Annotated in this window: 50 protein-coding genes (1 of these 50 only partly in view); 13 read left to right on the top strand and 37 right to left on the bottom strand. The window is 37.6% G+C overall.

Translation table 11 applies throughout. The features are described 5' to 3' along the window. Positions 1 to 538 precede the first annotated feature (538 nt). Complete coding sequence (locus FFJ24_RS25895) at positions 539 to 2,086, bottom strand: methylmalonyl-CoA mutase (RefSeq protein ID WP_138820083.1); 1,548 nt, start codon at positions 2,084 to 2,086, stop codon at positions 539 to 541. A 113-nt stretch (positions 2,087 to 2,199) separates the two neighbouring features. Beyond that, positions 2,200 to 2,730, bottom strand: coding sequence for a hypothetical protein (locus FFJ24_RS25890; protein ID WP_138820081.1), 531 nt, complete (start codon positions 2,728 to 2,730; stop codon positions 2,200 to 2,202). A gap of 92 nt (positions 2,731 to 2,822) precedes the next feature. Between FFJ24_RS25890 and FFJ24_RS25885 the strand changes: the two genes are divergently transcribed. Both FFJ24_RS25885 and FFJ24_RS25880 read left to right on the top strand, forming a co-directional pair. Then, positions 2,823 to 3,176, top strand: a complete 354-nt coding sequence (locus FFJ24_RS25885; protein WP_121287812.1) for an iron-sulfur cluster assembly accessory protein — start codon at positions 2,823 to 2,825, stop codon at positions 3,174 to 3,176. Between the two features lie 149 nt (positions 3,177 to 3,325). Then, positions 3,326 to 4,555 carry an ABC transporter permease gene (locus FFJ24_RS25880; RefSeq protein WP_138820079.1) on the top strand — a complete coding sequence of 410 codons (1,230 nt, stop codon included), beginning with the start codon at positions 3,326 to 3,328 and terminating at the stop codon, positions 4,553 to 4,555. Positions 4,556 to 4,780: 225 nt separating this feature from the next. Here FFJ24_RS25880 and FFJ24_RS25875 read toward each other — a convergent pair whose 3' ends face one another. From FFJ24_RS25875 to FFJ24_RS25865, 3 genes are read right to left on the bottom strand one after another with little or no spacing between them, the layout of a single operon-like run. Then, positions 4,781 to 5,338, bottom strand: a complete 558-nt coding sequence (locus tag FFJ24_RS25875) for a hypothetical protein (protein ID WP_138820077.1) — start codon at positions 5,336 to 5,338, stop codon at positions 4,781 to 4,783. Next, the gene (gene galE, locus FFJ24_RS25870) at positions 5,339 to 6,361 is read right to left on the bottom strand and encodes a UDP-glucose 4-epimerase GalE (RefSeq protein ID WP_138820076.1); all 1,023 of its coding nucleotides are present in this window, start codon (positions 6,359 to 6,361) and stop codon (positions 5,339 to 5,341) included. A 1-nt stretch (position 6,362) separates the two neighbouring features. Continuing rightward, entirely contained in the window at positions 6,363 to 7,391 is a 1,029-nt protein-coding gene (locus FFJ24_RS25865) for a UDP-glucuronic acid decarboxylase family protein (protein ID WP_138820074.1), read from the bottom strand. A 302-nt stretch (positions 7,392 to 7,693) separates the two neighbouring features. Between FFJ24_RS25865 and FFJ24_RS25860 the strand changes: the two genes are divergently transcribed. Then, entirely contained in the window at positions 7,694 to 8,926 is a 1,233-nt protein-coding gene (locus tag FFJ24_RS25860; protein WP_138820072.1) for a 3-deoxy-D-manno-octulosonic acid transferase, read from the top strand. Here FFJ24_RS25860 and FFJ24_RS25855 read toward each other — a convergent pair. The 8 genes from FFJ24_RS25855 to FFJ24_RS25820 form a co-directional block, all read right to left on the bottom strand. Continuing rightward, a complete protein-coding gene (locus FFJ24_RS25855) occupies positions 8,904 to 9,410 on the bottom strand; it encodes a gluconokinase (protein WP_138820070.1) in 507 nt (168 codons plus the stop codon). The two genes, FFJ24_RS25860 and FFJ24_RS25855, sit on opposite strands and share 23 nt — an antisense overlap. Positions 9,411 to 9,424: 14 nt before the next feature. Next, positions 9,425 to 10,435, bottom strand: a complete 1,011-nt coding sequence (gene hemH / locus FFJ24_RS25850; RefSeq protein WP_138820068.1) for a ferrochelatase — start codon at positions 10,433 to 10,435, stop codon at positions 9,425 to 9,427. Positions 10,436 to 10,857: 422 nt separating this feature from the next. Then, a complete protein-coding gene (locus tag FFJ24_RS25845; RefSeq protein WP_138820066.1) occupies positions 10,858 to 11,532 on the bottom strand; it encodes a fatty acid desaturase in 675 nt (224 codons plus the stop codon). A 154-nt stretch (positions 11,533 to 11,686) separates the two neighbouring features. After that, positions 11,687 to 12,535: a 4-hydroxy-3-methylbut-2-enyl diphosphate reductase gene (locus tag FFJ24_RS25840; protein ID WP_138820064.1), complete on the bottom strand. Its 849-nt coding sequence runs from the start codon at positions 12,533 to 12,535 to the stop codon at positions 11,687 to 11,689. 12 nt (positions 12,536 to 12,547) lie between these two features. After that, positions 12,548 to 13,222 carry a carotenoid biosynthesis protein gene (locus FFJ24_RS25835; RefSeq protein WP_138820063.1) on the bottom strand — a complete coding sequence of 225 codons (675 nt, stop codon included), beginning with the start codon at positions 13,220 to 13,222 and terminating at the stop codon, positions 12,548 to 12,550. Then, entirely contained in the window at positions 13,192 to 14,289 is a 1,098-nt protein-coding gene (locus FFJ24_RS25830) for a glycosyltransferase family 2 protein (protein ID WP_138820061.1), read from the bottom strand. Before FFJ24_RS25830 ends, FFJ24_RS25835 begins: the two co-directional genes overlap by 31 nt. After that, positions 14,286 to 14,885 carry a 1-acyl-sn-glycerol-3-phosphate acyltransferase gene (locus tag FFJ24_RS25825; protein WP_246862702.1) on the bottom strand — a complete coding sequence of 200 codons (600 nt, stop codon included), beginning with the start codon at positions 14,883 to 14,885 and terminating at the stop codon, positions 14,286 to 14,288. The genes FFJ24_RS25830 and FFJ24_RS25825 overlap by 4 nt, the downstream gene beginning before the upstream one ends. 246 nt (positions 14,886 to 15,131) lie before the next feature. Continuing rightward, positions 15,132 to 15,638: a phosphoribosyltransferase family protein gene (locus FFJ24_RS25820; protein ID WP_090502125.1), complete on the bottom strand. Its 507-nt coding sequence runs from the start codon at positions 15,636 to 15,638 to the stop codon at positions 15,132 to 15,134. A gap of 192 nt (positions 15,639 to 15,830) precedes the next feature. Here FFJ24_RS25820 and FFJ24_RS25815 point away from each other — a divergent pair, with 192 nt between their 5' ends. Next, positions 15,831 to 16,535 (top strand): head GIN domain-containing protein, encoded by a 705-nt coding sequence (locus FFJ24_RS25815; RefSeq protein ID WP_138820057.1) that lies wholly within the window; start codon positions 15,831 to 15,833, stop codon positions 16,533 to 16,535. A gap of 112 nt (positions 16,536 to 16,647) precedes the next feature. Next, complete coding sequence (locus tag FFJ24_RS25810) at positions 16,648 to 18,327, top strand: serine hydrolase (protein WP_138820055.1); 1,680 nt, start codon at positions 16,648 to 16,650, stop codon at positions 18,325 to 18,327. A gap of 14 nt (positions 18,328 to 18,341) precedes the next feature. On the opposite strand, the gene FFJ24_RS25805 is transcribed toward FFJ24_RS25810, so the two are convergent. From FFJ24_RS25805 to FFJ24_RS25795, 3 genes are all read right to left on the bottom strand, one after another. Then, complete coding sequence (locus FFJ24_RS25805; protein WP_121287793.1) at positions 18,342 to 18,755, bottom strand: hypothetical protein; 414 nt, start codon at positions 18,753 to 18,755, stop codon at positions 18,342 to 18,344. A gap of 92 nt (positions 18,756 to 18,847) precedes the next feature. Next, complete coding sequence (gene rlmD, locus FFJ24_RS25800; RefSeq protein WP_138820053.1) at positions 18,848 to 20,257, bottom strand: 23S rRNA (uracil(1939)-C(5))-methyltransferase RlmD; 1,410 nt, start codon at positions 20,255 to 20,257, stop codon at positions 18,848 to 18,850. A 206-nt stretch (positions 20,258 to 20,463) separates the two neighbouring features. Continuing rightward, a complete protein-coding gene (locus FFJ24_RS25795; RefSeq protein WP_025145553.1) occupies positions 20,464 to 20,574 on the bottom strand; it encodes a hypothetical protein in 111 nt (36 codons plus the stop codon). Between the two features lie 350 nt (positions 20,575 to 20,924). On the opposite strand from FFJ24_RS25795, the gene FFJ24_RS25790 reads away from it, so the two are divergent. The 3 genes from FFJ24_RS25790 (at position 20,925) to FFJ24_RS25780 (ending at position 24,642) form a co-directional block, all read left to right on the top strand. Continuing rightward, positions 20,925 to 22,319, top strand: a complete 1,395-nt coding sequence (locus tag FFJ24_RS25790) for a S41 family peptidase (protein ID WP_138820052.1) — start codon at positions 20,925 to 20,927, stop codon at positions 22,317 to 22,319. Positions 22,320 to 22,435: 116 nt separating this feature from the next. After that, a complete protein-coding gene (locus FFJ24_RS25785; protein WP_138820051.1) occupies positions 22,436 to 22,894 on the top strand; it encodes a DoxX family protein in 459 nt (152 codons plus the stop codon). Positions 22,895 to 22,938: 44 nt separating this feature from the next. After that, on the top strand, positions 22,939 to 24,642 hold the full coding sequence (locus tag FFJ24_RS25780; protein ID WP_138820049.1) for a M28 family peptidase: 1,704 nt from the start codon (positions 22,939 to 22,941) through the stop codon (positions 24,640 to 24,642). Position 24,643: 1 nt separating this feature from the next. Here FFJ24_RS25780 and rhuM read toward each other — a convergent pair whose 3' ends face one another. Beyond that, positions 24,644 to 25,636 (bottom strand): virulence protein RhuM/Fic/DOC family protein, encoded by a 993-nt coding sequence (gene rhuM / locus FFJ24_RS25775; RefSeq protein WP_138820048.1) that lies wholly within the window; start codon positions 25,634 to 25,636, stop codon positions 24,644 to 24,646. 39 nt (positions 25,637 to 25,675) lie between these two features. On the opposite strand from rhuM, the gene crtD reads away from it, so the two are divergent. Further along, positions 25,676 to 27,190 carry a 1-hydroxycarotenoid 3,4-desaturase CrtD gene (gene crtD, locus FFJ24_RS25770; protein ID WP_138820046.1) on the top strand — a complete coding sequence of 505 codons (1,515 nt, stop codon included), beginning with the start codon at positions 25,676 to 25,678 and terminating at the stop codon, positions 27,188 to 27,190. An 81-nt stretch (positions 27,191 to 27,271) separates the two neighbouring features. Here crtD and FFJ24_RS25765 read toward each other — a convergent pair whose 3' ends face one another. Genes FFJ24_RS25765 through FFJ24_RS25745 form a run of 5 tightly spaced genes read right to left on the bottom strand, consistent with a single transcriptional unit; the run spans position 27,272 to position 31,035 of the window. Continuing rightward, a complete protein-coding gene (locus FFJ24_RS25765) occupies positions 27,272 to 27,775 on the bottom strand; it encodes a shikimate kinase (RefSeq protein ID WP_138820044.1) in 504 nt (167 codons plus the stop codon). A gap of 20 nt (positions 27,776 to 27,795) precedes the next feature. Next, positions 27,796 to 28,242, bottom strand: coding sequence for a DinB family protein (locus FFJ24_RS25760; RefSeq protein WP_138820042.1), 447 nt, complete (start codon positions 28,240 to 28,242; stop codon positions 27,796 to 27,798). A 4-nt stretch (positions 28,243 to 28,246) separates the two neighbouring features. Next, on the bottom strand, positions 28,247 to 29,302 hold the full coding sequence (locus FFJ24_RS25755) for an ABC transporter permease (RefSeq protein ID WP_138820040.1): 1,056 nt from the start codon (positions 29,300 to 29,302) through the stop codon (positions 28,247 to 28,249). A gap of 2 nt (positions 29,303 to 29,304) precedes the next feature. Further along, positions 29,305 to 30,456 carry a BT_3928 family protein gene (locus FFJ24_RS25750; protein WP_138820039.1) on the bottom strand — a complete coding sequence of 384 codons (1,152 nt, stop codon included), beginning with the start codon at positions 30,454 to 30,456 and terminating at the stop codon, positions 29,305 to 29,307. Positions 30,457 to 30,489: 33 nt separating this feature from the next. Then, a complete protein-coding gene (locus FFJ24_RS25745; protein ID WP_138820037.1) occupies positions 30,490 to 31,035 on the bottom strand; it encodes a DUF1599 domain-containing protein in 546 nt (181 codons plus the stop codon). 100 nt (positions 31,036 to 31,135) lie between these two features. Between FFJ24_RS25745 and folP the strand changes: the two genes are divergently transcribed. Both folP and cdaA read left to right on the top strand, forming a co-directional pair. Beyond that, positions 31,136 to 31,987, top strand: coding sequence for a dihydropteroate synthase (folP, locus tag FFJ24_RS25740; RefSeq protein ID WP_138820035.1), 852 nt, complete (start codon positions 31,136 to 31,138; stop codon positions 31,985 to 31,987). Between the two features lie 130 nt (positions 31,988 to 32,117). Continuing rightward, complete coding sequence (gene cdaA, locus FFJ24_RS25735; protein ID WP_138820033.1) at positions 32,118 to 32,909, top strand: diadenylate cyclase CdaA; 792 nt, start codon at positions 32,118 to 32,120, stop codon at positions 32,907 to 32,909. A gap of 622 nt (positions 32,910 to 33,531) precedes the next feature. Here cdaA and FFJ24_RS25730 read toward each other — a convergent pair. From FFJ24_RS25730 to recJ, 12 genes are all read right to left on the bottom strand, one after another. Further along, positions 33,532 to 33,942: a BrxA/BrxB family bacilliredoxin gene (locus tag FFJ24_RS25730; RefSeq protein ID WP_025145566.1), complete on the bottom strand. Its 411-nt coding sequence runs from the start codon at positions 33,940 to 33,942 to the stop codon at positions 33,532 to 33,534. 96 nt (positions 33,943 to 34,038) lie between these two features. Then, positions 34,039 to 34,536, bottom strand: a complete 498-nt coding sequence (locus FFJ24_RS26400; protein WP_210419432.1) for a CCC motif membrane protein — start codon at positions 34,534 to 34,536, stop codon at positions 34,039 to 34,041. Positions 34,537 to 34,544: 8 nt separating this feature from the next. After that, positions 34,545 to 34,865, bottom strand: a complete 321-nt coding sequence (locus FFJ24_RS25720) for a DUF2752 domain-containing protein (protein ID WP_138820031.1) — start codon at positions 34,863 to 34,865, stop codon at positions 34,545 to 34,547. Then, positions 34,849 to 35,277, bottom strand: a complete 429-nt coding sequence (locus FFJ24_RS25715) for a YkvA family protein (protein WP_138820029.1) — start codon at positions 35,275 to 35,277, stop codon at positions 34,849 to 34,851. Before FFJ24_RS25715 ends, FFJ24_RS25720 begins: the two co-directional genes overlap by 17 nt. Positions 35,278 to 35,294: 17 nt before the next feature. Next, entirely contained in the window at positions 35,295 to 36,179 is an 885-nt protein-coding gene (locus tag FFJ24_RS25710) for a YARHG domain-containing protein (RefSeq protein WP_138820027.1), read from the bottom strand. Between the two features lie 22 nt (positions 36,180 to 36,201). Next, positions 36,202 to 36,828, bottom strand: coding sequence for a DUF2306 domain-containing protein (locus FFJ24_RS25705; RefSeq protein ID WP_246862701.1), 627 nt, complete (start codon positions 36,826 to 36,828; stop codon positions 36,202 to 36,204). Further along, the gene (locus FFJ24_RS25700; protein WP_138820026.1) at positions 36,825 to 37,235 is read right to left on the bottom strand and encodes a hypothetical protein; all 411 of its coding nucleotides are present in this window, start codon (positions 37,233 to 37,235) and stop codon (positions 36,825 to 36,827) included. The genes FFJ24_RS25705 and FFJ24_RS25700 overlap by 4 nt, the downstream gene beginning before the upstream one ends. A gap of 12 nt (positions 37,236 to 37,247) precedes the next feature. After that, positions 37,248 to 37,655, bottom strand: coding sequence for a putative toxin-antitoxin system toxin component, PIN family (locus FFJ24_RS25695; RefSeq protein WP_138820024.1), 408 nt, complete (start codon positions 37,653 to 37,655; stop codon positions 37,248 to 37,250). Positions 37,656 to 37,660: 5 nt separating this feature from the next. After that, the gene (locus FFJ24_RS25690; protein WP_138820022.1) at positions 37,661 to 37,876 is read right to left on the bottom strand and encodes a hypothetical protein; all 216 of its coding nucleotides are present in this window, start codon (positions 37,874 to 37,876) and stop codon (positions 37,661 to 37,663) included. Positions 37,877 to 37,916: 40 nt separating this feature from the next. Further along, positions 37,917 to 39,434, bottom strand: a complete 1,518-nt coding sequence (locus tag FFJ24_RS25685) for a GH3 auxin-responsive promoter family protein (protein WP_138820020.1) — start codon at positions 39,432 to 39,434, stop codon at positions 37,917 to 37,919. Between the two features lie 167 nt (positions 39,435 to 39,601). After that, positions 39,602 to 40,342 carry an LPS export ABC transporter ATP-binding protein gene (lptB, locus tag FFJ24_RS25680; protein ID WP_090502159.1) on the bottom strand — a complete coding sequence of 247 codons (741 nt, stop codon included), beginning with the start codon at positions 40,340 to 40,342 and terminating at the stop codon, positions 39,602 to 39,604. An 89-nt stretch (positions 40,343 to 40,431) separates the two neighbouring features. Beyond that, positions 40,432 to 42,132: a single-stranded-DNA-specific exonuclease RecJ gene (gene recJ, locus FFJ24_RS25675; protein WP_138820018.1), complete on the bottom strand. Its 1,701-nt coding sequence runs from the start codon at positions 42,130 to 42,132 to the stop codon at positions 40,432 to 40,434. 347 nt (positions 42,133 to 42,479) lie between these two features. On the opposite strand from recJ, the gene FFJ24_RS25670 reads away from it, so the two are divergent. Then, positions 42,480 to 43,247: an MBL fold metallo-hydrolase gene (locus FFJ24_RS25670; RefSeq protein WP_210419431.1), complete on the top strand. Its 768-nt coding sequence runs from the start codon at positions 42,480 to 42,482 to the stop codon at positions 43,245 to 43,247. 271 nt (positions 43,248 to 43,518) lie between these two features. Here the strand turns inward: FFJ24_RS25670 and FFJ24_RS25665 are convergent, their stop codons facing one another. Together FFJ24_RS25665 and FFJ24_RS25660 are read right to left on the bottom strand one after the other, a co-directional pair. Continuing rightward, positions 43,519 to 44,106: a YceI family protein gene (locus FFJ24_RS25665; RefSeq protein WP_138820014.1), complete on the bottom strand. Its 588-nt coding sequence runs from the start codon at positions 44,104 to 44,106 to the stop codon at positions 43,519 to 43,521. 248 nt (positions 44,107 to 44,354) lie between these two features. Beyond that, positions 44,355 to 44,567: a helix-turn-helix transcriptional regulator gene (locus tag FFJ24_RS25660; protein WP_121287773.1), complete on the bottom strand. Its 213-nt coding sequence runs from the start codon at positions 44,565 to 44,567 to the stop codon at positions 44,355 to 44,357. A 163-nt stretch (positions 44,568 to 44,730) separates the two neighbouring features. Here FFJ24_RS25660 and FFJ24_RS25655 point away from each other — a divergent pair, with 163 nt between their 5' ends. Next, complete coding sequence (locus tag FFJ24_RS25655) at positions 44,731 to 44,994, top strand: hypothetical protein (protein WP_138820012.1); 264 nt, start codon at positions 44,731 to 44,733, stop codon at positions 44,992 to 44,994. A 393-nt stretch (positions 44,995 to 45,387) separates the two neighbouring features. On the opposite strand, the gene gcvP is transcribed toward FFJ24_RS25655, so the two are convergent. Next, positions 45,388 to 48,154: the 3' portion of an aminomethyl-transferring glycine dehydrogenase gene (gene gcvP / locus FFJ24_RS25650; protein ID WP_138820010.1), read on the bottom strand. The gene runs 110 nt beyond the window's last position; only the last 2,767 of its 2,877 coding nucleotides appear in the window; the start codon falls outside the window, past its right edge; the stop codon is at positions 45,388 to 45,390.

Raw genomic sequence — 48,154 nt, 5'->3', positions numbered from 1 at the left:
TGCGATTTCTATAATTTATTGGTTTACAGTGCCTATTCGAATTAAAGGGATGGTCCGTTTAGGGACTACGAATATTGACATAATTATCAACATTTTAAACAAAAATTTTAAATAAATCGTAACGTACTGATAAGGAATATAGTAGCCCGCTTAACCTCAATTTTTTATGTTGATAACTATTTATTAACACTGGTTATCCACACAACCACTATTTATAATCAATACCTTCATTACTTCGAATTGCTGCTGAAAAAGCAAAATTTAAGCCATTTTAGATACTAGTTAAGCGTTTTAGCCCCTTTCAACATCAAACAAACTGAAAATCAAAGGCATAAGTTAAATAAATAAATTATTAATTCAGGCCAGTCGTTTATACTATTTCATTAGTTGTTATTATAGTATGAATTTTACGACAGTTTAGTTCATTATTCACATATTGTGAATAAAATGCTAATCATTTTATTGCCATTTATCAGAAGCAGGATATCTTCAATTTAAACTTAGAAATGAATCAAAAAATCAGGGTATTTAATTTTAACTAATAAACACCAAATGTATTCCTGAATACATCTGCAATTTCACCAAGAGTGGCATATTTTTCAACGGCATCGATAATCAAAGGCATTAGATTAGTTTCGCCTTTGGCAGCTTCGCTCAATTGCTGCAATGCTTTTTCTACCGCAGCTTGGTCGCGGTTTGATTTTAAGTGATCGAGCTTTTCAGATTGCAGCTTGCGGATCGAGTCATCTATATTGAAAACCTCGGTTAAAGCTTCCTCTTGTTGTGTAAATTTATTTACTCCAACAGAGATCCTTTCGCCGCTTTCAATCTCTTTTTGATATTGATAAGCTGCGCTGGCAATTTCATTCTGCATATAATCGCTTTCGATGGCGTTCACCGAACCACCCATAGCATCTATCCGATCGATATAAGCCCACGCAGCAGCTTCAACTTCATCGGTGAGGTTCTCTACAAAGAATGATCCCGCCAATGGATCTACTGTATCGGTAACACCACTCTCGAAAGCAATAATCTGCTGGGTACGTAAAGCAATTTTTGCTGCCGATTCTGTTGGAAGCGAAAGCGCTTCATCGTAGCCATTAGTATGTAAGGACTGTGTTCCACCTAAAACCGCAGCCATTGCCTGATTGCTTACCCTGATCACATTATTTAGGGGTTGTTGCGCGGTTAATGTTGAGCCTCCGGTCTGGGTATGAAACCTTAACATCTGGGCTTTCTCATCTGCAGCGCCCAAATCTTTGGTAATTTTCGCCCACATCCGCCTTGCAGCCCTAAACTTAGCAATTTCCTCAAAGAAATTATTGTGGCAATTGAAGAAGAACGACAAGCGTTTCGCAAAGATGTTAATATTTAAACCCTTATCTAAAGCGGCTTTTAGGTAAGTCTTGCCATTAGCTAATGTAAAAGCAAGCTCTTGTACAGCAGTAGAGCCAGCCTCACGAATATGGTAGCCAGATATGGAAATGGTATTCCATTTCGGCACTTCTTTGCTACAAAACTCAAAAATATCGGTAATTAAACGCATTGATTGCTTTGGCGGATAGATATAGGTTCCCCTTGCAGCATACTCTTTTAAGATATCATTCTGAATTGTGCCCGAAATCTGCTTTAAATCTGCACCTTGTTTTTTGGCGAGCGCTATATACATGGCCAGTAAAATCGAAGCCGTTGCATTAATCGTCATCGAAGTTGTAATGTCTTTCAGCTCAATGCCATCAAATAAAATCTCTATATCCTTCAACGAGTCGATAGCCACACCAACCTTACCTACCTCTCCATCAGCCATTTCATGATCGGAATCGTAACCAATTTGCGTTGGAAGATCAAACGCAACAGATAATCCTGTTGTACCCTGAGCCAATAAATAATGATAACGCTTGTTTGATTCTTCAGCAGTCGAAAAACCAGCATACTGCCGCATCGTCCACAAGCGACCGCGGTACATATCCTTCTGAATCCCCCTGGTAAAAGGAAATTCTCCGGGCAGTTCTTCCATTGGCTTCGCTTCGGTATAAAGCGCCTTTATTTCAATCCCCGAAGTAGTGGTATGCTTTTTCTCGCTCATTTGGTTAGTTCATTAGTTCAGTGGTCATTGGTTAACTGGCCCAGCCATGGTGTATATTTTGGTTAACTGTAATTGAAGTTTAATTGTTTAAACTGGTAACCAGTTAACTCCTCTTAAAACAACTTATGGATATCTTTTTTAATCAGTTCGATCGTTAAGTCGTATGGATTGTCATCTATACCAGCCATCTGCTGTAAAATTGCCTTACTCAATTCAATTCCATTTGCATCGGCTGGTAAACCTTGTACTGTATTATTCACCATAGCAATAGTATCGTCTTTTAATTTTTGTACTATACTCCAGGTTACACTATCTACATATAACTGTTGAGTGATGTTATGCTGGTACTCCGAGCGGATTTCATTTAAAATACCTGCTTGTAAAGTAGCAATGGCAATTCCTTGCTGATGCAGACGAACAAGCAAATTAGCCGGGTTAATACGATCGACGAATATAATTAAACGCTCGTGCGCCTGCAATCTTAAAGGTAAAATGTGCGCTCTGCTTTCTTTATTCAGTTCAATATTCCTGAGGTCGAAAAATCGCTGAATATCGCTCTTTAAAATATAATAAACGGCCATTAACGCAGCAAAAATGCCTGCAAATAAGATCACTATATCAATCAAAATCTGTTGGGTATTCATAAGTATTGTTTAATTACGGTAATATTAACAGACCGTTAAAAGCAAAAATGTGCATTATTATTTATATTTGTGACAGATAAAATTTAAATAACATGAGCACAACAGTTGATACAGCATTTGCACCGGTTACTTTTTCCGAAGGAGCAACTAAAGAGTTATATAAATTAAAAGATCAGCAGGAGATCGGTGAGGATTACGGATTACGTGTTGGCGTAGAGGGCGGTGGTTGCGCTGGGATGAACTACGTTTTGGGTTTTGATCAGAAAAAAGATGGCGATCAGGAATATTTTATTGAGGGCATTAAAGTTTTCATGAATAAAGCACACCAGATGTACTTAATGGGTATGATGATTGATTGGCAGGATGGATTAAATTCCCGTGGTTTTACCTTCGTTAACCCTAATGCAACGAGCACCTGCGGCTGTGGCACGAGTTTCTCGGCATAAATAAAATATTATTGTAACATATAGTGCAGTCCCCTTGTCTAAACATCGGGACTTTTTTTATTTTTACAAATAAGGTTTAAGGCAAAGGGTATAGGGCAAATCCCATCTTCATACTTGATACTCAATACTTGACTTGGTACTTACTATAAATGAATTACAGAGAAAACATCAGACTGGCATTAGAATCAATTAAAGCTAACCGCTTGCGTACCATGCTTACTGCTTTGATTATTGCTATTGGTTTAATGGCTTTGGTTGGGATTTTAACCACGCTGGATGCTGTAAAGAAAAGTATGACAGATGCTTTCAGTAGCATGGGGGCCAACTCATTTACCATAAGAAACCGTGGTACCGGAATCAGGATTGGAAATGGAAAAAGACCAAAACCTTTTAAAGCCATCCGCTACGAAGATGCTGTTAAATTTAAAGATAGCCTGAATACGCCAGCTACTGTTGCAGTAAGCGTTTTTGCCAGCAGCGGCTCTACCATAAAATATGGCAGTTTAAAAACTAATCCTAATATTAACGTTCAGGGGATTGATGAAAATGGTTTAGCCTCTCAGGGTTTAAATCTCTCACAGGGAAGAAATTTTAGCGTTTCTGAAATACAGTTGGGAAGTAATGTTTGTGTTGTTGGTGGCGAAGTAGTAGAAAAACTGTTCAAAGACTCAGACCCTTTAGATAAACTGATCAATGTAGGTAATAACCGTTTTAAAATTGTTGGCATATTAGAGAAAAAAGGATCGAGCATGGGCTTTAGTGGCGACAGGGCCGTTTATGTGCCCCTGCTAAAAGCGAAGCAGATTAATGCCAATGCCAACCCATCTTACACCATTACAGTAATGGTACCTAGTAATGAGATGCAGGAAAACATTATTGGCGAATCTACCGCACTATTCAGAAATATCCGCAAAGTAAAGGTAAACGAAACCAATAATTTCGAGATTACCAAGAGTGATGCCATTGCTCAAACATTATTCGAGAACCTGGCCTTTGTAGCTATTGGTGGTGTGGCCATTGGAATTATTACTTTAATTGGAGCCTCAATAGGCTTAATGAATATCATGCTGGTTTCAGTTACCGAACGTACACGCGAAATTGGTATCCGTAAAGCGATCGGCGCAAATCCAAAGGTTATTCGCCGCCAGTTTTTAATCGAGGCTGTAGTAATCTGTTTAATGGGTGGAGCCCTAGGTATTTTTCTCGGAATAGTTTTAGGAAACCTGATTTCCCTTGCTATGGGTGGAGCATTCCTGATCCCCTGGTTATTTATTATTGGTGGCTTTGTATTATGTGTATTTGTAGGAATCCTTTCCGGATACTATCCTGCCAAAAAAGCTTCAAAGCTAGACCCGGTAGAGGCGTTGAGGTACGAATAACCACAGCCCCTGAAGGGGATATTTATAAAATCAATAAGATTTTGAGGTGGATTGGTATAAGAAAATCGAACAAAAAGTAATTTTAGCTAAAGGCGAGTACCTCTTTCTGCATGATTTTTTTCTCTAAAGTTTCTTCGGGTAATATTCAACAGCAGCAACATCAACTGCTAAATCGATTGCTTTAATCCTGGAGATTTATCAATTAATATAAAGGGAATATAGTATTTAACTGATCTCTTTTGGCAAATTACTGGCTTCCGCTGCACCGACTAATTTAGAAGAATAGATTTTATCAAGCAAGTGATTCAGATTTTCACTTAAATCGAACTGCAGATCTTCGTGAAGTTTTTTGAATTTATTGATGGTTACCGCAACCGTTTTGATGTAATAGATACTAAAAAGCATCATAAAATCGCGGTAACCAAAAATTGATTTCTTATAATCAAAAGGGATGGCATTGAGGATATACAATTTAAGTTCTACTTCCCCAACGGGATCTTTGGTTACCTTATAAAAGTGGTTAACCGATGTGATCATTTTCCTTACTTTTACCAATGCCTCTTTGGCATTTAATTTTTTCAATTCAGGAATCTGTTCGTCAACATCGGCTTTAATCCTTTCTTTCCGGTCTTCCAGATCGGTTTCATCCTCTAATAATTTATAATGAAGGTGTTCGGTGAGCACTTTGTCTTTAGCCACCAAACGCAGCAACAGCTTGTCTTTTTCTTTAACAGGCAGTTCGGTAATGGCGGCTTTTAAATCTTTGTGCTCCGACAACTTCATTTAAAAAGGGTTGGCCTTAATGTATTTTTCCCACTCCCATGCCGAGCGCATCATTTCGTTAATATCCAGATTGGCTTTCCAACCCAGTTCATTATTCGATTTTTGTACATCGCCATAAATCTGAACAATATCCCCTGCCCTTCTCGGACCGATTTTATAATCCAGTTTTTCGCCATTTACTTTTTCGAAAGCAGCAATAATCTCTAAAACTGAAGATCCTTTGCCGGTACCGATATTGAAAACATCATAATTACCGTTCGGGTTTCCATCTTCTAATTTTTTAATAGCGGCAACATGCGCTTTTGCAAGATCAACCACATGGATATAATCGCGTATAGCAGAACCATCCGGTGTATCGTAATCATTTCCGTGAACGGTAATCGGACCACGTTTTCCAATAGCAGATTGAGTAATAAAAGGGACAAGGTTTGCCGGCACACCATTTGGTAACTCACCGATCAAAGCAGTTTCGTGGGCACCAACCGGATTAAAATAACGCAAAGCGATTACATTTAAATCAGGTGTTACCGCAGCAGTTTCTGCCAGTATTTCTTCAGCAATCTGTTTGGTATTTCCGTAAGGAGATTCTGCTTTCTGCACTGATGCAGCTTCAGTTACCGGTAAAGTTTCTGGCTGACCATAAACGGTACATGATGAAGAAAACACAAAATTAATTTTTCTGTTAAATGAGGTTAGCAGATTAATCAATCCATAGAAGTTATTTTTATAATATTTTAACGGTTTTTCTACCGATTCGCCGACTGCTTTATAAGCTGCGAAATGGATAATTCCATCAATATCAGCATGATTTTCTGCAAATTCCTGTACCGCTTTTTCATCCTGAAGATCAATTTCATGAAAATCGAACCATTTGCCGGTAATGGCATGTAGCTGAGTTAAAATTTTGATATTTGAGTTAGAAAGGTTATCAACAATTACAACTTCATATCCTGCGTTGTGTAATTCTACAGCTGTGTGCGAACCAATGTACCCTGTTCCACCAGTAACTAATATTTTTGCCATTTTAACGGTTAAATGTGGTAAAATCTTTATGTTCTATTTTTTCCAGTGCCTCTGGAGGCAATGATTTAAAATATTCGTATGTAATTTTCAATCCTTCCGCACGTCCAATTTTTGGTTCCCAGCCCAATATCTCCCTGGCTTTAGTAATATCCGGTCTGCGCTGCTTCGGATCATCCTGAGGAAGTTCTTTGTACACAATTTTTTGTGTAGTGCCTGTAAGTTTAATAATTTCCTCACAGAACTGTTTGATGGTAATTTCATCAGGATTACCAATGTTTACCGGCTGGGCATAGTCGCTCATCAATAAACGGTATATCCCCTCTATCAGATCATCAACATAACAAAAAGAGCGTGTTTGACTTCCGTCACCAAAGACGGTTAAATCTTCACCTCTTAAAGCCTGCCCGATAAAAGCAGGTAAAACACGACCATCATTCAGGCGCATTCTCGGTCCGTAAGTATTAAAAATCCTAACGATCCTGGTTTCTACGCCATGAAAAGTGTGGTAAGCCATGGTAATGGCTTCCTGAAAACGCTTGGCCTCATCGTAAACACCACGTGGACCAACCGGGTTTACGTTACCCCAATATTCTTCAGGCTGTGGGTTTACGTTCGGATCGCCATATACTTCAGAAGTTGATGCAATCAGCATCCTTGCATTTTTATTACGGGCCAAACCCAAAAGATTATGCGTACCTAATGAACCTACTTTAAGTGTCTGGATCGGGATTTTAAGATAATCAATCGGACTTGCAGGTGAAGCAAAATGTAAAATGTAATGAAGTTTACCCGGAATATGCACAAATTTGGAAACATCATGATTATAAAACTCAAAATTCTCCAGCTTGAACAAGTGTTCGATATTCGCCAAATCACCAGTAATCAGATTATCCATCCCGATAACGGAATACCCCTCTTTTACAAAACGATCACAAAGGTGTGAGCCTAAAAATCCGGCTGCCCCCGTAATCAATATTCTTTTTCTACTTCCTAAATCTCCTGAAGGGAAATTTTCCTTTCTTTCGTTCATATTCTGTTTTTTAAAACTCCCTACTACTGCAAATTGTGCTTTGTCCGCTCTTCGGAGGGTTAGGAGCTAATAGTTTTCTACCTATACTGTTATAATAATAGCCAAGATCGATTTTTTTTTTGCAAATCGTATAACTTCCGGCCATCAAAAACAATTTTATTTTTTTAAGATGTTTTTAATTTTGGTTAGCTATAAGAGCAATTAGCAAAGTTTATTACTCAGTTGAATATTAGGTAAAATCGTGAGGCTTCCATATATTTTTAAGCTTTTTAAATATATTCGTTTTATCTTGGCACGAAGATATGAAATTACTTTACATCATCGGAATTTGGGCTTATACTTTACTCATTAAGCTATTCTCATTATTTAATCCTAAGGCTAAACTCTTTATAAAAGGGCGCAAAAATATTTTTAACATAATTGCTCAGAAAATTAATCCTGCTGAAAAACATATATGGTTTCATTTTGCTTCTTTAGGCGAATTTGAACAGGGCAGACCCGTATTAGAAAAAATAAAAAACCTTTATCCTGCTAAGAAAATTATAATTACTTTTTTTTCTCCCTCTGGATATGAAATCAGGAAAAATTATGCCCTGGCAGATGTATTTTACCTCCCGATTGATACTCCTGGTAACGCTAAGCGTTTTATAAGTAGTATTAATCCTGAAATGGCCATTTTTACTAAATATGAGTTTTGGCATTTCTATTTTAAGGAACTGAAAGATCAGGGCATTCCTTTATACGTGATTTCTGGAATTTTCAGAGAAAGTCAGGCATTTTTTAAATGGTATGGCAACTTTTACCGCAATATTTTAAAATCTGTTACTTACTTTTTCGTACAAAATAAAGAGAGCGAAAATCTTTTAAAATCAATCGGATTAAATAATGTAACCATAAGTGGCGATACCCGTTTCGACCGTGTTTATGAAAATGCGCAATCGCCCAAAGCGCTTCCTCTTATCGAAAGCTTTATTGGCAACTCGCCTACTTTAATTTGTGGAAGTACCTGGCCAGAAGATGAGAAAATATTATCGGCCCTGTCAGAAAAATACCCCAACTGGAAGTTTATCATTGCCCCACATGAGATCCACGAAAGCCATATCGAAAGTATAGAGAAACAGTTTTCAGTTAACAATGTGCGGTTTTCAATTTTCAGTTCGTCTAATCAAACGCCAAACGCCGAACACCAAACGCTCATAGTAGACAACATCGGTATGCTTTCTTCATTATATCAATACGGAAAAGTGGCTTACATTGGCGGCGGTTTTGGAATAGGCATCCACAATACTTTAGAAGCCGCAGCATTTGGACTACCGGTAATTTTCGGACCTAAATACGATAAATTTCAGGAGGCAAAAGATCTGATTGACATTGGAGCAGCAGAAAGCATCAGCTCCACAATTGATTTAATTAATGCATTTGAAGATTTCTTAGAAAATAAAGATGCTGCAGACCAGGCTAAAAGATATGTTGCAGATAAAAAAGGGGCAACCAATCAGATTATTTCGATGATTACGAAATCACATCAGCCTTAGCAATTTCTTCAACAATTTCAGGAATACTTTGGTCGATGGAAACTGTAAATACATCTGTTTCATCAGCCTGTGGCTCTTCCAGGGTTTCAAACTGGCTTTGCAATAAACTGGAAGGCATATATTGATGTGAACGTTTAACAATCCGATCATGGATCAAATCGAAGCTTCCTTTTAAATACACAAAGCGCATGGATGTATTATCCGCTCTCAACAGATCGCGGTATGATTTTTTTAGCGCAGAGCAGGCAATTATACAGTTCGTTCCATGAGCAGCATGTTCACGGCCAACTTTAGCAATCAACTGCAGCCAATCCAAACGATCAGCATCTGTTAAGGGAATCCCCGCAGCCATTTTATCTACATTCCGTTGCGAATGCAGGTTGTCGCCATCTATAAATTCAGCATTTATTCTTGGCGACAAAGCCCTTCCGATAACCGTTTTACCACTTCCAGATACCCCCATTAAAATGATAAAGTTCGCCATCTTTAAATCTAAGACTATTTAACCATTCCGGCAAGTGCCTCAATAAAAACGGGGCTATCGTTCAAACTTTCTACCAGCTGAACATGCTCGCCACCTAAAGTTTTAAATTCTTCATGGTATTCTACCGTGATTTCGTAAAGCGTTTCTAAACAATCGGCCACAAAAGCAGGGCTGAACACCAATAAGCGCTTTTTACCTTCGGCAGCTAATTTCTTTAACACATCTGTAGTGTAAGGCTGCACCCATGGCTCTTTACCTAAACGCGACTGGAAACAAACGGTATATTGGTCTTTTGACAGGTTTAATTCTTTAGCGATCAGCCTGGCGGTATCATGTCCTTGGGCAGAATAACAAAATTTATTGGTATCGTTTAAGGTTTGGCAACAATTGGCATTTTTTAAACAATAATTTCCGGTATGATCGCACTTTAATAACTGACGCTCTGGCAAACCGTGGAAACTGAACAATACATGATCGTAGCTTTCTACGTTGTGCTTTCTGGCATTTTCTGCAAAAACTTTAATCATCAGTTCGTTATCATGAAACGAATTCACAAACGAAATTGGAGGAACGGTTGGCCATTTGCTCACCAATTCCATAACCAGCTGCATTACCGAACCTGTACTCGCAGAAGCATATTGAGGAAACATCGGGATTACCTGAATACTTTCCACTAAACCTGCTTTTAAATTTGCGAGTGCTGAGGCAATAGATGGACTTTGGTAACGCATGGCCAGTTCTACATGGTAATCATCACCCAGCCTTTCCTGTAACATTTTAGCCTGTAACCTGCTGTAGAATAACAATGGCGAACCATTTTCATTCCATATTTCTTTGTATAATTTTGCAGTTTTGGGACTACGGAATGGTACAATGATTCCTTTCACCAATAATGTCCTGTTCAACTTCGGAATATCGATTACCCTTTCGTCCATTAAAAATTGGTCTAAGTATTTTCTAACATCAGCCGTTGCCGGACTATCAGGTGTGCCTAAATTTACCAGTAAAATTCCCTTTTTGCTCATCTATTAAGAATATGTTTCGTGGCGCAAATATCGCCTTTTTATTGTTTTTTCCCTATGCTAAAAATGTGATTGCCGACATTTTTAGGTCAAAATATATTGTATCTGCTGCTTATTTATTAGAAAAGCAAAGGCAGCAAGTCTATTTAAGTGTAGCCCTGCCTTCCCTACAATCTTTTTGCGGTCGGTAATTCATTTTTAAACGTTTATACCACAAAAAGGATTTTCGTACAGTCAGGTTTATAAACCTGGTTTTGTGCAGGTTTCTAGCGTTTTTAAACCCTATTTAATGTGTTGTTGGCGTACTATGATGTGCTGTCAGATGTTACTATCTGACAGTTAGAATAAATAAAATATCACTAGGGAATCAAAAAATGGCATAATTTAGTGTCAGATGGCAACATCTGACTACACAACTAATGATATTATTTTTTCGTTTTATATAGCTGCCACCAGGGCATACCTGGTTTTTGATGGTGCTCGAAATGGTAACCAAAAAAGTAACAGGTTATAAAGGCTACAAAATGATTTTTCTTCAAAGTAGTAGAATGGTATTCGTTATCGTGTTCACCTTTATGTGGCAGGTATGTACCAAAATAGAACAACTGGAAAGTGCTTAATAGTGAAGGCAGTACCCAAAACAATAACAGGTTTTTTTCAGCAATCCAGATTTTCAAAACATTATAAGCTACTGCCATAATGATCAATTGTATAATGGTAACATAATTTAACATGAAACGGTAGTACCATTTCCAAAAACCATCTGGCGCAAAGTCAGGATCGTTTTCGGTATGTACGTAATTGTGGTGCTGATGATGTTTGGCATATAAGCGGTTATAGAAAAAACCTGCGTAAAGGAAAACAGAAAGATAGCCAATAAAATTATTGGCCTTTTGGTTCGGCGATATTGTTCCGTGCATAGCATCGTGAGCGGTAATAAACAAACCGGTGTACAAATGCATCTGAACAAAAACCATCAGATAAACCAAAGGATTGTTCCAGTTAAAATGCCAGTTTAACAAGAAAAAGAGGGACGTAAACCAACAGGTCACTACGGTTAACGCAACCAGAATTCCGGTATATGGGTTTATCTTTTTCAATTTATATTACTATAATCACCGTCATCTTGAGCGAAGTGCAACGAAGCTGGGAGATCTATCAAAGCAGATCTCTCCATTCCACTGCGTTCCAGTCGAGATGACGATTCTACTATATAAATCTATCTATTAATACTTAGTCAGATCTTCTTACAATCTAATACTGCTCTAATGCAGCCTTTACTTTCTCCATTAACCACATCGGTGTAGAAGTGGCTCCACAGATGCCCACTTTATCATTTTCGTTAAACCAGGCCTGATCTAATTCTTCTACATTAGAAATGAAGTACGAATGGTCATTGTGTTTTTTACAAACATCATAAAGCACTTTTCCATTAGATGATTTTTTGCCCGAAACGAAAACGATTTTATCGTAATGGCCTACAAAATTTTCTAGTTCTTCGTATCGGTTAGATACTTGCCTGCAGATCGTATCATTAGCTTTCACTTCGTAACCGCGGCTCAATAATTCATCCTTAATGTGGTAGAATTTATCGGTGCTTTTAGTGGTTTGGCTATATAATGTAAATTTAGCAGGAAGCTCAACGTTATCTAATTCAGCTAAATCCTGAAAAACAATGGCTTTACCATCTGTCTGACCCTGGAGACCAATTACCTCGGCGTGACCGTGTTTCCCAAAAATAAGCACCTGCTCATCATCATCATGGGAATTTTTAATTCTGTTCTGCAATTTCAACACCACCGGACAAGAGGCATCAATCAGGGTAAGGTTATTTTCTAAAGCCAATTGATAAGTTGAAGGCGCCTCACCATGCGCCCTGATCAGAACCTTTTCATCCCTTAAGTTTTTTAAAACTTCGTGATCGATGATTTTTAATCCACGGTTGGTTAAACGCTCCACTTCCTCATCATTATGAACGATATCGCCAAGGCAGTATAAATAACCTTCGTTATCCAAAATATCTTCGGCCATTTCTATCGCATACACTACGCCAAAGCAAAAGCCTGATGATTTATCGATGTTAACCTGTAAGTTGTAACCCATTGTCATACAAAATTAAGCAAAAATATTTGTTCCTGTTGTCATGTATAAAACAACAAAAAAGATTAACTGCGAGGCAAACATAGCTATACCGATATATTTCTGTTGTTTTAAGCCTAAAGCATAATAAAACTTCAATAAGATTACCGAAACGATAAACCAGGCCACGTAATTTTGAACCGGAATTTCATGCCAGTCCCATTGCCAGTAGTTAAATTTCATGGCCACAGGTTCAAGAAAGAAATCAAAACCAACCAATATAAGCGCACCAAACACCGAAGCCAAAATACTATGCCTGATTTTCATACTTTTCATCATTTGTCCAATGCTGAAAATAAGGATTACCCAATTTATACCCATTAATAATGGAACCGCAGCAACTTTGTATCCCAATGTATCACCGTAATAATAGCTGCCAAATATCTTTCCGGTGTGTACACCCAATACCTCGACTAAAAAGCCACAGAGAAACACACCCGAAATCAGCAACAATAATCGTTTCATATCCGCATTGTACGAAAAAACAATTACGGCAAACATCAGCAATAAATGAAAGGGAACCAGTTTGATAAAATAAGGCTGGGCAGCTGGAATTAAGAAGCCAAACAAGCCCACCAAATGAAAAACGACAATTATTGCAACTGCAATCCTTTTAATTTTTAAATCGTTTTGATCGTTCTGCCCTTCCATGTACTCGTTTTAAAAATATGTTTCTTTATAGAAATGAATGATATAATGAAGAAGAACAACATCTGTAAGGGATGTAAAATCAGATTTATCAAAACATGCTGGCCCGATAAATAAGAGATCATTATTCTACTTAACACTATTAAGGTTAATGGTAATACAAGTAAAGCAACATTAAAGTTTAAGATTAAAATTACCGGCCCTATAGTTACCAAAAGCTGGTAAAGTAATAATATTATCATGTTATTCCCAAAACCTGCCAGTAAATTTTTACTGAAACCATTTAAACTTTCGCCTAAATTCTTATACATCCTGCAATAAATCAGTCCGTTGGCTAAAAGCGCTTCAGTATTAAATTTTTCTTGTTTCACCAACTTCATAATCTCTACATCTTCTACAACCTGGTGTTTAACCCGCTCATGCCAATGGTTTTCTTTGTAATTATTGGCATTAAAAAACATACACTGCCCGCTTGCTGCTGCAAATGCCGGATTTTTAGAGAGCTTAACCAAACGCAAAGGCAATAAATTTAACAAGATAAAATGCATTAAGGGCACCGTTAACCACTCACCTATCGATTTTATAGTTTGGTTCGTAAAAACGCTCAGTAAGGCCAGGTTTCCAATTTCCATTCGGGCAATTAAACTGTTGATCAATCCTCTTTTTATGGATTCATCTGCATCAATAAACAAAAGATATTTCCCGGTAGCCAATTCGCTTAGCTGATGACAGGCATAGTTTTTCCCAAGCCAGTTTTGAGGTAGCGCTTTACCGCTTAACACTTTGAATTGTGGATTTGAAAGGCAAAATTTCTCCACTATACCGAAAGTATTATCACTGCTGTTATCATCTAAAACAATAACCTCATAATTGATATAATCCTGATTTTTTATTGAAACAAGTAATTCTAATATATTACCTGCTTCATTTCTCGCAGGTATTAAGATCGAAACCTTATCATGATGGTGTTTAACCACTCTCGGCAATTTCGGGTTAGAGAGGAAATTGAAAACAGTAACCGAAAACCGGATCACCAGAAAAATTAAAACGGCGTAAATAAAAATTGTCATTCAATTAGCTGAGTTTGTTTAACAACCGATTGATCGTAATGTTTATTGTAGGCGCTTTTTAGTAATTGTAAACTCACGTACTCCTCATTTTCCCAATGCTGCAGATAGGTATAGGCGGAGGGCTTTCTTTTTGAAAAATAATCAATAAAGGTAGCTGCAAAAAAAATACTGATCTTTTTCTGACTGGCATTGATCATCTGCATCACCCCTTTTTCAAAACTGATGCCCTTTAAATGGTTTGAATACAATTTGCCCTGCGGAAATACAAGTACCAGATTTTGAGGATTGTCTAACAGTTTGCCTGCATAATTAAGCGTTTCTAAAACATCTTTACCTTTATTTTCGGCAGCAAAAGCACCAAGATACCTTAGAAAACCCACTTTATTATAATTTTCGGCATTTACTAAAACATGAAATTGCTTTTTAAATACTTTTTTGTTGATATAAAAAAGGAAAAAGCCATCCCACCAGCTGAAATGATTGGCCAAAACCAATATAGAAGCTTCTGGTTTAACCTCCATTTGATCATACTGAAATGATGCAAAATCTTTTTTGATGATAAATTGGATGTACCAGGAAAAAAAGCTGAAAATCAAATTATTTTTTCTGGGCTGATACATGTCGGGAAATTGCAAAAAATTGAGCTGAATTGCAAATTTTCGTAGCTATAGTAATCATTAAAAACGAGGATCGGCGAGATTCACATTTGTAATGTGGTGCAATAAATTCTAAAACAACTTTTAATCAGCGATGAAATCGCTGTTCTCTTGCATCCTCATTACAGACGAAGACGATAGCTATTACGTCCCACACCCATCCTACCTCTTCCATCTTACACCTTCCTAGCTCAAATAAACCCGATCTTCTTCGCCTTCCACATCCATCACCACATCTACATGTTCTTTTAAGATAGTTGCCAGCTCAAGACCAACAAAATCGGTTGCGATGGGAAAAATTTTGTGGCTACGGTCTACCAGTACCACAGTGCGGATTTTTTTATGTGGGGTATTTAGGAAGACACCTAGCCCATAGGCCAAAGTTTTACCACTGTTCAGTACATCATCAACGATAATGATCACTTTATTTTTCCAATGGCTTTCATCGAGATCGGTTGAAGCAACCAATTTGCTACTCTCCTTTTGCAGATCAATGCGCAGCAAGGTTAATTTAAAGCCAGAAATTTTCTTTAATACCTTTTCTAATCTTAATGCCAATTTGTAGCCGCGGTCCCAGATACCCGCCAATACAATTTCTTTCTCATTCAGGTTATCTTCCAAAATCTGATAAGCGATACGGTCTATTTTCTGCTGAATCTGTTTCTTGTTAAGAATAAGTAATTGCGATGCCATTGTATAAAAGGATTGAATACAAAAAGAACGATTTTAAGGATGAAATTCAAACTATTTGAAAAATAATTTCGATTGTTTGCAACGTTTTCATCAGAGATGCGTCTAATACTTATAACCAAAACACAACATCGAAGCTCTTGTTGCACAATATCGCGTAATGATAGCTTCAGAATCATTTAACAAAAAACGACTATGAAAATCATTATCAAATCATCTGCCATTTTCTTGATCACCATAACCAGCTATATAGCTAAGGCACAGGAAACTAAAAGCTTCACGGTTAAAAATTTCAATAGTATCGGCGTGAGCAGTGGAATTGACTTATACCTAACCCAAGGTGGCAGTGAAAGTGTGAGCATAAAATCAGATTCGGAAACATTAAAAGATATTATTGTTGAGCAAAGTGGCAGTAATGTTACCATAAAATTTAAAGACGGCATCCAATGGAGCGGTATGTTTAAAAACCGTACCATTAAAGCTTATGTAAGTTTCAAAAGCCTAAATGCAATTGCAGCATCTGGAGGGTCGGATGTTTTTACACAAAATCAGATCAAAACCGATAAACTTGCTATTCGCTCATCTGGTGGGTCAGACTTAAAATTAACGGTTGTATGCAGCGATCTATCTGTTCAATCAAGTGGTGGTAGTGATATCGATTTAAAAGGTAAAGCAGAAAATATGACCATTCAATCTAGTGGTGGCAGTGATATCGACGCTTATGAATTAATTACAGATTATGCAAAAGTTCAGGCTTCTGGTGGTTCTGACGTAAATCTTTATGTAAATAAAGGCTTAGAGGCCAGTGCCAGTGGTGGTGGTGATATAAGTTATAAAGGAAATGCTTCACTCAAGAAAACATCAAGCTCAAAAAGTGGAGATGTGCACCACGTAAATTAAAAGTTTAGTTTAGTTAATAATAATGCGCTGCTTTGTGGATGCAAAGTGGCGTTTTTTTATTATGCATGCAACCTTTCATATTCCTCATCGTCAATAATCATACATTTACCGTATGAAAAGCAAAATCTCAATTATTCTCTTTATCACTCTCTTATTAAGCACCCTGGGTTATGGGCAAACCCCATTATCAAAAAGAATTGACCGTGTATTGTCTGGTATCGTAAAACCCAACGAACCTGGTTTTGCAGTCGGGGTTGTAAAAAATGGTCAGTTTATCTACAAGAAAGGTTTTGGCTTGGCAGATTTAAAAATCAATAGAAATAACACAGTTGAAACATCTTTTAATATTGCTTCTGATGGTAAAAAATTTACTGCGGCCTGCATTTATCTTCTTCAGGCTCAAGGCAAACTAAAAACCAGCGACAAAATTTCAAAATATTTTAAAGATTTGCCAAAATATGCTGATAGCATTTCAATAGACCACTTAATACATCATCAAAGTGGCTTAAGAGATTACGATACATTAATCTGGTTGGTAAATTTTGATGAAAACACTTTAATTGATGACGAGAATGCTTATCAAATAATAGCCAGTCAGCATTCATTAAACTTTACTCCAGGCGATCAGTTTAGCTACAGTAATTCGGGTTATTTTTTACTTTCTTTAATTATTAAAAAAGTATCAGGCATGGATTTAGTTAAATATGCCGACAAGTACATTTTCAAGCCATTAAAGATGAATAACACTACTTTTTCGAGAACGCATCAAGTTCTTGATAAAGCGAATGGCTATGTATTAGAGAATAAAAAATTTGCCGAAAATATACTTCATACAAAAACCCTTGGCCAGGGAAATGTTTATAGTAAAATTAGCGACTGGGATAAGTGGTTTACAGAAATGAAAAGGCACACCATTCTTGGAGATAGCGTTTGGAAAAACATGCTTAAGATCGGTAAAACCAATGATGGTAAATCTACTGTTTACGCTGGCGGACTGTTTGTAACAACAAATAAAAATAAAAAATTAATATCTCATGGCGGAGATTTATCCGGATATCACTCTTCTATGCGTTACTTTCCAAATGAAGATTTAGGCATTGTTGTTTTCACTAACAATGATACTATTAGTCCTGAAAACAATTTCGGCCCCGATGATATTTCAGATAAAATTTTTGAGGAAATCTATCCGGGAAATGATCAGTTGGAAGATATAGATAAAAATAATACTGAAACACCATATTCAAAGAAAATAAACCCAGATGCATTAACCTATACAGGCTATTATAAACTTGAAAATGACAGCAATATGATTTTCTATGTATCTGGCAACAGCAGTAAATTGACGATTTTACAAGGGTGGAATGAAATTAATTATCCAATCATCCCCTTAAATGATTCGCTATATTATATTGATAATACTATTAATATTACATTTCAATTTAAGGTAGCTGTAGGTGGAAAGATGAATAAATTAGAGATTATACAGGACGGAAAAACGACTGTAGCAATAAGAATAAAAATTACCGAAACAAGCCCATTTAAGGACAGTGAAATGAGTTTCTATAACAATGAAATTAACTCATATTACAAAATCCTTCAAAAGGATGACGATTTTCAATTGGTTATGCCAAATGGCAGATTAAACCTGGTATTGCTCCAAAAAAACAAGTTTAGAATCTGGGAAGCAGGAACGACTGACATTACATTTAAATACGCAAAAGATAAAATTACAGGTTTTACACTAAATCATGTCAGGGTAAAAAATTTACTATTCAACAAAGTGAGCAATTAAAACATTAGTCTTCCTTATCCTCTACCTTTCTTATACGGATAATAAATAAAATTAGCACCTTCGGGAACAATTACGAATACGCACATAAAATCCTCTGGTTTTTTATACACTTTTAAAAACGGCTCTTTTTTCTCTTTACTAATAATTCCTTTTTCAACAAATTCTTCCAGGGTAGAAGCTTGTATGGTCCAATCAGTATTAAGTTCTTCTTTGTTTAAGATAAGTTCGCCAATGTTAACCTCGTGTTGGTGCGCAATAAAAATAGGGTGGGCCGAAATCCCTTCAACCATAATTTCTATTGCTACTTCTTTAATCGCATCAGCATAAAACTCCAGGTCTTTTTCTAAGCTTACCAGCGGACTTTCCTGCTTCTTTTGTGGTGCTCCGTTCTCCTCGGGCGTTGCGCCTAATAATTCTTCTCTATCCATACCTAACTACTAATTGAATTTTGATTGAGTGAATTGTTGAATGTTAAAGCCTAATTGCCTCATTCAATCCTTCACTCTTTCAATCAATTCTATTACTTTAACCTTAACAATACTACATTTTCTACATGCTGTGTATGCGGAAACATATCTACAGGTTTAATGCGCACCACATCGTATTTTTCTTTTAGTAACTCCAAATCTCTTGCTTGCGTGGCCGCATTACAGCTTACGTAAACAATTTTTTCAGATTCCATTTCCAGTAACCTTTGTACTACATCTGCATGCATTCCAGCGCGTGGCGGATCGGTAATAACCACATCTGGTTTACCATGCGCCAATATAAATTCTGAAGTAAGGATATCTTTCATATCGCCAGCATAAAAGATGGTATTATCAATCCCGTTTAATTCGGAGTTAAACTTCGCATCTTCAATTGCGGTTGGCACATATTCGACACCTACTACCTGCTTCACGTTTTTTGCAATAAAATTCGCGATAGTACCTGCACCGGTATATAAATCATAAACCAGTTCATCACCTTTAAAACCGGCGAAATCCCTGGTGATTTTATATAATTCAAAAGCTTGCTCAGAATTGGTCTGGTAAAAAGATTTTACGCCAATTTTGAAGCGTATACCGTCCATTTCTTCGAAAATATGATCACGACCAGAGAAAACCGCCACATCCTGATCAAAAATGGTATCGTTTTTCTTTTGGTTAACGATATACAACAATGAAGTTATCTGTGGAAATTCATTTTGAAGAAAACCCATCAAACCATCAATCTGCTCTTGCTCCGGATAAGCGAAAACTACCGCTACCATTACCTCTCCGGTAGTAGAAGTGCGGATAATCAGGTTACGTAAAGCGCCTTCGTGGTTACGTAGATCGTAAAAAGATAAACCATGATCAGAAGCATATTTACGCACCGAATTCCTGATCGAGTTAGAAGGCTCATCCTGTAAGTAACAGTGCTCAATGTCTAAAATTTTATCAAAACGCAAGGGTACGTGAAAACCCAACGCATTCATATCAAAATCCTCTTCGCGTTCCATATCGGTTTTTTCTAACCAACGTTTATTCGAAAAAGTAAACTCGAGTTTATTACGGTAATACCTGTTTTTTTCCGAACCAAGAATTGGTTCAGTGTCCGAAGTATCTATTTTACCTAAACGTTGTAACGCAGCCTCAACATTTTTCTGCTTAAACTTCAATTGCGCATCGTAGCCCATGTGTTGCCATTTGCAACCGCCACAGGTTCCGAAATGAGGACAAAAAGGATCTGTACGGAGTTCCGATTTTGTATGCAGCTGCTCGATGATTGCTTCTGCAAAATTCTTTTTCTTTTTGGTTAAGCGTACATCGACCACATCGCCAGGAACGGCTTTGTCAACAAAAATGACCAACTCGTCGGCCTTGCCAACACCTTTTCCCTCTTCAGCAATATCGATTATATGTACGTTTGGAACAATAGTTACCGTACCGGGCTTTCTTCTACTCATTATTTTGCAAAGATAAGGCTAAAAGCTGAAAGAGGAAAGACCAAAGGGTAAAGACTAAAACTGAACGCTAAAGTTGGAATGAATATAAATAACTTAAAGACTAATGCAAAATTGAGGATAAAGATGAATGGTCTATCAGAAAGATCAGGCAATACCTTTCCGCTCAGTTTAGGGCAACTGATTTAATATAATTTTGATTTTAAAAATTATTTTCCAAAAAATTTAAAAGCAGCGCCCCAAAAGCCATCTAACCAGTTAAATTTTAGGTCAAATTTTTCATCCACCTGTACAGAAAACTCTAATATTTCTTTGCTCATGATAAAAAACCTATCTATTTAAGCAATAATACAAATTTTATACCGAAAACCGAAGTGGTACAAATTAAATTTGTGTTAATTTTACATCAAAAGATTAAAGCTGTCTCCATCCGAAAATTCAGTTTCGATCTGTGTTGGCATCATCAGTTTTTATATTTCACTAACTGTACCTTCACCATTTTAGTACAAAGTGACCATCAAATAGATCGCCGGGTAAAACAAGCTCTCATGCATTATTAAACAAGCCCCTTTTTCATTAAACTTAGCTGCCATGTGCGACAATAGGTAACGGAGGATTAGATTTATTTTTTATACTTGTAGTCTTTTAAGCTTAATGATGCTATCCTCCTATGAAATTCGTCTTAACCAGTGTATTACTTTTATTCCTATTTTCTTTTAACTCTTTTGCACAGCATTGTAATTGCAGTCTGGAATTTAACTATGTTAAAGATAAAATTGAAAAAAATTACTCCGGTTTTAAAGATAAGGTGAATGCTAAAACAGAAGCTATCTATCATAAACGCACACAGGCTGCGCTTGAGCAATCGCAATCAATAACAACATCTGCTCACTGTATTTATTTAATTAATGAGTGGTTAACCTTTTTCAAAGATGGGCATATTCAAATAGGCAGAAACAGGATCTCGAAAGAAAGAGAAGAAGCTAAATTACAAGAACGTATTCAAGCAATGGAACGCTTAAGCCTGTCAAGCCAGGAACTGGCAAGACTTAAAAACGCAAAAGGGATCATGGGCATTTATTGGACTGAGGATTCTACGTCCCGAATAGCAGTGGTCAGAAACAAAACAAGTTTTCGGGATTATGCCGGAGTTGTGATTTCTTCAAAACCTGGCAAATGGTTGCCTGGACAGGTAGTCTTATCGCTTAAAAGCAGCAAGGATATGCTTAAAGGCATCATGTATGATCGATATTATATTCCTACAAATGTGTCATTACAAATTAAGAGAAATGCTTTAGGCACTTTTAAAAGAGAAGGAAGCAGGCAATCGTCAGCAGAACCAGTTGGTGAAGCAACTGTAGCGAGTAAATCACTTTCCACAAAAACACTATATATAAAGATTAGCACGTTTAACCAGTTGAATGCAAAGAACATAGATTCCTTGTTTAAAGCAAATCGATCTAACTTAAGTAAAATGCCCAACTTGATTCTTGACTTAAGGAATAATGGTGGTGGCGCCGATTTTGCTTACAGGCCGATAACGCCCTATCTTTACACAAACACATTCAGAGAAATCGGTGCAGATGTACTCTCTACAGATGACAACATAGCAGGTTGGGCTGCAATAGCTACAACTAATGGCCTTCCACCTGATCAAAAGGTGTTTATTAGTGGTGTCATTGAAAAGATGAAAAAAGGTAAAGGTAAACTGGTCTCTTTCTCCAATGATAGCAATATCAGTTTAGACAGCATTGCGCCCTACCCTCAAAAAGTAATCATTTTGATTAATAAAAACTGTGGAAGCACTACTGAAGAATTTCTCTTATTGGCTAAACAAAGTAATAAAGTAACCTTAATGGGCGAGCATACCGCAGGTGTTTTAGATTATTCTAATATGAGAGGGGCAGATTTTAGCTGTATGCCTTACATGCTTTATTGGGCTACTTCCAGAAGCAGAAGAATTGATGAAGGGATAGCCATAGATAACGTTGGTATTAAACCTGATAAAATTTTAAAACCCGAACAGGACTGGATTAATGAGGCGAAGAATTACGTTGAAAAGTAAATTCCAGATACAGCTCACAAAATCCGATGATACAGTTTGATTTTCAATATGTTATTTGATATTATGATATAAATCCGTAACTTAATATATCATTCACATAAAAATGGAGGTTCATTATGAACGTTATCCGTAAAATTGAACATTGGGGAGATGTTCATCACTCAAAATGGCTGGATTATCTACGGATTACACTCGGCCTGATCATTTTTGGAAAAGGTGTTTCTTTTGTTAGTGACACATCCGTACTCCAGAATATGATTACACAAAACAACGTATTTGGTTTTTCAGGCGTACTAATCAGTGTAGCCATTCACGTTGTTGCCTTTGCACATTTGGTTGGCGGTATTTTGATCACGCTGGGCCTGGTTACCCGCTTTGCCGTGGTCATCCAGATCCCGATCTTACTGTTTGCCGTGTTTTTCATTAACCTTACCCCGGGTTTCTCTACACCAAATTCGGAACTTTGGTTTTCGGTGCTGGTATTGTTCCTGCTCATTATGTTTTGGGTGGTTGGCTCTGGTCCGTTGTCGGTTGATGAAGGACTAAAACGTAAAACGGGCAAACGTTACGCTTAACCAACATTAAATATTCTTAGTATCTTTCGTTTTTATAGATAATCATGAAAACGAAGATACTTTTTCTACTGCTTATAGCGGGACTGGCATGTTACGCACAAAATCCGACGGATGGATATTTTAAACTAATCAGACCTGGCTTCCAGGAAAAAAATGCGTACGAAACCACTGCTTTTGTGGAAAAATATTTCCGTGTACCTGGCAATACGGGTTTTAATGCAAGTATCCATTATGTAGAAAACATCCTTAAAAAAGCTGGTTTTGTAGAACAGAAGCAAAATGAATTCGAAGCCCCATTAACTTATCGCATCGAAAAAAGAGCGATGAAAAATAACACCTGGGAACCTGTTGATGCCAATATTGATATTGTAGGTGAGACACAACCGCTCATTTCATACAAAACCAACCGCAACATGATTCCCATTAACTGCGGCTCAACCCCTGTTGGCGGCGTTACGGCAAATGTGGTTTACATCGAAAAAATAACTCTATCGGAAGTAGAAAAAATGGATTTAAAAGGAAAAATCCTGTTTTCAGAAAATAATCCATCACGTTTACTTCAAATCGCAACGAAAGCCGGCGCCATTGGTGTTTTAGGTTATTCGATGCCGAAGTACACCCAGCCAGAAACTCATCAAACTTCTATCCAGTTCGGCAGCATGAAAGCCAATAGCGAAGTGTGGACGCTGCTCCTATCTTATGCAGCTAAAGAAAAACTAAAGGCAACCTGTTTAAAAGGTGAAACGAAATTGAAAGTAAATATCCAGACCAAAATATATCCTTCAGAAGAATTAACCATTGTAGCAAATGTTAGAGGTAGTGTAAATCCTACTGAACGTTTTGTGTTTAGCGCACACGTACAGGAACCCGGGGCAAATGATAATGCGAGTGGTGTAGGAACGCTGGCAGAAATGGCGAGACTAACCGCTGAACTATACCAGGAAAAAAAGATCAATCCGAAGCGCAGCCTGACTTTGTTATGGGGTGATGAAATTGTATCGACCAGAAGATATATTACAGAAGATACTACGCGTGCCAAAGGCATTTTATGGGGAATGAGTTTGGATATGGTTGGCGAAGACACCAAAAAAACCGGAGGTTCTTTTCTGATTGAAAAGATGCCTGATCCATCCGCCATCTGGACAAGAGGGACAGATAAACACACCGAATGGGGCGCCGGCGATGTTGGTGAGAAAGATCTTTTCCCGCATTATTTTAACGATTTTATTTTCGATATCTGTAAAGCACAGGGAAAATTTGCCAATTGGACAGTTAACTATAATCCTTTTGAAGGCGGCAGCGATCATACCCCATTTTTACAAAACAAGATCCCGGGATTATTGATGTGGCACTTTACCGATGTATTTTACCATACGGATAACGACCGGATCGACAAAGTTTCGCCAACTGAAATGAAAAACGTTGGGATAAGTGGTTTAACTGCAGCTTATACTTTAATTTCTGCCGATGAAAACACGGCTATAGCTACTGTTTCGCAAGTTAAAGCGGATGCTTTGACACGCCTAAAAACCGAATTTGAGCTCAGCAAAAAGGCAATTGCTGATGGAAAAGCAGCAAGTGACGAGAAGCATATTATCGAGGTTTGGTGCAAATGGTATGTGGATGCACTGGCAACCATTAATAAAATGCCGGTAAAAGCAGAAACCACAAAAGTAGGTTCGGCCATTAAATTTGCGACCAACGAGATCGAAAAACAAACAAAAGTGTATTTAGCCGAATTGAAGTAGGCTAATTTTTATAGTTGATCAGATTAATAACTACTTTAACCATCATCTCTTTTTCTTTAGGATCACTTTCTGCGATGAGTAAGGTAAGCGCAACCAGCGCATTATCGGCAATTCTTTTTGTACCATCTTCACGATAGAGCATTTTATTTTTATCCAGAAACCAAACAAATAAAAAGGCAGCGATCCGTTTATTTCCATCCGAAAATGAATGGTTTTTTACAACGAAATATAATAGATTAGCCGCCTTTTCTTCCATACTCGGATAAAGCTCTTCTCCATCAAATGTTTGGTAAATGGTATACAATGAACTTTTAAATGATTGGTCTTTTTCATTTCCAAAAAGTTTGCTTCCACCAAATTTCACTCTCAAATCATCTATTGCTTCAAGTGCAGAATCGTAATCTATTTTAAAATTACCTCTATGACCAGAAACTTCATTTTCCAGCTGCTGATGGTCGTAACGATCAAGAACATCTAAAGCATAAACATAATCTGTAAGAATTTTAAAAGTATCTTTTAGCTCATCATTATTAAGCAAGTGGTTATTTTGAACAGCACCAACCAACTTAATCGCCTGTTTTAATTCTATAAGTTGCTGGCTTTGCTCTTGTAATTTTTTATGATTTAAGGCATACCCATTTATCAGATAATCTTTTAAAATCTGGTTGGCCCATATACGGAATTTTGTTCCTTCAACCGATTTTACGCGATAGCCAACTGATATAATCACATCTAAAGAATAAAATTCGATTTCTCTGCTGACTGATCTATTGCCTTCTTTTTGAACTGTCAAGGATTTCTTGACTGTTGAACTTTTATCCAGTTCATTTTCATTAAAAATATTCTTAATGTGGAGACTTATATTCTGTTTAGTTTTATTAAAAAGCTGTTGCATCTGCTGTTGAGTAAGCCAAACAGTATCATTACCGAAAACCACTTCTATTGCCGGCAGTCCCTCTTCATTTTTATAAATTATAATTTCATCCTTAGTCATTGCCTTAAGTTAGTAAAATATTTATTCTATTTTCGCATTATGCCTAAACCAAAAGCCATAATTATCGGAGCCGGAATTGCAGGAATTGCATCTGCTATTCGCCTCTCCATAAAGGGTTACGATGTTGATGTTTTTGAAGCCAACTCAAAACCCGGAGGTAAGCTCGGAGAAATAAAAATGAATGGTTACAGGTTCGATGCCGGTCCAAGCCTTTTTACCATGCCGCAATATGTGGATGAACTGTTTAAACTGGCTGGTAAAAACCCTGAGGACTATTTTAAATACATTAAACTAAAAGAAGTTTGCCGTTACTTTTACGAAGATGGCTTAAGGTTAAATGCCACCTCCGATCTTAACAAATTTGCCCGGGATATAGAAGAAAAAACCAATTCAACAGCAGCAGAAGTCCAGCGGTTTTTAAAAAAAAGCAAGACAATTTATGAGGTTACACATCGCGTTTTTTTAGAAAGGAGTTTACACAAACTTAAAAGTTACCTGCATTGGGATACCTTAAAATCAATATTCCGTTTTGGCCAGATTGACGCTTTTAGAACACAGGCCAGGGCAAACAAATCATTTTTTAAAGATGAGCGGATCACGCAGCTTTTTAACCGTTATGCCACCTATAATGGCTCAGACCCCTATCAGGCGCCGGCTACATTGAATGTAATTCCACATTTTGAATATCATTTTGGCGCTTTTATCCCAAAAGATGGAATGTACGGTATTATCAAGGCTTTAATTAAATTGGCTGAAGAACTGAGCATCAGGTTTCATTACGACCAAAAAGTTGAGGAAATTTTATACACCAATGAAAACAAACCTAAAATAAACGGGGTAAAAGTTAACGATAAAACCTACAAAGCAGATATGGTGATCTCTAATCTTGATATCTGGTTTACTTACAAAAATTTACTCAAAGACATAGCTGAACCTAAAAAATTATTAACCCAGGAACGCAGCAGTTCAGCATTGATTTTTTACTGGGGTATGGATGGGAACTACAGTGATTTAGGTTTACACAATATTTTCTTCACTGAAGATTACCAAAAGGAATTTAGTGCCATCTGGAAAGATAAAGCCATTTGTGATGATCCTACTGTTTACATCAACATCAGCGCTAAACATTTAAGAAATGATGCGCCCCTGAATAGTGAAAACTGGTTTGTGATGATCAATGTACCCGCCAATAAAGGACAAAATTGGGATCAATTGATTATGGAGGCAAGGACAAATATTATCAAAAAAATCAGCCGGATTCTTAACAGGAATATTGAAAAGGATATCATTTGTGAACAGATCCTCGATCCAAGAACCATAGAAAGCAAAACAGGATCGTATCAGGGTTCTTTGTATGGCAACAGTTCCAACAATCAGTTTTCAGCCTTTTTACGACACTCTAATTTCAGCTCAAAAGTTAAAAATCTATACTTCTGCGGCGGAAGCGTACATCCGGGTGGGGGAATTCCTTTGGCCTTATTGTCAGCAAAAATAATTGATGATGATATTAGTTCAGTTGTTCATCAGGCATTGGTTGATTTGTCAATAGTTTAGTGGTTCATGGTCGGTAGCTCATGAACTATAACTATATTAAAGCGATTAACCTACTACAGACTTAAGACTCGGGACTGCAGACTAACGACTTCTCCTAATTGCTTCCTCTAACTTCTCTCCATCAAGATCAAACGCATCTACAATTATTTTCGCTTTTGTATAAAAAGGATCGCGCTCCTGAAGTTTTTCTTTAATGAATACCAAAAGTTGTTCATCATCCAAATCTTTAATCAGCGGGCGCTTTTGGCGGTTATGTAAACGCGAAACCAAAGCAGCTGGTTCCATTTGCAGGTAAACCGTTTCTCCATGTGTATTCATCCATTCCATATTATCAAAGAAACAAGGCAATCCACCTCCGGTAGCCACCACACAGGTTTCAGGATAATCGAATGTTTTAAGCATTTCGCTTTCATAATCCCTAAAACCGCTTTCTCCAAATTCTGCGAAATATTCGGCAATGGTTTTACCGGTTTTAGAAACAATTTCGGCATCAAGATCTATCACCGGGCAATCTAAGCGGTGTGCCAATTGTTTTGCTTTGGTGCTTTTGCCGCAGCCCATATATCCGATAAGGAAAATTTTCATCTGAAGTTCTTATAGCCGACCTATAATAAATGGTCGCGTTTTAACATAATATAATCGGTTACAGGGGGCGTAAAACCTGCCTTTTTTAATAAAGTTACAACCTGTCCGCGATGATAAGTAGAATGATTAAATAAATGAAATAAAATCTCATCTATCCGGTTTTCATATTGCTCACCTCTCGAATTACTATATAAAATACGTTTAGCCAAAGGATGATTATTTAGTGCTTCTCTGATCAGTTTAAAATTTTCTAAAGAGAGGCTTTCAAAATCTTCTTTTGGGTGGATATCCCAAACGCCATAGCGCGATTTTTTGCCAGAAATTCTTTGCGCCCAAATATGCTGTGCATTAAGCATGTGACTGAACAAACGCGCTGCATCAGGCAATTCAATGGCTGCCAGTTTAAATATTTCGATGATGCGGGCATCAGCAAGCTCGGTATAATTAATGATTTCTTCTTCTTGCATTGCTTTAACTTAATTTAACCCTCGGATCAACATAAGCATATAAAATATCTACCAGGATATTAATGATTACAAATACGAAAGCGATAAAAAGAATTGATCCCATTACAACCGGAAAATCGGACATTTCTAAAGCAGTCACCGTTGTTCTTCCTAATCCGTTATAACCGAAAATGTATTCTACAAAAAAGGAACCTGCTAATAAAGAGGCAAACCATCCAGAAATAGCTGTAATTATGGGATTCATGGCGTTTTTTAAGGCATGTTTATAAATTATTGTATTCCTGCTCAAGCCTTTCGCCTTTGCCGTCCTATTGTAGTCCTGTGCCAAAACATCCAGCATGGCGCTACGGGTTAACTGTACAATAATGGCCAATGGCCTTAAACCCAGCGTAATCATTGGCAACCATAAATTCCTTAAAGTTAACACCTCTCCATTAAAAGGATCGTAAGAATATAGACTGCCGCTCATTTTTAGACCTGTATAATTGCTCAGCACAAATCCGAAAAGCCAGGCAATAATAATTCCTGCAAAAAAAGAAGGCGCTGATATACCCAGAATAGCAAATGCATTGGCCGATTTATCTATCCACGAATCTTTATAAACCGCTGATAACACACCTAAAAACACACCGATGACAGTAGCAAAAATCATTGCGGTTAAAGCAAGGATGAAGGTATTTGGTACGGTTTCAGAAAGGATTGCAGTTACATCGCGTTTGGTTTGGTACGAGCTCCGCAGATATGGCCATTTTAGCGCCAATACTTTTTGATCAAACGCAATCAGTTTTGCGTAATGGTATTTCTGCTGACTGTTACTATCGTTATCCAGAATACTGATCGGCGATAAATCGTTGATATATAAAATAAACTGTACGGGTTTTGATCGGTCTAAACCAAATTCTTTGCGAACTGCTTCAAGTGACTGCACATCAGCCCGCTGCCCCATTGTCATCCTTGCAGGATCGCCAGGTAAAATATTAAACAGCACAAAAACAACCAATATTACGCCACCCATTACCAGCAGTCCATACATCAGTTTTTTCAGTGCGTATCCAATCATGTTTATTTATCGAAATATTTTCTGCTTAACTGGTCAAAAGTTGGCACATTATGAAAATGCCATTTATTAATCACCACACCATTTTTCATTAGCAAAATACCAGGATTTGCCCTTACCATACTTTTTAAAGGCACTGCATCAGCATAAAATACTTCAGAAAACAAGTTGTTCTTTTTGATAAAAGCCTGAGCATCCTGTGCCGAATTGGAAGTAAGCAAAACCGTACGGATATTAAACTGCTGTGTAGCATTGATAGCAAGTGCATTTAATTTACCAATAGCTGCATCATTTGTATTATGAAGATCGTAAGCCACAAAAATTAAATTGTAGTATGGGTTTTCGATCAGTTCCTTTGTATAATCGGTTCCGGAAGCATCTGTAATATTCAAATCTTTGATTTTAGGCTCAAATCCTTTTTTAACCAGTCTTTTTGCCGGTTCACCGATAATTTCCCAATTGTTATCTTTCCAGATCTCTGTTTTAAGATAGGCTTTATCGCTCATGTCTTTTTCCTCTTTCGTTTTCTTGTTTTTGAGGTGATACATGATCTCAAATTCATCAGGCTTTTCTCCCGGAGGAATTACCATTAATGATGGAATATGCGCGCCAACTTTATAGGGCAGAAAGTCAATAATTGGCAAAACATTGTAAGTATACAACCCAAAACCTAAAGATATTACGGTTACCAAAAGGGCAATATTTCTTTGTGTAGCTTCTTTTTTAAATAATGGATGGATAAGGTTTTTGTTTAAGAAAATTACAATAATCAGCGCTAAAAGTATCAGATCTTTTGTAAAAGACTGCCACGGAGTAAGCGGAATGGCATCGCCAAAACAGCCACAACTGGTTACTACTTTGAACGCTGCAGATATAAAGGTTAGCAGGGTAAAAAAGATAATGAGAAGCAATAAACCCCAGGCTACCTTTTTACTCCAGAAGCCCAATAGCAACAAGGCACCGAGAACAATTTCTAAAGTGCAAAGTAAAATGGCAATTCCAGTGGCCATCCCACTCAGGAAATTCAGGTGAAAAACTTCAAAATATTCCTGTAGTTTATAGCCAAAGCCAAGCGGATCATTTGCTTTGATTAATCCTGAGAATATGAATAAAGCACCGACAAAAATTCTGGAGAATCCTAAAAGTATATTTCGCATCTATATATTTATTTTTAAAGGCTATTACGCTACCTATTTAACGCCGAGTTTAATCAGCGCGAAAACCGAGTAGTTCAACATATCCTGATAATTCGCATTAACACCCTCTGAAGCCAGCGTTTGCCCTTCGTTATCTTCTATCTGTTTAACCCTAAATATTTTCATCAAAATCAGGTCGGTTAACGAGCTAATACGCATATCGCGCCAGGCCTCACCATAGTCGTGGTTTTTAGCAAACATTAAATCCTTGGTTTCCGTTATCTTTTCTACAAACCTTTTTTCAACTTCATCATAAGGCATTTCATTCGGGTCGCTTTCGGTTAATTCTAGCTGCATCATCGCAATAACACAATAATTTACAATCCCAATATATTCAGATATCACACCCTCTCCTACCTTACTTACTTTTTTTTCTTCCAGAGTGCGGATGCGTTGTGCTTTAATAAAAATCTGATCGGTTATCGAACTCGGCCTTAAAATCCGCCATGCAGTGCCGTAATCTTTAGTCTTTTTTAAAAATAATGATCTGCAAACTGCAATCACTTCATCGAACTCGGTAGAGGTATTTGTTTGTGCCAAAGTCAATAATTATTTAGTTTTTAGTGTATTTTTGTGCTGAAAAAACAAAAGCTAAAGATACATTTTTAAAGCGAAACCCAAATCCCCGAAAGGGTTTATTATGGCAGAAAAAAACTTTTTTGAGCCCAAACAAAGCTTAAATATTAAGGGTAAACTTATCGATTTAACCAGTCCAAAAGTAATGGGCATTTTAAATATAACTCCCGATTCTTTTTACGACAATAGCCGCACAAAATCAATAGACGAAGCTTTAATCAAAGCAGCCCGGTTTCTTAACGAAGGTGCTACGTTTATTGATATTGGGGGATACTCATCCAGACCAGGCGCAAAGGATATTACTACCAATGAAGAGATTGATCGTTTGGTGCCTGTGGTAGAAAGTTTGGTAAAAGCATTTCCTGAAGCGGTTATTTCTATCGATACCTTCAGGGCAAAAGTTGCTCAGGAAACCATTTCGGCCGGTGCGCACATTATTAACGACATTGCAGCTGGCGATATGGACGAGCAGATGTTCGATACAATAGCTAAGCTGCAGGTACCCTACATGATGATGCACATGCAGGGTACCCCACAAAATATGCAACAAAATCCGGTTTACAATAATGTGCTTTTAGAGGTTATTGATTACCTGGCAAAAAAAATTGCCACGCTAAAGGCCCTTCATGTTCACGATATTGTTATTGACCCAGGTTTTGGTTTTGGAAAAACGATTGAACATAATTACGAACTGCTTAACCAGATGGAGGCCTTTAAAATATTTAAGCTGCCTATTTTAGTGGGTTTTTCACGTAAGGGAATGATTTATAAAGCGCTTGGTACTTCGGCAGCAGAGGCCCTGAACGGCACTTCCATACTCAATACTATTGCATTGCAAAAAGGCGCAGGTATTTTAAGGGTACATGATGTGAAGGAAGCGGTAGAGTGTGTGCGGTTGGTAGAGAGGTTGGGTTAAGCGGTTTGCGCATAGCGGTTAGCGTCTTTTATACATCTATAATATTCTATTTACAATTAACCGATTAACCAGTTCAACAGTTAACCTATCTTACTTGTAAACTGAAATCCGTTTTGCTATCTTGCCACTAATGAAAGGTTTTGATTTTGACTTCCTTAAAGTATCGCCAACTGATATCGTTGATATCATTCTGGTGGCCTTATTAATTTATTACGTTTATACCCTAATCCGCAATACACTAGCCGTTAACCTGCTTGTTGGGATGTTTATCATTACAGTTTTTTACTGGATAGTAAAAGCCTTACACATGGAATTATTGACTGCAATTATAGACAAGTTTATGAGTGTGGGGATTATTGCATTGATCGTAATTTTTCACCCGGAGATCAGGCGCTTCCTTTTACTGATTGGGAAAAATGCTTTTCTACAAAAGAATAAAGCCTGGTGGGGTTACTTATTTGGTCGTAAAGAAATTGAAAGGAATAATTTATCCCGGATAAAACCAATTATCGACGCCTGTAAAAGCATGAAGAAAACGCGTACAGGAGCGTTAATCGTATTCGTTAAATTCTATGACGAACAGTTTTTTGCCAATAGCTGCGAACTTGTTGATTCCAAAATATCGAAACGTTTGCTAGAAAGTATCTTTCAGAAAAATAGTCCACTGCATGATGGCGCCGTGGTGATCTCTGAAAACAGAATCAAAAGTGCCAGCTGTATTTTGCCTTTAACAGATAACGATCAGTTACCCTCGCAATTTGGATTAAGGCACCGTGCAGGTATCGGTGTTTCGGAAACGACTGATGCCGTTGCGGTAATTATATCAGAAGAAACCGGAGAAATATCTTATGCCAAACAAGGAAGGGTAAGAATGAATGTTTCTTTCGGAGAACTGGAGAAATTGCTAAATAAGGATTTTTAAAAGCACAGATTAAGGAAATTTTAGGTGATTACACAGATTCGGACTTCTCTATCATTCTGAACGCAATAAGGAATACTTCAGCTATGAAAACGATCCTTCGACTACGCTACCATTGACGTTATTTTACAAACAATTACTAATCAGTATTTTAACTGCTTTCGCATTTCGATCCAGCTATGCCACAGGACCGTATCCCCGTTTCATTTAAATCCGGACTAACAAATTTTTCGGTCTCCACTGACAAAGCCATCGCACTGGCTTCTAAAGAAAACGGCGAAGCCCTCATGAATGCAGCTGAAAGTTATAAACAACAAATGAATAAATTTTCAGCCGGTGTTTTTTGTTTCTTTTTGACATCAAAAAGAAAGAGCCCTTCGGCGGCGGCGAGCCGAGGCACGACCGCGCGTAGGATAAGAGAAGACAATTGTACGTCACTCATATTGATTTTAAACAATTTAATTAACCTCAGGATGACAAACCGAAGGAGAATATTCTGTGGTTTCTGTGTTTCCGTGGCAAAAAATTACAATAAACGCAAAAAGGCGAATGTTTCCATTCACCTTTTCAATATAATTTTAAGAATTACCTATCGGTGTAATCCTACAATCTGTGCAATCAACCGTTAGCAGTATTGTTCAAAAGCACCGATCAGGTTATCAGCAATCATTTGTGCTGGTCTGCCTTCAATCTGATGGCGTTCGATCATGTGTACCAATTTACCATCTTTAAATAAAGCCATTGCCGGAGATGATGGAGGAAAAGGCATCATATAATTTCTAGCCTGATCTACTGCTTCTTTTTCCATACCTGCAAAAACGGTAACCAGTTTATCAGGGTGTTTTTCGTGTGCTGCTGCTGCACGAGCTGCCGGACGTGCATTTGCTGCTGCACAACCGCAAACTGAGTTCACCACAACCAACACCGTACCTTCGCCTTTAATAGCTTGATCTACATCTGCTGCGTTTTTTAATTCTTGAAAACCAACGTTGGTTAATTCCTTACGCATTGGTTCTACTAAATATTCTGGATACATTATCTTAGTTTTTATTTACAATATCAATAGTACAAAAATAAGAAAATCGAATGGCATGCACCATTCGATTTATATTTTTAAGGTAAAATTAATTCACTACTTCACACCTTTTATAAAGTTGTCAAACATTTGAGGATTAGCAATGGCTCCAACTATAACTAATATAACGATTACGATAAATAAAACACTTAAAATGGTTGCAATCATTCCGCAGATCTTGCCTGCTTTTGCATTTTTATATGATGATTCGGTATATAAACCTGGATTAAGCTGATATTTTTTCATATCACCAGCACCAAGTATCCAGGCAATTACGCCGAATATCAAACCAAATATACCATAGAAGCAACAAGCTGGAATCGCTAAGATACCCAGCACAAGAGAAGCTGTAGCATTTGGTAAGTTCTGCTGACCAAAACCTCCTCCTCCAAACTGGCCAAACGGTGGTGGCTGCTGAAATGGCGGCGGTTGTTGGAAAGGTGGTGGCGTTGCAGGTCCCTGATCAAGTGGCTGGAAAGGGGCTGGTTCGGAATTTTGATTCTTTGAAAGATCAATAGGTTTATTTTCTTGAGGATTTTCCTGTTCTTCTGACATAGGTATATTTAGATCAATTGGTGAGTATATATTTTGTAAATGTAATTGATTAAAATAATTAGTGCAACACCTGCAAAAACGATTTTAATGAGCTGTGACCCAAATTTAAAATCTACTTTTAAGTGAACAATGGTAAACAAGACCACAAAAAGGAGTGGAATTGTTGCGGGATAAAATTTAAAAGAAGCGATCAGATCCCCTTTAAAAAGAGCTAAAACCGAACGCTGTAAGCCACAACCCGGACAATCGATCCCGAACTGGGTTTTAAACGGACAACTGAAAAGATGCTCGCCTAACCATTCTAAAAAACTTTTATGCGGGTGAGCCATTTATATCTATTACTTTTCCCCGGGCATCTTTCCAGTCCTTATATTTTTCCAGGTCTTTAAGTACCTGCCTGTACACCAGATTCAAGATATAGATATCATCAATGAAACCTAAAACAGGTACAAAATCAGGAATTACGTCAATAGGAGATAAGAAATAAATCAGTCCTCCTAAAATGGCAATAATTGATCTTTTAGGGATTTCGGTATAATCGCCGTTCACGTAATCTTTAGATACTGCAAACAATAATACCAGTTTGGCCCAAACCCCTTCTAAATCACCTTTATTGGTTACTGCCTTGCCAAGTGCATCTTTAATGGTATTGCTGGCTTTGTTCTTATCACTTAAGATTACCGAGGCTTTGCTTTGCGATTTCTTAAAAAATCCGAGTATTTTATCCCTGTTCAGTTTCATAATTAATACGTTACAAATTAACGGCCAAAAGCATCGTAATTGTCTTCCGCATATTTGGTAAAGCGGTCTAACAACTTAATATTTTTATTTTCAACAGCCGTTAAATCATTATCAACGTTGTTTTTTACAGGAACATACCATTCTACCGGATCGAAAAAATTTCTAAATGTTTGCTTTTTAAAAGCGTAACCATGTCTGGCAAAAATAGTATTCTTGATAATCTGCAGATCGAGTTTTCGCAAATTCTTTACATCCTCTTCTTTTAGTACTGTGGTTGAGGCGTTTAATTTAAAAATTTGATCGGATGCACTTCTATAAAAAGGATTGGCCTCAAGGGAATCAACTGTGCCATCCTCTAAAGTATCCACTCTTTTTACCATCTTGTGGTCACTCCAGTCTACATAACTCGATTCTGACGGCAGCATCAGGTCTGCATTATATTCGAAGTTCTTTTTAAGCAATTTGAATTCTTTTTCGGGCCATTTAAGTTCTTTTTTATACGCGTTCCACTTTCCTATTAAGGTATCGCCAACCAGGGTGATTTCAAATTTTCCGTCGTATTTTTCGGTGCCGGGCTCATTTAAAATAAAAGTGATTTTACTTCCATCATCTGATAGCTTGCCCAGTAGTGGCCGGCTGTTGCCAGAAACTACGCTCTGCGCAATTACGGTATCCTTCGTAATTTTTTTAATGTTGATATTCAGTTTTTTAATGGCATCCGACATATCTCCTTCGTACTCTGATTCATCGGTTGTGTAAAAATCACCAACCCAAAAACCGTATAGTTCTTTGTGGATTTCTGGCTGAGCAACTGCCGTAGATTTTACGGTATCTTTCTTTTTCGTGTCTCTGCATGATAGCATTAAGAGTGGGATCAGAGCGAGTAATAAGATTTTTTTCATAGGATTATCTCTGTTTTATAGGTCAAACGATTTTCTCTTTAATCAGCCATTCGGCAAGCAACAAATTGGGTATCCAGCCCAGCCAGGCAATAATCTGGTACACATCCATCGGCGCCGGGTGGAATAAATATACTAAAATAACTTTCCACAGCCTTAACGTAATGGCCGAAGCTGCCAAAGCAAAACTGCGGTACATGAACTTTTTATGGGCAGTTATTTTTCTTTTCAGGATCAATAAGGTTGCTTTTAAGGTAAACCAGAACCATAAAATACCCAAAATTATAAATGAGGTTTTTGCTACTAAGCCACCGTTTGCAAACCAACCGATAAAAATACCAGATGGTGAAGCTAACAATAACACAAAGCTAACATACAAATAGCCTAACCATTTGTGTATTTTAGGATATTTAGCTAAAATTCTGGCATTAAATTGTGTAAAACCAGCCAGTAATGCAAAAATGGCACTGTACACGTGCGCATAAAATAGGGGCAGGTAGGCTTTTATTCCCGATACTTCGGTCTGCTTGATCTGCAAAAAGGATACTTCACTACTCAGCGGAATGTAACGCAAAGTAATCTGCACCATGAGCATAAAAAAGTAGGCAAAAAACAATAGCCAAGCCATCTGTTTATAGCTGATGCTTTTCATCTGTTTTTATTAAAAAGCAGAAGTAATTTTTTATCGAATGGAATGGCGACCAATTGTGCGTTCACCACGTCATCTTCGTAAAGCTGCTGTTTTTGGGGATCGAATACAAACCTGGCGATAACAGGCATCCTATCCGAGTAACTTTCGTGAAGGTTAAAATTATAGTTTTTTGAATATTCCTGTGATGGATCGGTTTTAGGGTTAGGGCTACTCTCGAGCATAATACCATAAGATGTGCCTCCGTTTTTTACAATCCTTTCATATAGGCCTTTGGTAAGCTGTTTGCAACGTGGAGAAGTTTCTACGATTTTATACGCAACCTGTGCTTTGTAGCTTTCCTTTACCTGTGCTTTCGATTGGTATATTGATGATCCTAAAATAAAAAAAAGAAATAGATTGTTTTTCATGATTGAGTAGCGTTATTCTTCAATTACTGATAAAAATTCATCAATTGTTAGCACATTAACTTTAGGAAATTCTATTTGCTTCAAGATTTTAAAGTGATGGTCATTTGTTATAATATAATCAGCATTGCTACACACATAAGCATCAACATACTTATTATCATCTAAATCGGATAAAATTAGTTTCCATTCAAAATATATGTCAACTTTTTCTACATTCTTAAGATTTAGCAACAATTCTGCAGCGTTACTTGCTACGAGAAAATTTGTTTTTTGTTCTAAAATTTCGACGTATTCTGAAAGAATGTCGTTACTAATTACGGAGCGAAAATATCCACTAATTAAAGCATCAAAAATCGGCCTATATTTTGATTTTTTAGGAATTGAGATAAGAAGTACATTAATATCTAGTACAACTTTCATTAATGTTATTTTTTTCTTAGATGTTCATTCTTCCAAGATTCAATTGTATTTTCGTCCCAATTTTTCTCATCCCAAAGTTTATCCATTTCATCCGATGCCGATTTTGCGAAATATTTGGTCAACATTTCTTTAATATCATTCAATTGATTATCGGATAAATTATATTGAAATAATTTTAATAGCTCTAGCTGAACATTGGTTAATTTACCTGTAGCTTCCATACTTTTCGTTGTGAACTAAACAAATATAATCAATATTAATTTAAGATGATTTCATCATTTCCAAAATATCATCTACATATTTTCGCTCATTCGCTAAACGGGGTACCTTATGTTGCCCACCCAATTTATCCTTCGCTTTTAGCCAGTTATAGAAAGTATTTGCAGGAGCGTTGTGTACTTTAGGCCGGGCTAGTGCCATATCCTTAAAGCGCTTGGCATCGTAATCAGAGTTCACTTCACGCAGTGTATTGTCCATAATATCAATGAACTTTTCAAAATCATTTGGCTGTTTATCAAATTCGATGATCCACTCATGCCCTCCGGCTTTTTCATCTTTAAAATAGATTGGTCCGGCGGTATAATCTTTTATTTCGGCACCAGTTTCCTGGCAGGCTTTAGTTAGGGCCTGTTCTGCATTATCAATAATCACTTCTTCGCCAAAAGCATTGATAAAGTGTTTGGTACGTCCTGTAATTTTAATGCGGTAGGGAGAAAGAGAAGTAAATTGAATGGTATCGCCGATCATGTAACGCCATAAACCACCATTGGTAGAAATCACAATAGCGTAGTTTTTATGCAGTTCTACTTCGCCCAATAACAAAGCCTTAGGATTCTCTTCACCAATGTTTTCCATCGGAACAAATTCGTAGAAAATACCGTAATCCAGCATCAGCAACATTTCTTCTGAGTTATCCTGGTCCTGAATACCGAAAAATCCTTCGGATGCATTGTAAGTTTCCAGATAATACATGTCGGCGGACGGAATCAGCTGTTTAAACTGTTCACGATAAGGCGCAAAATTTACAGCACCATGAATATACAATTCTAAATTCGGCCAAACCTCCAATAAATTTTGCTTTCCGGTAAGTTCCAGCACTTTTTTAGCCAATACGATAGTCCAGGTGGGCACACCCGAAATGCTGGTCACATTTTCATTGATGGTGGCTTCAGCCATCCTATCCATCTTGATTTCGTAATTGTCCATCAAAGCGATAGACATATCAGGCGTACGGTAATATTCAGCCCAGATAGGAAGATTTTTGATCAATACAGCCGATAAATCTCCATAAAAACAATCTTCGTTTAACTGGTTAACTTGATGGCTGCCACCTAAAACCAAACCTTTTCCGGTAAACATCTGGTTATCCGGGCGGTTATTGCAATAGATGGAAAGCATGTCCTTACCACCTTTAAAATGGCATTCTTCCAAAGATTCTGGAGAAACCGGGATAAATTTACTTCTATCACTCGTGGTACCTGATGATTTTGCAAACCATTTGACATCAGATGGCCATAGGATGTTCTGTTCGCCATTAAGCATGCGCTCAATGTAAGGCTTTAAGGTATCGTAGTTTTGAATCGGAACACGCTCCTGGTATTGTTGTGGAGTTAAGATCGATTTATAATCGTACAACTTGCCCCATTCGGTATTTTCGGCACTATCAATCAAATTATGGAACCACTCTTCCTGAACATCATGTGGATATTTCATAAAAAGTTCGATCTGGTGGATCCGCTTTTTCATTAACCAGGTAAAAATTGAATTTACAAATGCCATCTTTAAATGTTAGAATTAACGGGCATCATGTTGCCACAGATTTTCACATCTGCCCCTTTGTTTAACGGGGATAAAAAGAGATTTTTATACACAGTAAAATTTATAGCTTTTGGTTTAACGTCGCAAATAGGCAACACTCTAATTTAAATATTGTTTGTTGAATATTATTAAACATCAAATTTTTTCCGCTTTAATACGAAGTTCGATCCTAAATATACTTTCCTAACCATTTCGTTTTCGGCCAAAACTTCGGGAACACCCTGTTCTAAAATTTTCCCTTCAAAAAGCAAGTATGCCCGATCGGTAATCGATAGTGTTTCCTGTACGTTGTGATCGGTAATTAAAATACCTATATTTTTATGTTTCAGTTTGGCTACAATACTCTGGATTTCCTCTACTGCTATTGGGTCAACCCCTGCAAAAGGTTCATCCAATAAAATAAAATTAGGATTTGCGGCCAGAGCACGGGCAATTTCGGTACGGCGACGTTCACCACCAGATAATAAATCGCCTCGGTTTTTACGCACTTTGTGTAAACTAAACTCGTTGATCAGTTCTTCGAGTTTATCTCGCTGTTCTTCCTTCGTCAATTTACTCATTTCCAAGATGGCCAGGATATTATCTTCTACAGTAAGTTTTCTAAAAACAGATGCTTCCTGGGCTAAGTAACCGATTCCTTTTTGTGCCCTGCGGTACATCGGATCTTCGGTAATGTCTTCCTCTTCCAAGAAAATGCGGCCTTCATTTGGTTTGATCAAACCTACGATCATGTAAAAGGAAGTTGTTTTCCCTGCACCATTCGGACCTAAAAGGCCAACAATTTCCCCTTGACTTACGTTAAAGGAAACGTTGTTTACAACGGTACGCTGCTTGTATTTTTTAACCAGATTTTCGGCTTTTAATATCATATATCTATCGATCCGTCATGCTGAATTTGATTCATCATCTAACTCAAGAGATCCTGAAATAAATTCAGGATGACGATTTATTTTATAAGTTAATTAACTTTTATTCCTTTAATATTTAACTGCAAACGCTTCTTATCTTTCCATACGTTTTCTTCTAACGTATAACAGACCGAAAAAGGTACTTTTGGTTGTAAAAGGTTTTGAAATTCGGCCAGCCCGAAAGCAATGCCTTCAAAAATAGGCGAATTTTGTTGTTTTATATTAATTTTTAAATGATTTTGGCCAACTGCCATGGCATGCTGTGCGAGATATACGTTATGGGTGACAAATATAGGTGCCATATTTTCTGGTCCGAATGGCCCCATCTGTGATAAAACCCTGTAAAACTTGCCATCTATCTGCGCCAGTTCGATTTCGGCGTCAATCCTGATCATTGGTGTAAGCAGCTCTTCTGTGATGCTTGCTGCCACAATTTCTTCAAACTTATCAGCAAAGGCATCTACATTGTGTTGTTGCATGGTTAAGCCTGCAGCAAATTTATGCCCGCCATACTGGTCTAATAAATGAGCGCAACCACTTAAGGCCTCGTATAAATCAAAACCAACTACCGACCGGCAAGAACCTGCTACATGTCCGTTAGACTTTGTTAATACAATCGTTGGGCGATAATACTTTTCAGTTAAACGCGAAGCTACAATCCCGATAACCCCTTTATGCCAGTTCTCGTTAAAAACGACAGTCGTTTTTTTGTTAATCAGGATATCACTTTCGCCAATTAAAGCCAAAGCTTCACGGGTAATGTCCTGATCGTAGGTTTTGCGTTCTGTATTTTTAAGGTTGATGAGTTCGCTTTGCTCCAGTGAGTTACTATCTACCTGGCAGAGTAGCATAGCAACGGCATGTTTAGCGTGGTCTATTCTGCCAGCAGCATTAATCCGCGGACCTAATGTGAAAACCACATCAGTAATGGTATAATTTTCGGTTTTGCCTGAAACTTCCATTAAGGCGCGTAAGCCTTCGCAAGGATTGGAGTTGAGTTTTTTCAGCCCATAATAAGCTAAAATTCTGTTCTCTCCCACTACTGGAACAATATCGGCCGCGATACTGACCATCACCAAATCTAAATATTGCAGATAGGTTTCTTTTGCTAGTTCATGCTTTTGCGCATAGGCCTGCGCCAGTTTAAACCCGATTCCGCAGCCGGCCAGTTCTTTAAAAGGATATGCGCAATCTGAACGTTTTGGATCTAAAACGGCAATGGCCTGAGGCAGTTCATCTCCAGGTAAATGGTGATCGCAGATAATGAAATCGACGCCTAAAGTATTGGCGTAATCAATTTTATCGATCGATTTTATCCCACAATCTAATGCTATAATTAACGAGAATCCATTTTCGCTAGCATAATCAATTCCAGCAGTAGAAATGCCATAACCTTCCAAATAGCGGTCTGGAATATAATATTCTATATTTTTAGTGAGTTGCGAAAAGAAACTGAAGGCCAGTGCTACCGAAGTGGTACCATCCACATCGTAATCTCCATAAATCAATATTTTTTCGTGGGTGGCTAATGCGGTTTCGATACGGGCGATTGCAACGTCCATATCCTTCATTAAAAAAGGATCATGTAGGTGATCAAGATCTGGTCTGAAGAAATCTTTCGCCTGATCAAAATCACAGATATTCCGCTGCACGAGGATCTGTGCAAGTGATCGGTCAATGTTAAGTTGTTCTGCTATTTTTGCTACCGTATCATCATTACAATCTGATGCCAGTACCCATCTTTTTTCCATTTATTTTGTCTCCGAACAGTAAATATACATTTTAATTGAATACGCTGGTGGTAAACTTTAATGGGGTATTGTACAAAGCATTTAAATACAAAAAGTTAGGTTTTACTTCGAAATCCCTAAATTGTCCATTCCACATTTACCATCCAGACCAATCGGCAAAGGTAGATCCATACCGTTACAATACCTTTCTGCAAATGAGAATTGCGAATGGGAAATTATAATTCAGAGGTTCATGAGAGAAATTTAAATATGCTATTTTACAAAAAAAGGAAGTATCCAAGCTTTTACCAAAACAAATACTCAGGTTTAGATTGTTACCTTTGTATAAACATTAAAAGATTCATATTTTGCAAGTTCACACCCTCTTCGAAGGAACCTATTCGGTTGATGCAACAAAGAAATTTGTGCCTTTCGACCCTGCTACTCATAGTTATAAAGACAGACCTGCTTCATTATTCATCAATGTTCAGCCTTTTTTGGTTGAACTGAAAAACGACCTCGTACTTTTCGATACGGGTTTAGGTTTTAGTGATGACCATGGTGAACTGATTTTACATAAAAATATCCGCAATGCAGGTTTCGATCCCACTGATGTAACTAAAGTTTTAATGTCTCACTTACATTATGACCACTCAGGTGGCATGATCCACAAGCAAGGAAATGATAAAGTTGAATTGAGTTTCCCTGATGCAGAATATGTAATTAACCGTGGTGAATGGGAAACTGCATTTAGCAGCACTTCATCTTCTTACCACACCGATATTTTCGATTTTGTACAACGTAACGCACAATTGAAGTTTGTTGAAGGCGATGGAGCATTGGATGAAACTATTGCTTACGAATTTACAGGGGCACACTGTCCAAATCACCAGGTTTTTCTTTTAACGGAAGATAATCAAAAGGTATTTTTTGGTGGCGATGTTTTACCTGAGCCTGAAGAACTGGTTAAAAACTTTATCGCCAAATATGATTTCGACGGTCGCAAGGCGATGGAATTAAGAAAAGAATTTGGAAAGAGAGCCGCAGAAGAAAACTGGGAATGTTTGTTCTACCATGGTAAAAGCGCAGCAACTGGTTTTGTTGATGTTGTTGAGGGCGGGTTTAAGATTAGATAAGCCAACTCGTTTTTTACCGCAAAGCGCGCAAAGAAGAAGCTCAAAGCACGCAGAGTTGCTTTTTTACCACAAAGATCATAGAGAAAAGGCAAAAAGTTCACAGAGCTGGGTACTTATAGCTATAGAGTCTCTGTGTTCCTCTGTGTAAAACTCAATGCACTCAGTGGTTAAAAACTTAGCTCTCCTTCGCGTCAAGCTTAGCGCTCTTTGCGGTTAAACAAAAAAAGCCCCAACAAATGTCGAGGCTTTCCTTTTTCCGAGACGGAAATAATTATTTTTTAGCTACCAATTTAACAGTCAATTCGAAGTTATCATCAATTGCTTTGTCGCCAATGCTATCGAAGAATGATTTTGAACCGTATTTGATGTCATATTTAGTTCTGTCTACAATGATTTTACCAGCTAAAGCTGAAGCTGTTCCATCTGCATTTACCGTTACAGTTGCAGGGAAGCTTAATGGTTTAGTGATACCTTTGATGGTTAAATTACCTGATACGGTTACGTTAGCACCTGAACCAGCAACTTTAGTAATTACGAAAGTTGAAGTTGGGAATTTAGTTGTACCAAAGAAATCGTCTGCTTTTAAGTGACCTTCTAATTTCGCACTGCCATCAGCATCTTTAATTGAAGTCATATCGATAACAAAAGTACCACCAGTTACACTTTTACCATTAACGGCTAAGCTACCTGATTGTAAAGCCACTGTTCCATTGTGAGAACCTGTTACTTTTTTACCAATCCAGGTAATGGTCGATTTTGCTGCGTCTACAGTATAAGTTACTGGTTTGGTTGGGTTTTTAAAGGCTGACAATGCTACTACTGCCACTAATAAAAAAATTGAGCTAATTTTTAATTTCATTTTCTGGTTTTTTAAAATTTGATACAAATATAGATGAACTACCAATCTCTTGTTATTGACCTATGTTAACTTTTTTCAAAAATAATCGGATTTATTTAAAATCATTCTATTGACTGCAGGATTGTGTTAAGGTTTAATCTGTTTACTTTTTTATGTGAATAGAAAGGTAGAAGGAAGGCTTAAGGTAGAGGGTTTTTGTGCTAAACCTAAAAAGGCATAGGATGTAAAGTTGTTCCAACCCCTATATATTATCTCTTTCTCCAGCTAACCAATAGCTCGCCTGCTTCAACATCCAAAAATGTTGCTACATCAAACAGTCTTTTAATTGAAGGCTGAGCCGTATTGGTACACCAGCTAGATACGGTCTCCGGTGCAATTTTTAATGCATCAGCCAATTCTTTATTGGTAATCCCTTTTTCAGCTAGAGCGGCCTTTATTCTATTATAGTTGATTTTAGTCATAATTGATAGGTAACCCAAATATAATATTTATAAAATAAGGCTATAACACATAAAAAAGAATCATTACATTATTAAAATAATTTAATAACTAATATTATTGACTAATTACATTATTTTTTATTAACTTTATACAAACTTAGATGTAGATTATAATGTAAATGATATGAAAAAAGTTATTCCAAATCTTAACTTTCAGCCAAATTCGTTAACCGAAAGGGAGCTAGAAGATCCAAAAATTGTTCTATTGGACTTTTTTGAAAATCATCCTATACATGAAATAAGAGAAACGGTATGGGAGCTTTATAAGGCTTGGGTAAATCACATGTCAGAATTTACTGATGGCAAATCAAATGCAGATATGTTATTCTTTTATACCCAACTTATCGATTTTTTAAATGCCAGTTATCTACAGGTACAAAAGAGTTAACAATTGCAATATTGGTTTTACTTACAACCCTTCATTCCTAAACCTGACAGCAGCGAAAATCCTTTTTGTTTGCACTTACAGTAAAAGATTGCTTCGTCGTTCCTCCTCGCAATGACGATATAACGAGAGCAGAAACCACAAAAAGATTGAAGCGAATGGCAGGGCTCCAGCCTCCGATAAAAAACTGGTATTCATTTCCAAAAAAAAATCTGCAAGCTTTATAAAATGGATTATAAAAACTTGCAGATCAATATGTTCGTGAGGGCAAGAACCTAGGCTCAAAATTTTTCTAAATAGATTGCCACGTCGTTCCTCCTCGCAATGACGATCGGGAGTAATTAAGGTAGTGGAAAGGAAAACCTTAAACCCTCTACCTTCCTGCCTTCTACCTTACTAAGGAACGATCTCTTCCAAATAACTCTCAACAGGAGGGCATGCACAGATCAATGATCTATCACCATGACTATCGTTAACACGACCAACCGATGGCCAGAACTTACGCTCTAACACATATGAAAGCGGGAACGCAGCGGTTTGACGGCTGTAAGCATGATCCCATTCGTTAGCAGTAATTACCGAAACCGTATGTGGCGCATTTTTTAATGGGTTATCTACTTTATCTAAAGTGCCATTTTCAACCGAAGTAATTTCATTTTTAATCGCAATTAAGGCATCACAGAAACGGTCTAACTCATGTTTAGGCTCTGATTCTGTTGGCTCAACCATCAAAGTACCCGCAACTGGGAATGAAACTGTTGGTGCGTGGAAACCGTAATCCATTAAACGTTTTGCAATGTCAGTCACTTCTATTCCGAAAGCTTTGAACGAACGGCAATCTAAAATCATCTCGTGTGCGCAACGACCCTGAGCACCTGAATAAAGTACCGGATAATGTTGCTCTAAACGCGCTTTCATGTAGTTTGCGTTTAAAATCGCATATTTGGTAGCATTGGTCAAACCATCAGCACCCATCATCGCAATATAAGCGTGAGAAATGATCAGGATAGAAGCCGAGCCCCAGGGTGCAGATGAAACTGCAGAAATAGATTTTCCTTTATCAATATCAACCACAGCATGGCCTGGAAGATAAGGAACCAGGTGTTTAGCCACACCAATTGGACCCATACCTGGACCACCACCACCGTGAGGAATACAGAAAGTTTTGTGTAAGTTTAAGTGACAAACATCGGCACCAATATTGGCCGGACTTGTTAAACCAACCTGTGCATTCATATTTGCACCATCCATATAAACCTGTCCGCCGTTAGCGTGAATGGTTTCGCAGATTTCGATAATGCTTTCTTCGAATACGCCGTGTGTAGATGGATAAGTTACCATTAAACACGATAGGTTGTCTTTATGTAATTCGGCTTTAGCTTTTAAATCTTCTACATCAATGTTACCGTTTTCTAAAGATTTAACCACCACAATTTTCATATCGGCCATTGCCGCAGAAGCAGGGTTTGTTCCGTGTGCCGAAGCTGGAATTAGGGCCACGTTACGGTGGAAATCGCCTCTATCGTGGTGATAAGCACGAATGACCATTAAACCTGCATATTCGCCCTGAGCACCAGCATTTGGCTGTAAACTCATGGCTGCAAAACCAGTAATTTCGCTTAACCATTTATCCAGTTCATTAAAAACAGAATAGTAACCCAATACCTGATCGGCAGGGGCAAACGGGTGGATGCGACCGAAATGAGACCAGGTAACCGGGATCATCTCTGCTGTCGCATTTAATTTCATGGTACAGCTACCCAAAGCAATCATCGAGTGGCAAAGCGATAAATCTTTTGCTTCTAATGATTTAATATAACGCAACATCTCGTGTTCTGAGTGGTGCGAGTTAAAAATTGGATGTGTTAAATAAGCCGAAGTACGTTGTAAAGCGGCTGGAATAACGGTTTCTACATTTTCTACCACCTCAACCTGATCTGCTGCGATAGCTTTAACCTTTGCAAAGATTTTAGCAATTAAAGCTACATCTTCGAAAGTGCTGGTTTCGTCGAACGAAATGGTTGCTACGTTACCAACATAGTTTAAGTTGATTTCGTGATCGATACATCCTGAATGGATACCGCCTTTTAAATCGCCTAAATCGAAACGAATGGTGTCGAAATAAGCAGAATTTAACTGCTCAAAACCTAAACCTTTTAAAGTAGAGGCTAAACTGATAGCCAAACCGTGTGTACGTTCTGCAATGGCTTTTAATCCTTTCGGACCATGGTAAGCAGCATAAAATCCAGCCATAATGGCCAATAATGCCTGTGCGGTACAGATGTTTGAAGTGGCTTTATCTCTACGGATGTGCTGCTCGCGGGTTTGCAAAGCCATACGTAAAGCGTAATCGCCATGGCTATCGATGGTTACACCGATTATACGGCCAGGGATGTTACGTTTATATTCTTCTTTAGTTGCAAAAAATGCAGCATGTGGTCCGCCAAAACCCATTGGAATACCCAAACGCTGTGTTGTACCTACTACCACATCAGCTCCCCACTCGCCTGGAGGCGTTAATAAGGTTAAGCTTAAAATATCGGCAACCACCGTTAATTTAATATTTTGGCTGTGTAATGCCGATGCGAAAGCAGCATAATCGAAAACTTCACCGTTTCCTGCCGGATATTGAACAATTGCACCGAAAAATTCTTCGGTAGCAGTGAAATCTAAATGACTTCCGATAACCAGTTCAATACCATAAGGATTAGCACGTGTTTTTAAAATATCGATCGTCTGAGGAAAAACAAGTTCCGAAACGAAGAATTTTTTAGCTGCCTGGTTTTTACGCAAACTGTATTGCATAAACATCGCTTCAGCGGCAGCAGTACCTTCATCCAATAAAGATGCATTGGCAATTTCCATTCCGGTTAAATCGATAACCATGGTTTGGAAATTTAATAAAGCCTGTAAACGGCCTTGTGCAATTTCTGCCTGGTATGGCGTATATTGTGTGTACCATCCTGGGTTTTCGAATACATTCCGTAAAATTACACCCGGGGTAATGGTATCATAATAACCTTGACCGATAAAGCTTTTAAAAACTTTATTCAACAATGAAGTTTGTTTTAAAGCACCAAGATATTCAGTTTCTGATTTTGCTGCAGGCAAATTTAATGGCTGTTTTAATCTGATTGCCGTCGGGACAGTTTGTTCAATCAGC

The organism is Pedobacter sp. KBS0701 (assembly GCF_005938645.2).
Lineage (GTDB): Bacteria > Bacteroidota > Bacteroidia > Sphingobacteriales > Sphingobacteriaceae > Pedobacter.
This window is presented reverse-complemented; position numbering and strand designations above follow the sequence as displayed.

What these genes read in the sequence shown, in the direction of transcription:
- FFJ24_RS25760 (WP_138820042.1), bottom strand. Translation starts at nt 28,242, where the DNA reads ATGCAAGAAGAAGAAATCATTAATTATACCGAGCTTGCTGATGCCCGC.
- FFJ24_RS25780 (WP_138820049.1), top strand. Translation starts at nt 22,939, where the DNA reads ATGAAAACGAAGATACTTTTTCTACTGCTTATAGCGGGACTGGCATGT.
- FFJ24_RS25805 (WP_121287793.1), bottom strand. Translation starts at nt 18,755, where the DNA reads ATGGATAGAGAAGAATTATTAGGCGCAACGCCCGAGGAGAACGGAGCA.
- rhuM (WP_138820048.1), bottom strand. Translation starts at nt 25,636, where the DNA reads ATGACTAAGGATGAAATTATAATTTATAAAAATGAAGAGGGACTGCCG.
- FFJ24_RS25750 (WP_138820039.1), bottom strand. Translation starts at nt 30,456, where the DNA reads ATGCGAAATATACTTTTAGGATTCTCCAGAATTTTTGTCGGTGCTTTA.
- FFJ24_RS25685 (WP_138820020.1), bottom strand. Translation starts at nt 39,434, where the DNA reads ATGGCATTTGTAAATTCAATTTTTACCTGGTTAATGAAAAAGCGGATC.
- FFJ24_RS25790 (WP_138820052.1), top strand. Translation starts at nt 20,925, where the DNA reads ATGAAATTCGTCTTAACCAGTGTATTACTTTTATTCCTATTTTCTTTT.
- galE (WP_138820076.1), bottom strand. Translation starts at nt 6,361, where the DNA reads ATGGCAAAAATATTAGTTACTGGTGGAACAGGGTACATTGGTTCGCAC.
- FFJ24_RS25830 (WP_138820061.1), bottom strand. Translation starts at nt 14,289, where the DNA reads ATGACAATTTTTATTTACGCCGTTTTAATTTTTCTGGTGATCCGGTTT.
- lptB (WP_090502159.1), bottom strand. Translation starts at nt 40,342, where the DNA reads ATGATATTAAAAGCCGAAAATCTGGTTAAAAAATACAAGCAGCGTACC.
- FFJ24_RS25880 (WP_138820079.1), top strand. Translation starts at nt 3,326, where the DNA reads ATGAATTACAGAGAAAACATCAGACTGGCATTAGAATCAATTAAAGCT.
- hemH (WP_138820068.1), bottom strand. Translation starts at nt 10,435, where the DNA reads ATGAGCAAAAAGGGAATTTTACTGGTAAATTTAGGCACACCTGATAGT.
- FFJ24_RS25655 (WP_138820012.1), top strand. Translation starts at nt 44,731, where the DNA reads ATGAAAAAAGTTATTCCAAATCTTAACTTTCAGCCAAATTCGTTAACC.
- crtD (WP_138820046.1), top strand. Translation starts at nt 25,676, where the DNA reads ATGCCTAAACCAAAAGCCATAATTATCGGAGCCGGAATTGCAGGAATT.
- rlmD (WP_138820053.1), bottom strand. Translation starts at nt 20,257, where the DNA reads ATGAGTAGAAGAAAGCCCGGTACGGTAACTATTGTTCCAAACGTACAT.
- FFJ24_RS25865 (WP_138820074.1), bottom strand. Translation starts at nt 7,391, where the DNA reads ATGAACGAAAGAAAGGAAAATTTCCCTTCAGGAGATTTAGGAAGTAGA.
- FFJ24_RS25855 (WP_138820070.1), bottom strand. Translation starts at nt 9,410, where the DNA reads ATGGCGAACTTTATCATTTTAATGGGGGTATCTGGAAGTGGTAAAACG.
- cdaA (WP_138820033.1), top strand. Translation starts at nt 32,118, where the DNA reads ATGAAAGGTTTTGATTTTGACTTCCTTAAAGTATCGCCAACTGATATC.
- FFJ24_RS25665 (WP_138820014.1), bottom strand. Translation starts at nt 44,106, where the DNA reads ATGAAATTAAAAATTAGCTCAATTTTTTTATTAGTGGCAGTAGTAGCA.
- FFJ24_RS25660 (WP_121287773.1), bottom strand. Translation starts at nt 44,567, where the DNA reads ATGACTAAAATCAACTATAATAGAATAAAGGCCGCTCTAGCTGAAAAA.
- FFJ24_RS25820 (WP_090502125.1), bottom strand. Translation starts at nt 15,638, where the DNA reads ATGGCATCGCAATTACTTATTCTTAACAAGAAACAGATTCAGCAGAAA.
- FFJ24_RS25715 (WP_138820029.1), bottom strand. Translation starts at nt 35,277, where the DNA reads ATGAAACTGAACAGGGATAAAATACTCGGATTTTTTAAGAAATCGCAA.
- FFJ24_RS25795 (WP_025145553.1), bottom strand. Translation starts at nt 20,574, where the DNA reads ATGAGCAAAGAAATATTAGAGTTTTCTGTACAGGTGGATGAAAAATTT.
- FFJ24_RS25705 (WP_246862701.1), bottom strand. Translation starts at nt 36,828, where the DNA reads ATGAAAAGCATCAGCTATAAACAGATGGCTTGGCTATTGTTTTTTGCC.
- FFJ24_RS25755 (WP_138820040.1), bottom strand. Translation starts at nt 29,302, where the DNA reads ATGATTGGATACGCACTGAAAAAACTGATGTATGGACTGCTGGTAATG.
- FFJ24_RS25840 (WP_138820064.1), bottom strand. Translation starts at nt 12,535, where the DNA reads ATGGGTTACAACTTACAGGTTAACATCGATAAATCATCAGGCTTTTGC.
- FFJ24_RS25690 (WP_138820022.1), bottom strand. Translation starts at nt 37,876, where the DNA reads ATGGAAGCTACAGGTAAATTAACCAATGTTCAGCTAGAGCTATTAAAA.
- FFJ24_RS25785 (WP_138820051.1), top strand. Translation starts at nt 22,436, where the DNA reads ATGAACGTTATCCGTAAAATTGAACATTGGGGAGATGTTCATCACTCA.
- FFJ24_RS25885 (WP_121287812.1), top strand. Translation starts at nt 2,823, where the DNA reads ATGAGCACAACAGTTGATACAGCATTTGCACCGGTTACTTTTTCCGAA.
- FFJ24_RS25695 (WP_138820024.1), bottom strand. Translation starts at nt 37,655, where the DNA reads ATGAAAGTTGTACTAGATATTAATGTACTTCTTATCTCAATTCCTAAA.
- FFJ24_RS25875 (WP_138820077.1), bottom strand. Translation starts at nt 5,338, where the DNA reads ATGAAGTTGTCGGAGCACAAAGATTTAAAAGCCGCCATTACCGAACTG.
- FFJ24_RS25730 (WP_025145566.1), bottom strand. Translation starts at nt 33,942, where the DNA reads ATGTATCCAGAATATTTAGTAGAACCAATGCGTAAGGAATTAACCAAC.
- FFJ24_RS25810 (WP_138820055.1), top strand. Translation starts at nt 16,648, where the DNA reads ATGAAAAGCAAAATCTCAATTATTCTCTTTATCACTCTCTTATTAAGC.
- FFJ24_RS25895 (WP_138820083.1), bottom strand. Translation starts at nt 2,086, where the DNA reads ATGAGCGAGAAAAAGCATACCACTACTTCGGGGATTGAAATAAAGGCG.
- FFJ24_RS25860 (WP_138820072.1), top strand. Translation starts at nt 7,694, where the DNA reads ATGAAATTACTTTACATCATCGGAATTTGGGCTTATACTTTACTCATT.
- FFJ24_RS25765 (WP_138820044.1), bottom strand. Translation starts at nt 27,775, where the DNA reads ATGAAAATTTTCCTTATCGGATATATGGGCTGCGGCAAAAGCACCAAA.
- FFJ24_RS25835 (WP_138820063.1), bottom strand. Translation starts at nt 13,222, where the DNA reads ATGGAAGGGCAGAACGATCAAAACGATTTAAAAATTAAAAGGATTGCA.
- FFJ24_RS25890 (WP_138820081.1), bottom strand. Translation starts at nt 2,730, where the DNA reads ATGAATACCCAACAGATTTTGATTGATATAGTGATCTTATTTGCAGGC.
- FFJ24_RS25720 (WP_138820031.1), bottom strand. Translation starts at nt 34,865, where the DNA reads ATGGCTCACCCGCATAAAAGTTTTTTAGAATGGTTAGGCGAGCATCTT.
- FFJ24_RS25710 (WP_138820027.1), bottom strand. Translation starts at nt 36,179, where the DNA reads ATGAAAAAAATCTTATTACTCGCTCTGATCCCACTCTTAATGCTATCA.
- recJ (WP_138820018.1), bottom strand. Translation starts at nt 42,132, where the DNA reads ATGGAAAAAAGATGGGTACTGGCATCAGATTGTAATGATGATACGGTA.
- FFJ24_RS25815 (WP_138820057.1), top strand. Translation starts at nt 15,831, where the DNA reads ATGAAAATCATTATCAAATCATCTGCCATTTTCTTGATCACCATAACC.
- FFJ24_RS26400 (WP_210419432.1), bottom strand. Translation starts at nt 34,536, where the DNA reads ATGTCAGAAGAACAGGAAAATCCTCAAGAAAATAAACCTATTGATCTT.
- folP (WP_138820035.1), top strand. Translation starts at nt 31,136, where the DNA reads ATGGCAGAAAAAAACTTTTTTGAGCCCAAACAAAGCTTAAATATTAAG.
- FFJ24_RS25700 (WP_138820026.1), bottom strand. Translation starts at nt 37,235, where the DNA reads ATGAAAAACAATCTATTTCTTTTTTTTATTTTAGGATCATCAATATAC.